Genomic DNA, 57,671 nt, shown 5'->3' on the forward strand with positions numbered 1-57,671 from the left:
CCAATTGTTTATTGAACGTTTTGAAAGTACTTATGTAAAAGTGGTCTTAATCGTCGTCGCACTGATGCTGTTCCTTCCCCATTACCTGCTTGGATGGACATGGATGGACACAGTGTATCGGGCGATGATTTTATTAGTCGTTGCTTCCCCCTGTGCTTTAGTTGCATCGATTATGCCGGCAACACTGTCAGCTATTTCAAATAGTGCGCGACATGGAGTTTTATTTAAGGGCGGGGTGCATATCGAGAACCTGTCACACATTGAAGCCATTGCTTTTGACAAAACGGGGACACTTACTCATGGTTTACCTGAGGTAACTGATGTACACATTGCTGATCACTATTATGAAGATGATGTCCTTTCTGTTATTGCCTCCATTGAGCAGGAATCGAACCACCCATTAGCAAAAGCAATCGTCAGTTATGCTAAGCAGCATCAAGCAACCTTCCTCCCTGTAGATAATATGAAAGATGTAAGCGGGCACGGGATAACCGCCATCGTCCGTGGGGAAACTTGGAAGATAGGGAAACCTGAATTCATTGGAACTGACCTAGTAGAATCTTTCCAGGATGGAGCAGCTTATCATTTAGCCGCAGAGGGAAAAACGGTAGTCTTTGCGGCTAATGACGAAGGAATTATTGCCATGCTTGCCTTAAAAGATACAGTTAGAGAAGAAACAAAACAGGCTATCGAGGTGTTAAAACATCGCGGGATCTATACAGTCATGTTAACTGGTGACAACCCGACAACGGCTAAGGCGATCGCTGATGAGGCAGGAATCGATCATTTCGTAGCAAAATGCCTGCCAGACCAAAAAGTAGCAGAACTCAGAGCCTTGAAGAAGCATTTTAAACATATTGCCATGGTAGGAGATGGAATTAATGATGCACCCGCTTTAGCCACAGCAAATGTTGGGATTGCCATGGGAGAAGGCACGGATGTAGCATTGGAAACAGCTGATGTTGTGTTAATGAAAAATGACCTTCCCAGAATCTCAAATGCCATAAAGCTCTCACAAAAAATGAATGGGATCGTGAAGCAGAATGTCATTTTTTCAATAGCTGTAATCATGCTTTTAATTATCAGCAATTTTTTACAGGTACTTGATCTGCCTCTAGGAGTGATTGGACATGAAGGAAGTACAATCTTAGTGATCTTAAATGGATTACGCTTGCTCAAAAGTTAGACCTATTTAGTATGACAAAAAACGCAAAAAGACAGCCCTAGCTTATTAGGCTGCCTCTTTGCGTTTTTAAATAGTAGGCTTTCGCCTTTTCAATAGGACAGCATTAATTTCTCCGCCTAATATAATGACCAGTCCTGAAAGATAGAACCAAATCATCAGCACGATCACACCGCCCAAGCTTCCATAAGTGGCGGAATAGTTACCCATACTATTTACATAGTACGAGAACAGCAAAGATACTAACTGCCAGCCCACAGTTGCAAAAATGGCACCAATCGTGATTTCGCTGATTTTTAGAGTTTTGTTTGGAGCCATTAAATATAAGAAGGAAAGAACAATAAAGAAAATCACAGATGAAATGACCCACCTTAAAGCATCCCATAAAGCGATAAAGCTATCTGATAATCCAAGGAAAGAAAAAACATACGTACCAATAGCATTACCTAGAACCGGGAGCAGGAATGCGATCGCAATAACTAACACCATGGCAATGGTTAGTACGATGGCAGTAAATCTTGCTACAATGAAAGAACGACTTTCATCGACATTGTGAGCCCGGTTAAAAGCTCGCATTAGTCCATTAACCCCGTTGGAAGCTGCCCATAGGGTGCCGAGTATCCCAATGGATAATAACCCTCCACTTCCCTGATTAAGCAATTCATTGACATTTTTAGAGATCATTTCATACGTTTCTGGGGAGCATACGTCCCTATGAACTCGAGCACTCGCTCTTCTTCTATATTTATATAACCTAATAACGTGATAAGAAAAATCATAAATGGGAACAAAGAAAGTAAAAAGAAGTAGGCAAGTTGAGCTGCCATACCGGGAACATTATCTTCCCCAAACCGGGTGAACAGCTCCTTGCCAAACCATATTACCTTACTCAAATTACCTCTCCCCTTTTAATCACTAGGAAGCCTTCTTAGGATCATCCACTGCTTCAAGCTGCTTACTTACATCTTTTTCGATGTCACTAAGCTTATGAAGAGCTTCCTCCGCTTTATTTAAAATCGTTAAAACATCGTCAATACCCTTAGTTATACAATGTGCTAATGACTCATAATTCATACGCAACGAGTGAACAGCTTCGGATGGATGTGCGGCGAACTTTTTACAGGATGCCCCTGCTGTCCGTGTCTTAGTTGTGACATAACGGCGTGTCCCTTTATCAAAAAGCATGATAGCCCCACCTGCAATTGCGCCCAATAACATGCCTTTACATAATTTATGCTGTGTCATTATAATTCCTCCTTAAATTTATGGTTTTGTTTAATTTCATTCAGAAGACCTATGCAGCCTTCCATTACTAACTGATAAACTTGATCGAAATTCCCTGTGAAATAAGGATCGGGTACATCTGTTTCATCTGGATTTGAAGCATAATCCATCAACATCTTAACAGTAACCCCATTTTTCTTTCTTATTGCTTGTAAATCCTGCAAGTTTTTTTGATCCATCGCAATAATGTAATCAAAACGGTCCCAATCTGAAGACTCCACTTGTCTTGCCAGCATACCTTCGAATGAAATCTTATTCTGTTCGAGGATCGCGCGTGTCCCCTCATGAGGGTCGGTACCTACATGCCAATGGCCAATCCCTGCGGAATCGACAGAGATGTGGTCACTTAAGCCTTCCTTTTTAATAAGGTCTCGAAAAATTGCTTCAGCCATTGGAGAGCGGCAAATATTCCCGAGACAAACAAACAACACCTTAAGCATCTTATAAGCTCCCCCATCTTATTATTTCATCTATTAAAGATTATATCGGAAAAAAATAAATCCTTCACCTTTACCTTTAACCTACTATAGTTATTTTCCCATACTTTTACACAGTAACCAATTTTCTAAGCACACATTTTTAAAATTACTTGACATTTCGCGATAATTTTCGGAATATTTTATATATATATACCATGCTTCAAAAGAATAAGTCAGGGGGATTATGTGGAGGATCGAGGAATCATTTATAACTTTTTGAATTGGGCTAGCGGCGTTGTTTGGGGACCGGTATTATTAATTCTTCTTGTTGGTACAGGGGTTTACTTAACGTTACGCCTAGGTTTTCTTCAATTTAAAACACTTCCATATGCTTTAAAACTTGCTTTTAAACCGAGCAAGTCTAGAGAAAACGAGAAAGGGGATATTTCACATTATCAAGCCTTAACTACAGCCTTAGCCGCTACCATTGGAACAGGTAACATAGCTGGGGTAGCCACAGCCGTTGTTTTAGGCGGCCCTGGGGCTGTATTTTGGATGTGGATCACAGCGGTGTTCGGTATGGCGACGAAGTACGCAGAAGCCATCCTTGCTGTAAAATATCGTGTAACAGATAAAAATGGCCAAATGTCCGGCGGGCCTATGTATTATCTTGAACGCGGACTGAAAGCCAAATGGTTGGGCATCTGTTTTGCATTGTTTGGGGCAGTAGCCGCCTTTGGTATTGGGAACATGGTTCAGTCAAACTCTGTCTCTGATGTTATGGAGACAACCTTTAATGTTCCAACATGGGTGACTGGAATTATACTTACCTTCTTTGCTGGTCTTGTCCTTTTAGGAGGAATTAAAAGTATCGGTAGAGTTACGGCCTTCTTTGTACCGATTATGGCCGTCTTTTATATTATTGGTGGTTTAATTATTATTTTCCTAAACCTTGATCAAGTACCGCAGGCATTTGGAACAATCTTCACTGATGCCTTCACTGCCAATGCTGTCGGCGGCGGCTTACTTGGTACAGCTATCCGCTATGGTGTTGCCCGCGGAGTATTTTCAAACGAAGCTGGTTTAGGGTCTGCTCCCATTGCTGCTGCTGCAGCAAGAACGGATTACCCGGGACGTCAGGCACTCGTATCGATGACACAGGTTTTCATTGACACGATTATTGTCTGTAGTATAACCGGATTAACGATCGTCATGGCCGGTCAATATGGCAGCGGACTAGATGGCGCTGATTTAACTTCCGCTTCATTTGGAATGTTTCTTGGTGATATAGGTGCCTACATCGTTACTCTTGGTTTAATTTTCTTCGCCTTTTCAACCATTGTAGGTTGGTCTTATTACGGCGAGAAATGTTTCGGATATCTAACAGGCGGACGCGGGATCGGTGGTTATAAAATTGTATTCGTTCTATTCGTCTTGGTTGGGGCTATCGCTCAGCTTGATACTGTTTGGAAATTTGCAGATGTCATGAACGGCCTAATGGCATTCCCTAACTTAATCGGACTCCTGCTTCTCTCAGGAGTTGTTGCAGCTGAAACAAATAAGTTCCTAAAAGTAGCCAAACAAGAAAAAGCCGAAGAAAAACAAGCAAAATACTCCGAGCAATAAGAAAAGCAGAGGTGTCCCTGTAGACATGACAAGCATAAGCGGAACGGTGCAGTGGGGCGTACTTGCCCCACGGAAGCGAACGCTTATGTCGCGAAGGTCTGCCCCTTGGAGCTAGACAATAAGAGAAGAACAGGTGTCCTGTCATGTTCAAAGGAAGTTCGGCTAAGACCGGCACGTCCTGTGCCAACGCCGAACGCTCCCACATTCTATGGAGCCAAGCATAAGCGAAGCGGCACAGTGAATTAGATTATGGATCAAAAAAACCCGTCAACTGGATTAGAGCACTGAAAAAGTCTGTTTATAGCGAAAAAGAAGATGACTACCTACTATATATAGGTGATCATCTTCTTTTATTGTCATTATGTCGAGTGGATTTCCTTATTAAAATTAACAAATATCACTTTTTCAACGGCCTCAACTGGATGGTGGGTTTTCTTTTGAGGTATAAGTGGATTGTTTCGTTAACAAGTGAACTATTTCTTCTGGAGGAAGTGGCCGGCTAAAATAATAGCCTTGGTAAAATTGGCATTGGTTCTCTTTTAAAAAGGCAAGGACTTCTTCGCTTTCCACCCCTTCTGCCACCACCCCTAACTTGAATGCATCAGCAAGTTGAATCATGGCTTTAACAATCTCTGCATCACTAGGGTCTGTAAGGACATCTTTAGTAAACGTTTGATCTATTTTTAGATAGTGAATAGGAAACTGCCTTAGATAACTTAATGAAGAATAACCTGTTCCAAAGTCATCAATCGCAAGCGACACGCCCATTGACTTTAAATACTGCATGGTTCGAATACAATCTTCGGTATGCTGCATCACGCTATTTTCCGTTACTTCTACTTCTAAATACTCAGGGGCTAAACCTGTCATCGCAAGGATCCGTTGAACTTTACAGGCAAAATCATCTTTCTGAATTTCATTTGCGGATACGTTTACTGCTATTCGTTCAGGAGCATAGCCTAATTCAATCCATTCTTGGTTCTGTCGACAAGCTTCATAAAGAACCCATTCATCGATCTGTGTGATCAAGCCTGTTTCTTCCGCCAATGGGATGAATTCATTTGGGGAAATAATCCCCTTCGTTGGGTGCTCCCATCTAACCAATGCTTCCATACCGTTTATGTACCCTGAGTCCACATCTACCTTAGGCTGATAATGAAGGCTAAGCTGTTTTTTACTAATTGCCTCACGTAAATCTCCTTCGAGAGAAACCAGTTGATTGTAGGAGCGGTTCATACCTTTCGTATAAAAAAGAACACTGTCTCTGCCCCTCATTTTACAATAATGCATCGCAATATCTGCCTTGCCCATCAATTCCTGTGACGTACTGCCATCATTTGGGTAAGTAGACACACCGATACTCATCGTTATAAAGACTTTTTTCCCCATTAAATCGATTGGTCGGCTGACTTGTTCTAAGATCTTCTCTCCGACCTGGTTTGTTTTATTTGGACCAGGATCGTTCCTTATAGCTATGACGAATTCATCACCACCAAGACGATACAAGGTATCATCATCGTCTAAACACGAGCGGATTCTTTCCGTCATCGTTTTGATCACTTGATCTCCCGCAACATGCCCCATTGCATCATTGACATACTTAAACCGATCTAAGTCACAAAACATGATCGTCATCGGCTCTGTATGCTCAGACAGATCAATATATTGCTCAAGGTCTGTTTGCAATTTACGTCGATTAGGAAGATCTGTTAATGGGTCATGATAAGCCATATGGCGAATACGAGATTCCGCATTTTCGTACATCGTTACCTCAACCGCACTCCCTATGACCTCGACAATCTCTCCTCCCACATCTACCGGGGATAACGTTGTATAGAAAATTCGATTTTTGTATGTATGTTTATAGGAAACAGATTTCCCTTCAAAAGCCTGACTATACTGATTTCGATAAAAGGCTGCTTGTTTTTCGCCAAATAACTCAACAAGGCTTTTATTTCGTACATAATCAGTAGTCAGCTCAATTTCACGGGCAAGCTTGCCTTCAAACATTACGAAGAAAAAATCTTTGGAAGATGGATTATACCTTACCTTAAACACTAAGTTGATTAAGGCGTTTACCGTTCTCGTATAATCATCTTGTTCATAATCAAATGAAAGGGGTGGCTTCGACTCCGTTATATCCTGACCAAGTATGAGTACTACATTTTTATTACTAGAGTGAGGCATTGCCACACTCGTCGTCTTATGCCACCGTTCTTCACCAGAGGATGTTTTATAGCATAGTTCCTCTTGCCAAATCCCTTTCCCCTTAAATACAGGAGAATCCCCTCTCATTATTCCGCTTTTATCCCTGACAAGTAATGAAAGCAAGGAACAACCCATCAATTCGGAACAGTTCTTTTGAATAAAGCGGCAAAAAGCCTCGCTCGTTTCTCGTATTATACCTCCCTCATCTAATAAGACCGTGGGCACTACAAGGTCAACAGCTTCTTGTAAAATTTCGCTGCCCTGAACGATACTCCTGATCTCCTCGATAGCTTGTCGGGAGGCTGGTGTCAACTTCTGTTGCTCTTCTAGTACGTTTAGAAGCTGTGTTACCTTTGGTTGATCGAATAATGGGCTGGAATTCAGCATCGCTTTTAGCCTCCGCTAACATTCTTTATTCTAAGTATACATTATACAATACAGGAAAAAAAGACTGCTCCAATGGCAACTTGCCACTGAAAAAATTGCAATTTCAGTGGTCTCCTAGTTTGGCGGTTTAGAATAAATACGCATATATATTTTTAAATCGTGGATATATCACTTTATATCGTCCATAAAACGAGTTATATTCGCAAATATCTCATTAATATTTTTAGTCATCTTTTTGGTGATTGATTCTTGCCACTGAAAAACATTGGACTTTTTCAATGGCCTACTACAATGAGAGCAGTCTTTTCTTGAGTTTTGTTTTGATTAAACTTCTTCACTTTTCTCCTTTGAACGTTTACTTGTTAAAAGATAAAGTCCTCCACCCATGAGCAGTAAGCTGACTAATCCTACCTGAAAATACTGTTGATAGTAATACCAGATGTCTATATGAAATATTCTGCTTATTTGATCAGCAAAAACCGGCAGCAAGACAGAATCAGCTAAATAATACCCTCCTAAAACAAGCAATGCAGCTCCGATCCTCCGTTTTTGCTGGAGGAAATTTTTAATTACAGGTTGATCATTCACTTCACCTTGTTGCACACGATTCATTTGCTGAAGGGCATCAAAGAAGCTGAAAAACCAAAGGATGGGAATTAAGAACAGAAAGACCGATAGTCTGAGAACATCTAAAATATAAATAGAGAGTAAAAAGAATAACATGAGCTGAATCCCACGTTTTTGTAAACCGAGATATAAATGACCTGCCCCCGGAAAAATGGCCAGTAAAATGGTTAACATGTTGTTTCTATGCCCTGCTTTACGTAACTCGTTCCAGTCATCCATAAGCGGACGATCCTCTAATTCATATCCAGCCTGCCTTTTATTTAATAATTGAATGACATCAAACAAGTTATAAACCCAAATGATTAACAAAGCTGGGAGGAACAATAGGAATCCCGCTTGACTCGTAAGAAAAGTGACGAAGATAATCATCATCCCAGCACCTAAATAAATCGCTAAGAACGTAAGACCCCGTTGTTTTAATCCAAGTTGAAAATGTCCCACACCCGGTAAGAAAGATAGAAGAATAGTAAAGAAGCGCTCATTCTGAATCGAGTTGCCTGCTTGCACTGTAGCAGTTAGTGACGTCGCTTTCTTTTTGTCTGTACGCTTATTTTTTTGCAAAAGTGTAAGTGTAATATCAAGCATATTTGCTCCCCAAACTAAAAAAGAAAAGGCAAGCAAGTACAAGATCTCAGGAGCACTATAAGGTTGAAAAACAAACATGACAAAGCCAAAACCGAGAGCCGTGAAAAAAATAAGCGGATACAATATCCCTCGGACAGCCCTGCCCAAATACATATGTCCAAAGCCAGGTATAAAGGCTAAGAAAAAAGCTAAGATCGGCGATTTATTCATCCCCCATTCCCCTTTCTGTTTCTGTCATCCAACGTTCCGTCTCTTCCATCACTTTCTCGGTAATTGATGGTCTGTTGTGGAATTGCTCTCCGTCAAACACGGTAAAAACATGCTGGAATACGCCACTTCCCATTAAGACAATTGTCAATCCTGCAGCAATGGCGTAATGGATAAATGTTTTATTTTGTCTCCCTTGTGCAGGGGTTTTTTTATGAATCTCATGCATTGTCTCCTCAGTAAAAGAGGAGGACATCAAAGAATCAGTGTCAACTAAGTGAAGGCTTGCCATATATCTATGAAAACAATGCTCACATTCGTCCAAGTGATCCTCCACCCCGATTCGTTCCACATCATTAAGCTCGTTTGCTAAATACATTTGAAGAACTTCCTTCGCTACATGATTCATGTAAAATCCTCCCTTCGCCAATGTTTCTTCATCCATTTGCGTGCTCGGTACAACTTCATTTCCACTGTTTTCTCTGCCAAGTCAAAGTGTTTACCAATCTCCTGGTAACTTTGTTCATCTATGTAATAGGCTTTAACAACGCCACGGTAATTTTCAGGAAGGGCTTCGATGGCTACTTGAATCTTTTCTTCTGTCTCTTTTGCCACTACTTGCTGTTCAACACTTTCGTCATCTAAAGGTGCCCTGTCAAAATCAAGTGAAACAGGATCCTCTGGCCTTCGTTTATCTTTTCTTTGCTCATCAAGTGCCTTTCTAAAAGCAATTTTACTATGCCATGTTTTAAATCCAGGCCCGCGGTAAGAAGGAAGGGCATCCATCATCTTAAGAAATGTCTCTTGCGCAATATCTTCAGCTTTGTTGTGGTCCTGGATAACACTATAAGCAACTTTAAAGACATGTGCTTTATACCGTTCAATAATAACCCGAGCTGCTTGTTGATTTCCTGCTACTATTTTTTTAATCAATCGTTCATCAGTAATATCCGCCCCTCCCCTCTCCCTAACCCTTTTATTAATAGACGAAAAAAGATTGCCGAACTCCTACAATAAATTAGAAAAATCGTAAGTAGCTTGTCTCAACAAGATTGTGCCTTCCTTTCGCCATGGTGGTGAATCGCCTGGCTAACATATAGAGGCATTAAACTAACATTAAAAAACCTGAAGGAAGCCAGCCGCTCCCTTCAGGTTTTACCACTATAAAATCACACAGCCTGATCATCCTTTTTTTCGCTAAAATCCAAACCTCCGGTCAATCCTTCCCTGATATTGCCGGTATGCCCCCGATTGCTGCCATTTTCTCTTCTCCATTAAAAGGTTAAACCGGATACGTTTCTCGGAAAGTTGTTGCTTATACCGAGATTGTTGCTTAGGATCATGGCAACCAATGAGCAAATCCTCCAGTTGAACGATCTCTTTCTTGATCTGCATTTCCTCTGGTAGCATATTAGCATTTTTTAAGATTCGATAGCTGTTTCGCATATCATCCGGTGCATAAGCAAGTTCATCCATTGGTAATGGTTTCCCTTTCCCTGGAAGATGATCGAAATCCCCACGTGCAATCGACTGTTTAATCTTCTCTTCAATGATATGGCCAAAATCCATGGTAACTTCTCCCCCCTTCCCTTGTTACAAGCGCTTTTGGAGAGATTGACGCAAGTCCTCAGCGAGAGCATCTACCTGAACAATTCGGCTGATCTTTTCCTTATTGTCTTTATCGGTAAACTTCACTTCATTTACATCAGCTACCGGAACTCTGGCTGGATCCACTTGTTTTAAGCGCATGGCATCCCCTTGAGTAACTTTACCCTCTTTCAGTACACGCAAGTAAAACCCTGTGAAGCCGGTTTTCGTTAAGCGACCAGGGAAATCATCAATCCCATGAGTACGGGCAATGATGTAACACGGTTTCCGGGGCTTGGTAACTTGCACTTCCGCTTCCCCTAACGAAAACACATCACCAATATTCGTCCCCCACTCATCAATACCTTCTACAGTTATATTTTCACCAAAAGAAGGATAAGGAAACTTCAGCCCGTACACCTTTTCAAAATGACGGTAATGCTGTGCTGGATAAAGACAAACCGCCTGATCTGCTCCACCGTGATTCTTCTTATCTGCCTGCTCATCACCAGAAAAATTTAAAAACCTTAAATATACAGGTTCATCTATTGGTTTTTTTCGATAGGCACTCGTTAGTTCTCCTTTATCTGTAGCATAAGATTCTGGACGTCCAACATTCAAAGAAAGCAGTTTAAAGCTCATGCAATGTCCCCTCTCTCCACTTTTCTATCCATGCAGGCAAATAATCATAACTCCACACATCACTCGGATAATCAACAAATACGTCTTCCCCATTTTCATATAATGCTTGAATTAATTCATTGATGGCACCGAAATAAAATTCATATAAGAATTCATAGCTGAATGGTTCTTTTGGAAGATGATTTTCAGCACAGACCTTTGGATCCGAGTAATTTAGATAGGTACGGCATGGGATCGGCCTAACTTCATACGCCATACACGCTTGTGTCTCAGGGTCAAGCATCGGACACGGAAGGTTAAGTTTCTTATAAGCTAGCTTAGTATCATCCTCAGTATGATTCATAGACAGGGCTTGATTCAATTTCTCTTTATGTTGTTTATAATAACGATCCCAATGGTCGTAAATCTTTTGTTTCCTATCTTCTGAAAAGTGTTCGATCGAACGAAACATCATTTTAGCTTCCATTTTACTCAAAACGATGGGAAAATAGCAGCAGAAGGCACAACCTTTGAAACAGTTCGGGGTCATTCCCGCAAATTGCTCCATCCGACCGATTTCATGATCTACCTCGTCTAGCAAACGTTGAAAGCCGGTTAAAATTACATCTTCCGACTCTAGTTCACTGTCTAATAGTTGATCAATAATTTCATCAAAAAATTGCTGATCAAGGGCATAGGAATCGTTTATTCGCTTTGATTTATCTATAATCTCTTGATGTTTTAAATACCTCTCCATTTGGAAAAAACTCCTTCGTCTAACACTACCTTTATTATACACGTCCTCGGGGCTTAACGACTACCTTCTAAGTCCCCCATTAAATTCCTATTGTATGACCCCCAAAAAAATCTTAAAATAAAAGAAGAATTATAAGAGAATCTGTCATCTTATGGAGGTACGTCTACATGTTATCAAATGCTGAAATTGGAATCGATCTGGGAACAGCTAATATATTAATTTACTCAAAGGCAAAAGGGATTCTGCTAAATGAACCTTCTGTTGTTGCTTATGACACGGAAACTAAGAATGTTGTGGCCGTCGGGAAAGAAGCTAAAGAAATGGTCGGTAAGACACCAAGGAATATTATCCCGGTGCGTCCGCTCAGAGATGGTGTAATCGCTGACTATGATATGACCGCACAAATGCTTAAAGAATTATTAAAAAAAGTAACTAAGAAATCCGGGATTTCCATGCGCAAGCCAACTGTTGTCATCTGTACACCATCCGGCTCAACTTCTGTTGAGAGAAGGGCGATTCATAATGCCGTGAAAAGCTACGGTGCAAAAGCCGTTCATCTTATTGAAGAGCCCATCGCAGCTGCCATAGGCGCGGACCTCCCTGTCGATGAACCGATTGCGAACGTCATTGTTGACATCGGTGGAGGAACAACGGAAGTTGCGATCATTTCCTTCGGCGGTGTTGTATCATCCCGCTCCATTCGTACAGGCGGAGATGTGATGGATGAAGAAATTATCCAATATGTCCGTAAAGCCTACAACATTTTAATTGGTGAGCGAACAGCCGAACAAATTAAAATGGAAATCGGCTACGCTCAGGGTGACCACCCGGAAGAAAAGATGGACGTACGGGGAAGAGATATGGTGACAGGATTACCTAAAACCATCGAACTTTCATCGACTGAAATACAAGGTGCTCTCAAAGAAATATTAGAACAAATCCTTGAAACTATCCGTGCTACTTTAGAGGAATGCCCTCCGGAATTAAGTGGTGACATCGTTGATCATGGTGTAATTTTAACTGGCGGGGGTTCATTGCTAAAAGGTATGCAGGAATGGTTATCCGATGTTATCGTCGTCCCTGTTCACATGGCCCCATCACCATTGGAATCCGTAGCCATCGGAACAGGACGCTCCCTAAAAATGATCCAAAAACTCCAAAAAGCTACTAAGTAATACAGAAAAGCGGAAAAGCCCGTCAAGCACCGGGCACATTGAAAAATAATTCAACAAATATATTCTTCAAAACCTTAGAAAAGTTGTCCCTCGTTGGACAGCTTTTTTTAGTCTTAAAAAAAGGAATTAATCAAATTGTGTCGAATTCATTAACATAAGGATGAACATATTTTTTTATAAAAGAATATTCTAATGAGATAATAAACAGTACAACAATAGAAAAAGGGGAGCAATTATGCAGCGAACAACATTAATGAAATGGGTGACAGGGGTCGGTGAAGGGTTACTTGCTATCCCACTTGCAGGGGGAGCATTTGTATTAAGTACAGGTTGGACAGTACTTTTAGTCATGTTCATCCTTCATACCATTACACTCATCCTCTCAATTAAAGATTCACAGTTCAGCTCTGGAAGCATTGTCGGAATGGTCGCGAGTTTTCTCGGAGCTATTCCTATACTTGGTTGGATGCTTCATACTGCCTCAGCCCTCGTCCTCCTGATTGATGCTGGTCAGGAAACAGGGAAAGCCAAGCAAAAAGACAAAATTTAATATCGTTTTTAGAAATTGCCCAATAGGGGTGATCACTATCTACGTATTCATGTATATCTTCCGTGTAAGAGAAGATAAAACTGAATTGTTCAAGCAGCTAAGTGGGAAAGCGAAAGAGATCATCTGTTCTTATTCGGGGAAGGCAACACTTTATCAGGAGAAACATTAACAGGAAAACAAGGTTCGATGGGGCTTTTGGACTTGTTTGAATTAAAGGATGAGGAGATCGTTTTCCTTGGAAAACTCGCATACCCTTCAAAGGGGATGCATGCTAAGTCCGTAGAAGAAATGTAAAGGGATGACCTGATCACCCCTCTATGAGCAGCTTACAGAATTAGTGGATATGACTCACCTGGTTACATCGACTTTTATTAAAGTAGAACATTAAAGTGTAAAAAATTACACAGATAGAATGAATCGTGAAGTCTGTTCACCCTTAAAAAGGGGTAAATAAATTCATATAAAGAGGTGTTTCTTATGAAAATAGTTATATTTGGCGCAGGTGCATTAGGGGCATATTTCGGTGCTCGCTGGGAGGAAGCTGGTCATGATGTTGTTAATCTAGTCCGCTCAGGACGTGCTGAGCAGTTAAGAGAGCACGGATTAACATTACATAGCGAAATGGGAGATTACACTGTAAATGAGCTAACCATTGCTGAAAGCCCCGAGGAAATTGAGGATCCTGACCTGGTTTTCCTTGCCGTAAAAGGGTACCACCTTCATGGCACACTAGATTGGTTGAAACAGCTTGTTCAAAAAGGGACAAAAGTTTACCCTGTATTAAATGGGGTAGAGCATATCTCCATTTTACAGAAGGAGCTCGGTGAAGAAGCCGTGATTGGTGGTCTTTCCTACATTATTGCTACCCTTGATGAAAAGGGACATGTTGTGCATTCAAGTCCATTTCATGATCTAGTATTTGGACCTCTCCACCCTTCACAGCAGCAAATATGTGAGGAAATGGCTTTAGCTTGCAATCAAGCTAATCTTAACGGAACATTAAGTCCGAATATTTTAGAGGATATTTGGAAGAAATACATGTTTATTTCAGCATTTTCAGGTATAACAACAGCTACTAATTTACCTATCGGTGAAGTACGTAGTTTCCCACAAACCTTTTTGGTCACGAGAAGAATTCTTGAAGAGATGAAGGAGCTAGCTAACACTCACCAAGTCCAATTAACAAATGAGCATGTCGAAGCAGCTTTCAAGCAATTAAAGGGTCTTGACAACGAAATGACTTCTTCTATGCATCAAGACCGCAGAAAAGGCTTGCCACTCGAGGTTGAACACCTTCACGGCGGAGCATTACGGCTTGGAAAAGAGCATAATCTTCACATGCCTTATACCGAAACCATCCGCGCGATGATTAAACCATACGAAGCCTATCAACAATAAAAAAAGAGATCGTTCTGTGTTGGCACATCCTGTGCCAACACAGAACGACCTCACGTCGTATGGGACCAAGAATAAGCGATTTGAACAAAAAACCCTCTAGTTTAAAACTAGAGGGTTTCCTATTCTTCTGCTAACGCTTCAGGTTTAGGACGCTTTCCTCTTTGCAACTCACGAATACTTAATCCGAAGTCCATTTGCAAGTGTGGATAGTCTTTAAATGATTGCCAGTCACCACCCCAAGTAAATCCCAAGTTTTTAGCGATCTCAGCCACTTCCATCCAATCCGCCTGACCGTTGCTGTTATCATCACGCGTCAAATCCCAAACGACATTACCATCATCGAGTTGTAATGCAAAGTCAATTGCTAAGCCATAATTGTGATAAGACTCCCCTCCTGAAGCATAGGTTACAATATCACCTTCTGTAGAACGACCTTGTTCATACAGACGCTCTTGCTCCTCTTTCGTCCTTACTCCATCCGTAATTACTACATCAATCCCACGTTCGGATGCCTGTTCAACTAAATGTTCCTTTCCTTGCTCAACAGCTGGATGTAATTCGGATGTCTGACTTTTATCTTCCACGTAATATATATGAGAATTCCGTTCTTGAAGTTCTATTAGCGTATAAATTAAAGAAATCATAACTCCACCAAAGAACAATGTCCAAACAGTTCGAATAAATAGACCTCTCAATGGCAAACGACTCCTTTTATTACTTCTTATTTCGATCATACCATAATGTCTAGATTGATAGAAAATAATCAAACGTTAGCTAAAAAAGGACTCTCATCTTTTTACAATCATGGCCATTAGGTCAACTATTAATAATGCTTACAAGGGGGATTTCGCATGAAGTTCGTTTATATAATAGTTAGCAACACGGGCTCTGTTGCTAATCGTGCAATTAAAACCTTTACGTATGCCCCATACAATCATGCTTCTTTATCATTAGACAAAGGCATGAAGCGAATGTACAGCTTTGGCAGAAAGAAACCCACCAATCCATTCTGGGGAGGTTTTGTACAAGAGAATCTCATTAACGGAACATTCAGCTGGTACCCCTACTCTACTTGTGCAGTGTATAGACTAACACTGCCTAAGAGGAACTATCAAAAGCTTGAACGGATCATCAAAGCCTTTGCGAAAAATCATAAGACTTATTTGTACAATTATATCGGCTTACTAGGTGTGCCCGTCAACAAGCCTCTTACCATCCCCGCAAGTTACTTTTGCTCACAATTCGTTGCCGAAGTGCTTCATCGTTCAGGGGTACCGCTTTTCTCAAAAGCCAGCGCACTGGTAACACCTGAAGACTTCCGCCATCACATTCAACTCATTAAAATATACGAAGGTCCATTGTACGACTATCCCTATTTGCATTCAAAGTCTATCTATCATCCGAAGAAATACAAGTCATTTCCTTTCAGAAAGTACATAAAGCAGCAAGTGAAAGACAACCTATTCGAAATAGGTACCGATCATTCTAATGATGAATACAAATTCAGGGACGGATTCATTAAACCTAAAAAGATCTTACTATCAAAGCAGTTGTGTAAAGTTAAACGATTTCTCTTGTGTAATAAGCACCGATATTAAGGGAAGTCTCCCTCATGATATAACAAGAGACAGAAATGCCTTAGAGGAGAGCTGACACGTGAAGCTATTAAAACGTAAACCCTCCACCAAGATAGAAAGAATCCTGACGATCAACTGTTTTTAAACGGTCGATCTTTTTTTCGGTTTAACAATTAAAGAAAAAAGGTATATAAAAGTCATGGAGGTGGAAAAATGCCTGCGCGTAATAAAAGAACTGACCAAGACAACGAAAATTTCGACGAGAAAGTAAAAAAGGAACATCTTATAGATGACGACATCCCTGAAGAAGAACTCAAACAAGATGAACGTGATGCCAAACGAGGAGAGAAATCAAAAAATAATTCTTCCTCTGAAGAAAAGTATGACGAAGATTTAGAAAATAAATGAGGTGATCTTTTTTGACTGAATTTAAAGCGTACTATATTGATCAAACCAAAAATGGCAAAATGAATGCTGAGATAAAAACCATATCCACAGAGGATCTACCTGCAAGTGATGTTCTCATTCAAGTTCATTACTCAAGTGTGAACTATAAAGATGGAATGATTTCAACACCCGGCAACCCGATGGTGAAGGATTATCCCATTATCCCAGGGATTGATTTAGCCGGAATCATTGTCCACTCAAAGGATGACCGTTTCCAAGAGGGCGATGCTGTTATCGCTACTAGCTATGAAATAGGTGTATCCCACCACGGCGGTTTTAGTGAATATGCTTCAGTACCTGGCGATTGGGTTGTTCCTCTGCCAGATGGATTGACACTTGAGGAATCGATGATTTATGGAACAGCAGGCTTTACCGCAGCATTATCTGTGCATAAGTTAGAAAAAAACGGATTGACTCCAGAGGACGGTCCTGTTTTAGTTACAGGTGCTACCGGGGGAGTCGGTAGCATGGCAGTAGCTATGCTCGCTAAGCGCGGTTATGAAGTGGAAGCAAGTACAGGAAGTGAAGAACATAAAGACTATCTATTAGATTTAGGGGCTGCACGCGTGATTTCACGCGTGGATGTGTATGATGGAAAACTTAAAGCACTTGGCAAACAACGCTGGGCTGCTGCCATCGACCCTGTTGGCGGGAAACAGCTTGCCTCCCTTCTCTCACAGTTAAAATACGAAGGTGCTGCAGCAGTAAGCGGGCTTACTGCTGGAACAGATGTACCAACACAGGTTTATCCATTTATCCTTCGGGGTATAAATCTCTTAGGGATTGATTCTGTCTACTGTCCGATGGAAACAAGGAAGGAAATTTGGTCTCGTCTGGCTGACGATTTAAAAACAACCGATGCATTTGAAAAAATAAAAGTTGAAATTTTGTTAGATCAAGTGCCTGGAACATTAACAAGTATCTTAGAAGGTAAAACTCGTGGACGTACGATTGTTAAACTAGGGTAAATTAAATATTGTAGTTTTTAAAAGCAGAAATCCATATTGACAAATCACATAAACCGTATTATAATTTTATATTAGTGCCTTCGCTAAAGGTAACTCGGAACAATGAAAGAGTGATGTGTATGAAACTGGCATTCTGCTACGTTTTATCACGACTTAATCACACTGGATCAGCTTCGGAGCTGTAAGGATGCAATAGAGGTAGGGATTGCGTCGTTTAAGTTGATAAAAACTACCATGTAGAATGGACCGCGGCAATATGGGTTCATAACAACTTGCAATGGAAACGCAAGCAATCAACGAAAATTATTTTTTTCATTAGTCCGATAATGGTAGAAAGCTTAAAACATAGCTTTCTTATCGTAATAAAGCGGGTCAGACGACGGTCTGTCCCGCTTTTCCAATTTTTAAGTGTTTATTTAATTGTTTATATGGTAATATATCCTTATGAATTAAAGGAGGAAAATAATGTCTAATTATAAATACCTAAATAAACTTGTACCAGAAGATGTACATTACTTATTAGATCTGAGTGAATTTAAGGAACTTATAGAGGAAATGTTAGGAGCAGCTTCAAAGTTGGTCACAGTAGAAGTAGATTGTGATCAAATTGAGGATAGTTACGATATTCTCAACTTCCGACCAATGGTTATCTTGAAGGAAATCGCCAACCTATCAGAAGAAAACCGACATACCATCTTAAATACGGGCTTCTCCCTTGGACAGCCATTTGACAGCGGTGATTTTGCGATGAAGAAAATTTTTGGTGAAAACTATACAATCATTGCTGCCACAGAAGATCAGGATGGCGATTTCTTTACTGTTGAAATCCCATACGAGGATTTTGCTAAATCACAGATGTAATAATAGAAAACGCCCTGTATCCTTCTGCAAAAAAGATACGGGGCATTTTTCTATTTTTCATATATATGCTTTACTCTTCCTACTTGCCCATCAGCAAGCCGTACTTTAATGCCGTGTGGATGACTAGGCGATTTCGTTAGTAAATCCTTCACAACACCTCTAGTTAAATGTCCACTACGTTGATCTTTCTTCAAAACAATATCAACCTCTAGACCAGGTTTAACATCTTTACGTTGTTGTCCGTTCATCTTTTTAACCTCCAAACTATTCTTCAACCTATCATATCATGTATCCTTTGAATAGCAGAAGCAATAGTTGGGTTCATATTCTCCACGTGGTCACTCATTATAAGAGGTTTGTTCTTGAATGCTCCCGTCCTTTTTATGAATGATTATTTTTGTACCTTTATTTTTTGCCACTTCTTTGGCCCGTTCTACAGCAAACTGTTTCTTATTGAACACATCAGAAGGCTGCTTCGCGTCCTCTGCTTGGACAGCCCAGCCGTTTTCATGAGACACAACGTGCTCCCCTTTATCTAATAGCTCCGGGCGGCTAGGATAATCATTTCCTTCCCCTCTGTTCCGTAAATCTTGATCACTTTTATTCTTCATTTCCTTTATTTCATCTTGAGTTGCATTCTCATACCATTCCTTCGCTTGCTCTGTGGCAATTGGAATCGCACGACCTTCATCATATCCCTCGTCAATCATTGCATTTGCTATATCGATCGCTTTCTTTCTAACAACCTGATCTAAACTTTTTAATGAGCTCGGGTAGTCTGTAGTATCCCAAGGCATTTCTCCCACTCCTTTACACATCTTTTTATACTATTTACCGCAGCCAGAGGAAAAATAAACATTCTTCTCCCCTGAGCTGTCTTCTAGAGAGGGATATTATAAAGTTAGAAGGCATCACTTTTCTATTATTTTTTCTTTACCAATTCTCCTCTGTCGGCAGCTTGCGGTGGTTGCTCCATCCAACCATTCTCAATCATTATATTAGCCCCATCTTCCGCGTACATGGCAATCTCAGGTGTCAGCCGTGTGTACATCAACCCTAAATCACGCCTCGGGCTCGTCGACATAGAAGCCCCGTATTGTGCAATACCTGAAGCGACCAGTCCACTAATATGAAACATCATAAGTTTATCTGAAAAAGGGGCAACGGTAGAGTCTGTCACTTCTGAGGTTAAATTTTTAGCTGATGAAAGGTTTTCTTCGTGTAATACTGAACTAAAAATCTTAAAATGTTTCGCAGAGATTTGTTTACCCTTCTTCATGTATTTAGCAATTTCCTTAGATTCCACAGCTTGACTAAATCCAACAATAACAGCTTCTCCAAGTGCATTTCTTTCAGCATTATAAACGAGATTTGTAATCTCAATACCAAGTAAGGGACGACGTTCTCCAAGCCATCCTGTCAGAAAACTTTGTTTTTTCACGAAATCTACACGTTGCGGTGACGGGAGAGAGGGATGGCGTAATAATACTCCTTTATCTAAAGCAACCTTTCTTGCTCTGTTTGTAAGTTCCTTCATTTCCTCCAAGCATTGAGAGTAAAACTCCGCTATGTCATCTCGTGCTGAAACACCATACAGCATGCTTTCCCCCGTCACACTAAATCTTCCCATATTCAACATGTACAGTAAAATCAAAGTATCGGAAAACAAAGGTGGTGCTTCTGTGTTGACGTCGTCATCTGTAAACCCTACCGGAACCGGATAATTTTCTTCCTGAAAGATTCGTGTAATCGTTTGTATTCGTTTTTCGATAAATTCCAAAGTATATTCTAAAACCGAGTGAATGTCTGGATCCTTAACCGTGGATAGAAAATGTGTTAAGCCGCATTTAATCATTGTACTAGCAAGAAACGTTGTCCAAAGATTTGAAATTTCAGCTGAAGTTAATTTTGGGTGATGACCGTTTTCCAAGGTTAGACCTCCCTTACTCCCTTTTCCAAAAGTTATACAATTTCTTAGCTTCATTTGAATGAGATTAAAAATAGTCTATGGAATTTTTATTAATCTATACAGTTTTCTAAATCACCAAAAGAATCGTTTCCCCATAATATTCCATGGTTTAATAGTAATATGAGATGGGAAACTTAATCTAAGTAAAGTTACAAGTACATTGACAGAAAATTACCACAAAGGTGAGGAGAAATTAATTAATGAACTACACGAAAGAGAATATCAAACAGATTGTTAATGATGAAAAGGTAGAATTTATTCGACTAGAGTTTACTGATATGCTAGGCGATACGAAAAATGTGGAACTTCCGATTGAGGAAATCGATAGTGTACTAAATGATGAAGCCATGTTCGACAGTTCTTCCATTTCAGGTTTTTCAGAAATACAGGAGAGTGACATGTTTCTAGTTCCTGATTTGGATACATTTAAAGTACTACCTAATAATGTAGATGAGGATTGTATCGCGCGCTTTATTTGTGATATTTACACACCAGATGGTGAGCCGTTTGATGGAGATCCTAGATATATATTGAAGAGGGCAATGAAAGAAGCCAAGGATTTGGGCTATACAGTAAATGTCGGACCAGAGCCAGAATTCTTTTTGTTCAAATTGAATGAAGAGGGCTACCCTGTTCGTAAAATGAATGACCGTGCGGGATACTTCGATGCTTCTCCAAAAGATAAAGGCGATAAAGTGCGCCGGGATATTGTCCGCACTCTTAAAAAGTTCGGCTTTGAAATGGAGGCTTCTCACCATGAAGTCGCTGAGGGGCAGCATGAGATTAACTTTCGCTTCGATGATATGTTAAAAACGGCAGACAACATTCAAACGTTTAAAAACGTTGTAAAGGATGTAGCTACAAATCATGATTATCACGCAACCTTTATGCCGAAACCTATTACAGGCGGGAATGGGTCAGGTATGCACTGCCACCTTTCCTTGTTTGCTGATGGCGACAGTGCCTTCTATGATCAGCATTCTGAAGATGAAATTTCTGATACAATGAAACACTTTATGGCAGGCATCCTTCACCATGCGAATGGAATCGCCGCCATTACGAATCCGAATGTAAATTCCTATAAACGACTTGTTCCTGGTTATGAAGCTCCGGTAAGTGTGGCCTGGTCGCACTCTAATCGCAGCTGCATGATCCGTGTTCCCATGACACGTGGGATGGGGACTAGATTTGAGGTTCGTCACCCTGATCCAACAGCGAATCCATATTTAACTCTAGCCGTGCTTATTCAAGCAGGACTTGAAGGTATTCGTAAAAATATGGATCCAGGAGAGGCAGAAACACGTAACCTTTACGAGGTCAGCGATGATAGCGTCCCTACCCTTCCAACTAATTTAAAAGAAGCCCTTAAAGCATTAAAGAAGGATGAAGTACTGATGGAAGCATTAGGCGAGCATACTTCAAAGATTTATCTTGAAGAAAAGGAACAGGAATGGAACACCTACTCTCTCCAAGTTAGTCAGTGGGAAGTTGATGAGTATATGAATAAGTAACAGCCAAAAGAAGGGCCCTCCAGCATGTGAGGGCCCCTCTTTGTTTGTAGAATTCATTGACAGCAAAAAGCCATCATTATAGACTAAATTTTAAAATTAAGGTTTTAAAATCAACTTCCCCTGCGTTTTTCTTGCTTGCAGCGATTCATGTACTTGTGCAGCATCATCTAAATTGTACACACCGCCAATCGTCACCTTTAACGTTCCATTGTTGACTAAGTGAAGCAATTCTTCCAAGCTCTTCTCAAACAAGATTGGTTTCTTCATGATCTGAGGTAAGAAGAAGCCGATTACTGATAAGTTACGATTCATAAGTCCTGAGGGATACATTTCGGCTGGGCTGCCGCTTGCGACCCCATACACGACAACACGGCCAAACGACCGCATACAATGAATCGTTTCGTGAAAAATATCCCCGCCTGCCATTTCAAGGGCTACATCTACTCCCTTACCTTCAGTCACTTTCATTATTTCATCAGACCAGTCCGCTTTCGTATAATTAACGCCATAATCTGCCCCTAATTCTTTAGCAGCAGTCAGCTTTTCTTCTGTACTCGCCGTGGCAATAACCTTTCCAGCACCAAAATGTTTCGCCAGCTGAACGGCTAGCGATCCTACACCTCCAGCACCAGCGTGCACCAATACGGTTTCACCTTTTTCAAGACGGCCCATCGTCGTTAACAGGTGGTAGGCAGTCAACCCCTGCAATGGGAGAGCTGCAGCCGTTTCATCGTCAAAATCATCGGGTAATGGAATAAGTGCATTGGCCTTGGCTACAACATATTCCGCGTATCCACCTGATCCAATCAGCGTAACAATTCGTTCGCCAACTTGAAAATGGTCGACACCTTCGCCCACTTCTTCGACTATCCCAGCCACTTCAGCTCCTGGAATGAAAGGAAGGGGAGTTGGTATCACATAGGCACCCTGGCGCCTAGCTGTGTCTGCATAGTTCACACCAATGGCGGTTACCTTGATCAGAACTTCACCGGATCCTGGCTTCGGTTGTTCCACCTCAGCCCTTTGTAACACCTCAGGTCCTCCATATTCTGTAAATTGAACAACCTTCATTGAAATCACCTTACCTTCCTACAAAGACAGGCTTACGCTTATCCTTGAAAGCCTGGATCCCTTCTTTATGATCGTCTGTTTGTGCCATCATCGTTTGCGTCAATCGCTCTTGTTCGAGGATCGTCGCTAAGTCCGATTGATCGGCTTGATCAACAAGCTTTTTCATCATCCCAAGCGCCTGTACCGGTCCTTTAGCTAACTCCAAAGCGTAATTCATCGCTCCCTCTTCCAAATCAGTCAGTGGCATGACACGATTAACCAATCCCCATTCCACTGCCGTTTCTACTGGGATAGGCTCAGCTCTAAATAAAAGTTCCTTCGCACGGTAAGGACCAAGAATTTTTGCTAAAAAGTAATGTCCACCTCCATCTGAAACAAGTCCTACCTGAGCAAAGCTTAATACGAACTTACTCTCTTCAGCTGCGATGATTTGATCACAAGCCAGCGCCAAATTAAATCCTGCTCCCGCTGCATAGCCATGTACGACCGCAACAACAGGCTTTGCCAGGTCCTTTATCATAAGGATAAGTTTGTTCAACTCCCCAACATGCTCATAAAGGTCATTCGCTGTCGCCTTGCCCATGTTTTTGACATCGCCGCCTGCTGAGAAAGAACGTCCGGCACCAGACAATACAACAACCTTGACCTCCGCATTATGTTCCGCTTCACTAAGTGCTTCCTGCAGCCCAGTAATCATTTGATCAGAAAACGCATTCAAACTATCAGGTCTATTTAACACACACGAAAGCACCGGCCCATTCAACGATACACTTAAATGATCATTACTCAAATTTTGCAAAACGATCAGCTCCTTATTAAGATATATAATGCTTTTTCTCAATCATAACATCAGCAATGGCACGATTTCGCTCAATCGTGTCTTCCCATCGATAGCTGCTTAGCAAACCCGCTACATTCATCAGTGCCTTTCTTCGCTCTTCCCCCGTAAGGAGGTTAGAAAGGAGAGAGGTTGATGCCTGATGAACATCCCCTGTCGCCTCTTCGACAACCGTATACGCGAGCTGAGTTTTCAAATCTATTTCTTTATCAGATACCTGAATAGCTTTAATAGTGCGGAGCACGGCTGATTCGCTTGCATAGATCGCAATCGCAAGGTCGGCCAGCTTCATCAGCGTTTCTTGCTCTGATTGGATTGCGTTTCCATACACTCGATAAGCAGCGCCAGCACAAACGAGGTACAGATCTTTGAACAGAGCTACGGCTTCTTGCAATTTTCCTAGAGGCCCTTCAACATTCATGAATTCACCATTCTTCAGCGAATGTTCAGCTTTCTCCATTAACGTTCCTGCATCAAACTCGGCTTTTGCGGCTTTTTTGAAAAAGGTTCCAGGGATCAACAGTCGATTGATTTCGTTCGTACCTTCAAAGATACGGTTGATGCGCGCGTCGCGATACGCTTGCTCAATCGGATATTCTTTAATAAAGCCAGCGCCGCCGTGGAGTTGTAACGACTCGTCTGCGATTTCGTCTAGTGTTTCGGATCCAGTGATCTTAAAAATGGCAGACTCCAGGGCATGCTCGTTCATGGCCTTAGCAATCGCTTTGTGATCGGAGGAATCACTATGTTCTGCTAGTGCTGATTCGATATGGCCTGCTGTACGATAAAGTAAGGATTCGGTTGCATACAGTTTTGCGGCCATATGGGCGAATTTTTCTTTGCTTGCATTGAAGTCGGCAATTGTGCGGCCAAATTGTTTTCGTTCACTCGTGTGTTCTAGTGCTAATTGAAAACAAAATTTTGCTGCCCCTGTTGTAGCAAATCCAAGATTGAAGCGGCCAAGATTAAGCACGTTTAGGGCGATTAGATGTCCTTTTCCAACTTCACCAAGCAGATTGCCAGCAGGAACTTCGCAGTCTTCTAAAACAACGGAACATGTAGATGACCCTTTGATACCCATTTTGTCTTCTTCTGATCCAATCGACAGTCCTTTAAAGTTACGTTCCACAATAAAGGCACTAAAATGTTCCCCGTCCACTTTTGCATAAACAATGAATGTATCTGCAAAAGAGGCATTGGTAATGTAAATTTTCGTACCATTTAAAATATAATGAGTGCCTGCTTCGTTTAACTTGGCCGTCGTTTTGGCTGACAAGGCATCAGATCCCGCTTCTGGTTCAGTTAGGCAATAGGCTCCAATATATTCACCACTCGCAAGCTTTGGAAGGTATCTTTGTTTTTGTTCTTCGGTGCCAAAATACGTTATCGGCAATGTCGCAATACAGGTATGATTTGAATGTGCGACACTGTAGCCACTTGCGTTTCCTAGGGATTCACCGACAATTCCTTTACTGATTTTATCAAGACCAAGGCCGCCATAGGCTTCAGGAATGCTATGACTTAACAGCCCCAACTCGCCAGCCTTCCTCATTTTTTCAGCTACTAATGGAAAATTCCCTGCTTCCAGCTCCTTTCTATACGGGTGTATTTCCCGGGAAATAAATTGTCGAGCCGTGTCAGCAATCATCTTATGCTCTTCACTTCGATCTTCAGGTGTAAACACCGTTTCCAGTGCTATATCCGTAATTAAAAAGTCTCCACCTTTGACACTGTGTTCAACAGAATACATTCACTGTACCCCCTTAATTTGTCCGCTTTCCGGGTCATATTTTGCTATCGTAGATAACAAGCCTTCCTGTGCTATAAATTGAATTTCTTTTTCATCCATGCCTAAATCAACAAGGGTCTGCCCAATTCTAGTGGTGCGGAGTGTTTCAAACGGAGCTGCACATCCCTGATAGAATAGTAACGCGGTTCTCGCCGCATCTGATAGCTCAAAATCTCCTTCTTCTACTAGAAAAGAAACCAAACTACCTGCCCCATAGAAATCCTCCATTGTATAATGTCCACTCGTACCTGAACAAACGAGAACGATCGTATCGTCTTTATGCTCGTTTGCTAAGTGTTGTGCCATTGCCTGATTGTTTAATAGAGAAGAGGCGTATAATGCATCAGCCTGACTTGAACGATTGAGGGCGACCGTGCCATTTGTAGTCGATAAAACGAGATGTTTTCCTGCTACAATAGGCTGTAAAAAGCTGCGCAAGGGATGCTCGAAGCCGTCGATCGTCCTTCCCTTGTCTTCACCTGCCAACACATAAGGCTCATGTAACGATTTCGCTTTTTCACGAGCCTGCGCTTGATCATATACAGCAATGACCGAAGCAGCTCCATCAGCAAGGGCAGCTGTGATCGTAGATGTCGCAAACAGGACATCAAAGACAACGGCTACTTTGCCTTTCATCAGGTCTGGTTGAATGTCTTCCTTTTTAAAAATAACTTGAATATCGCTCATACTTACAACCCAGCCGTTTCTTCTGCATGTTTTATTAAATTATTGACAAACACGTTCATACTGGCAAACCGCGGGTCATTTGTTTGTCCATTTTTGTAGCGGTAATAAATTTGTTGAATGATTCCGGCTAGTTTGAAGTAGGCAAAGGTCACATACACATTGATATTTGTAAGATCACGGCCGCTTCTAGCCGCATATGCTTCAATAAATTCATCACGCGTATAAAATCCCTCATAAACGGTGAGCGGTTTTTTACCAAGTCCTGTTTTTAGAAGTTCAGGGTCATCCTTTTCAATCCAATAGCTCATCGCTGCTCCGAGGTCGGCAAGCGGGTCACCCACTGTAGTCATTTCCCAATCAAATAACCCAACCATATTTGCCTGTTCATCAAACATCGCATTGTTTAATTTGTAGTCATAATGAATAATTGATGCTTGATCAGAGACGGGAATATGGTCCACCAACCATTTTTTCAATCGTTCGCCACTGACAACATCATCTGTTCGTGCTTTCTCATAACGCTTAATCCATCCGTGAATTTGCCGCTCCATAAACCCTTCAGGCTTCACCATATTTTTAAGGTCGGTGGTTGTATAATCGATAGCATGCAATTCAACCAATCGATCAACCATGGTGTCAGAAAGGGTTCTACCTAATTCAGCCGTCTGTTCTATCCCATCCGGAAATTTGGTGTCAAAAGTCAGTCCATGGCGCCGTTCCATAACAAAAAAGGGCCGTCCAAGCAGGTCGCCTTTTTCAAATACATATGGCTTTGGAGCTAGCGGAAATACTGGATGAATCGCTTTGAGAACCTGATATTCACGTTCCATATCATGGGCTTTTGGTGCAACGGGCCCCATTGGCGGACGCCGTAATACGGCTTCCCAGTCTCCGATGGTGAGCTCATAGGTTAAATTTGAATGCCCTGCCCCAAATTGTCTTACTTCGAGTTCTTCGTCTGGTAAATTAGCAACCTCATTACGTAAAAAAGGTTCGATTTTGCCTACATCTAACTCTTCCCCTTTACGAACTTCACGCGTATCTTTCGTTTGTACGATAAGGACACCTCCTAATTAGCTGCCAACTGATAAGTTTCCAGCTGCTTTCTCATATCACCTGTCAAGGGAGCACTCTTTTGCTGAGCAAAATCAAACTGGACGATCACACTGGATCCTTTAGCTACGAGCTCTCCTGAATCCTTTTCATACATTTCCTGCTCCAAATGAAAGCTTGAATTGCCAACCTTAGTTACACCACTCTTAATGACAAGGGTTTGGTTAAAATAAACCTGTTTTAAAAAGTCACACTTAATCGAGGCAAGAATAAAATTCCAATCCTCTTTTACTAATCCTAAGTCACTAAAAAAACGAATTCTCGCATCCTCCATATAGACAAAAAAGTTGTTATTATTCACATGTCCTAGTAAATCGGTTTCACAAAATCGTACCCATATTTCAATCTGATGCATCTTCATCGCCCCTTATCTGCTCTTCACTTTGTTGTTGTACGTATAAAAGCCTTTGCCCGTCTTCCTGCCAAACTCCCCTGCCTCCACTTTTTTCACAAGTGTTTCTGACGGTTTATCCTCAGGGTCACCTGTTTCTGCATAGCGCTGTTGCATCACATAATAGCCAACATCAATGCCTGATAGATCCATCAATTCAAATGGCCCAATCGGATGACTTAAAGCCTTACGGGTAATTTTGTCAATATCTTTGAAGTCAGCATATCCTCCCTCATATAAAGCCATCGCTTCCTTCTGGATTGCAAATAGGATTCGATTCGCAATAAAACCGGAAATTTCTTTTTGTAAAAGAACGGCTGTACGATTCATTTGTTCACATACGTCCATAGCCAGCACAGCTGCTTCTTCAGAGGTATGGTCCCCTTTAACGACTTCCACACAATCCATTACAAGCGGCGGGAAGAAGAAGTGCATGTTGCAGACTTTCTCAGGCCGAGACGTAGCATCAGCGATTAAGGAGCTGACTATTGTTGATGAATTTGTGGCAAGCACCGCATGTTTCGGCGCAATTTCATCGACGCGCGCGAACACTTCACGCTTCACCTTTAACTTTTCAACAACAGCTTCAATGACAAGATCCGCTTCACTTGCTGCTTCTTTCAAATCGGTCGTAAACATGATGCGCTCAAAGGCCTCATCCCGCGACCTAGCGGTGATTTTCTCTTTTTGGACCCATCTCTGCATAATTTCAGTCAATTTCTTTTTCGCCTGATCAAGTGAATCTTGACTCATGTCTTGTACACTCGTTTGAAATCCAGCTAACGCACTAAGCATCGCAATTTGATGCCCCATTGAACCTGCCCCAATAACCGTTACGTGTTTAACCGTCATTTTATTCCTCCTCTGTTCCTTATAAAAAACATTTTTCAATAAAAACTTTTCTCAATTTAACAGGAAGCATGCATCCCACCGTCTACGACTAATACGTCGCCTGTTACATAGTTTGAAGCTCTAGAAGCTAGGAACAAAGCAGCTCCTTTTAAGTCTTCCTCTGTCCCAAAACGGCCGGAAGGCGTCCGATCAAGAATCAAATCCCCACCCTGTTCAAGCAAGCCTTTAGACATTTTCGTTGGAAAGAATCCAGGGGCTAGCGCATTCACCTGAATATTTTTCGGTCCCCACTTTACTGCCAAATCTTTCGTGAATGTAATGACAGCGCCTTTGCTAGCATTGTATCCGACCGTATCCATGAACTCAGGATCAGTACCACCAAGACCGGCTACAGACGCGATGTTAATGATCTTTCCAGACTCTTGCTTCACCATTACCTCCCCCACTTTTTGCGACATTAGGAAGGTTCCTGTTACATTGACATTCATAACCTTTTGAAAAGCCTCAAGAGGCATCTCAAGTGTTGGAGCCCCCCATGATGCTCCACTATTGTTGACGAGAATATCAATGGAACCAAACTCCTCAACTGTACGATCAACAATATGTTGTATATCCTCAGGGTTGGTCACATCGCAGGCAAGGGCCAGTGTCCTTACACCAAGATCTTTTTTAAGACGGTCTGCCACCTCAACGCAAGCTTGCTTTTTTCGCGAACACAACACGACGTTAGCACCAGCCTCGGCCAGCCCTTCCGCGATTTGTTCACCAAGGCCGCGTCCGCCTCCAGTCACAATCGCCGTTTTGCCAGTAAGATCAAACAACTCTTTCACGTGCATTGTTCTCACTCCTTATATTTAGTTAACTCAAGCTTAGCCACTTGTCTTCTGTGAACCTCATCTGGACCATCCGCTAACCTTAGTGTCCTTGAATTTGCCCATTGGGCGGCTAGAGTGAAGTCATCACTACCACCTGCTGCACCATGTGCTTGAATCGCACGATCGATTACTCTCAGCGCCATATTAGGTGCTACAGCCTTAATCCATCGCGATTTCCGTTTTCGCTTTTTTATCACCGACCGTATCCATCATGTACGCTGCCTTAAGTGTAAGCAGCCGTGCTTGTTCTAGTTCAATACGGGAGTCAGCAATCCATTCCTGAACGACGCCTTGATCAGCTAACGGCTTGTGGAATGCGGCTCTAGTTTGAACGCGCTTACACAAATCGTCAAGAGCCCTCTCTGCTGCACCTATTAGACGCATACAGTCGTGAATTCTCCCTGGTCCTAGTAGCCTTCCTTGAGCAATCACAAACCCCTTCCTCTCATCCCAAATAATATTGGAAACAGGTACACGAACATTTTCAAAATCGACCTCCCCATGTCCATGTGGAGCGTCGTCATAGCCAAAAACCGGAAATAATCGTTTGACGGAAACACCCGGTGTATCCAATGGGACAAGAATCATAGACTGCTGCTCATGTCTTGCTGCCTCAGGATCTATTTTTCCAATGAAGATAGCAATCTCACATCGAGGATCTCCCACCCCTGAGGACCATTTACGTCCATTAATGACGTACTCATCTCCATCACGTTCAATCCTTATCTGGATATTCGTTGCGTCGGAGGAAGCAACATCATGTTCCATCATCGAAAAACATAAGCGAATCTCCCCATTCAAAAGCGGCTTCAGACATCTTTCCTTTTGCTGCTCTGTCCCATAACGTGTCAGTACTTTCATATTTCCTGTATCAAAACTTGCAATTAAATATTTCAGGAGCAATCAGTGAGCGCCCCATAATTTCACAAAGGGCAGCATACTCTAAGTTCGTTAATCCGGCTCCATATGTATCATCAGGATGAAACAAATTCTACAGCCCCTGGTCCTTTGCTTTTTTCAATTCCTCGACTATGGAAGGGGCCTCAGACCACCCTGATTCCTGAGCGTTCAGCTGCTCTTCAAAACTTGTTCATAGGATAAACATATTCATCCATAAAGTCCTTCAGTTTCTTTTGATAGCTTTTCACTTTATCCGTATAATCAAAGTTCATACCTTTTCTCCTCTCAAACATACCATCTAGTATGTATTTTCCATTTTATATCGACAATTCTGAAAATTCAAGCCAAACGGTGAATGTTCATTCATTTTCCTTGAATTATTAAACCCCCAGTTCAAGGAACTGAGGGTTTGATAATAGCAACAATTGATGGTTTTGTATTAATCATTAACATTCTTTTTAGCCAAGGCTGAACGGTCAGGAGCCATAGGCGGCTGTTCCATCCAGCCGTGCTTGATCAAAAGATTTGCGCCATCCTCGGCATACTTGCCAATATCCGTTATCAATCTTCCATATTGGAGAGCTAAATCCCTTCTTTGGACGACGGACAAACCAGCTCCATAAAATCCCATTGCCGCAGACACTAATATTACAACATGATACAACATAAGCTTATCTGAAAAAGGTGGTACAATGGAATTAGAAACTTCCGATTCCCATCTCTTTGGTACAGGCAGATTTTCTTCCGATAGAATATTGTTTAATATCTTCACCTGTTTTTTACAAAGAGTTGCCCCTCTTTGAAAATATTTGCGGAGTTCTTTAGATTGAGCGACTTGACTGAATGCAATTTCTAATACAACTTTGACTATCGTCTTTTGATTATTAAAATAGAGCCCGGTTATTTCTGTTGCATTCAAAGGCCTACGTTTACCAAACCATCCCGTTAAGTAACTTTGACTTTTCACAAAATCAATCCCGTCTGGAGCGGGAATGTTTGGAGGCTTACTGAAAATTCCTTTATCTAACATCACACTTAATATTCGGTCATATAGTTCCATTGTTTCAGAATTACACTGAGTAAAATAGCTTCTCTGATCTGCCCGCACTGAATTTCCGAGAGAACCTGCATAGCCAGTTAAGCCATGGAGGGTCATGACATACATATAAACCAATAATAAAGAATCCGAGAATAACGGAGGGGCGTTTACATTTACATCTTCTTTGGTAAAACCCTTAGGTACGGGATACCCATCTTCTTTTAGAAAAGCAGTTATTTTATCAATATGGGATTGAGATAAACCTAATGCAAATTCAAGAATATTACGAACATCTTTATCCTTTACATATTCTAATGAGTGGTTTACAAAACAAATAGACATACTGTCACTCATAAATTGAGTCCAAAGACTTGCTAGTTCAGAGGAGGAGAGCCGTCCGTTATTCTTTTGATCCATAATTATTAACACCACCAGGAAGTAATTTTTCACCGTTAAGATTACTTTAACATTCAGGTTTATAGCTTAACCAAACTGAACGGACATATGTATATAGTGGTATATAGGATTGGTTACACTCCCCCTGCTCTTCCGATTAAAACAGTCTCTCCTTCTCATGAGTGAAATAACTCCAATCTGGTAGAATAACGTAACTTCTGCACAAAAAAAGTCCCCCCTGCCAGGGTGAACTTCATTGATTTTTGCCTGATATTAATTGGTGTTAAGATAGGTTCTTTTTCCCCACCACACACCAGGAAGAACTAGAACAGCGAGTGAAATCACTCCTATCCAGCCCCAACGACTCCATAAAAGGCCTGTAATCGTGCCACCTCCTGAGACTCCAACGTAATAGCTAACGAGGTAAAGGCTTGAAGCCCCTCCCTTGTGATGAGTTGCCTGCTGATTAACCAGCCATGCCATCATCGAATGAATCACGAAGAAGCCTAGACACATGAGTATGAGTCCAGTATATACTAGTGACACAGCCGGTAATATCGTTACGGCTATACCTGTCAGCATCACCGCTGCACTAATCATAATAATCTTACTTAAATCAAAGGTAAGAGACAACTTACTGGCAAGAGGTGAACCGACCAGCCCCATCCCGTAAGCAAAATAAGCTACCGTAATAGTCCCAATTGACAAGTAATAAGGCTCACCCATTAAATAAAACGGCAAATAGGTCCAAACCCCTGTAAACGCCAACTGAATCACAACACCCATATAAAAAGCTGGAATGAGATTCCTATTTTTTAAGTGAACAAACATCATCGATAGATCTTCTTTAACTGGCAGTTGGCTAGGTTCGAAACGTTTAGATTTTGGTAATAAAAATAAAAATGTTAAGAAAAAGACTGTTTCTATTGCAAACAAGAACCATATGGCTGTTTGCCAGGAAGTCTGCTCTGTCAGGTAACCTACAAATACCCTGCCAAACATGCCGCCAACAGCATTACTGGCAATATAAAATGAGATCCCTATCCGAACACTTCGCTGTTCAAACTCTTCGCCGATATAAGCAATCGCAGCTGCAGGAAGTCCGGCAGCAAAAAAGCCCTGGATAAAACGTAAAATTAAAATCATTGTAAAAGACTCTAAAAAAGGGATAATCAGCAACGGGATAATGGAAAGAAGAATCGTTCCTTTCATTAAGGCTACTCTTCCCCATCTATCAGACATGAGCCCAAAAAATAATAAACCTAAAATCAAAGAAAAAATCGTTAAAGATAACAGCAAGCTAGATACAGTTGCGTTCACATCAAACTCTTCAACAAATTGAGGTAGAATCGGCTGCACCATGTATATATTGGAGAAAGTCATGAAGGAGGCGATCGTTAGCGCCACTATGGCCATCCAAAAGGTTTTATCCTTTGGTGTATACCCGGTTTCACCTTTGATATCATGTTCTGCTTTTGCCACAAGAACCACTTCCTATTTCACAATAAACTCTGTTTATCCGATTATGTAAGCATAAAAAATAACTCTCATTCGTATCTTGTCTACACTTGAGAGATACTGTTTCAACTGTATGATTAACTGCTTAATGCCCTGTTTAGTGTAAAGCCACTAATAGTAACTCTTCGAATAGTATAACTTATTTTACCTGAAACAAAAATAAGTATGCTTTGACTAAGATTTAACTAGTTTGTAAAGGCGAACTATGCTTCCGCAAGCAATGATCAAACCGATTAACATGTAAAATACCCCATTGCTTGTTTCAAAATCATTCATTGTATATACAACAATAACACCCATTGCAACGGCGAGAATAAAAAGATTGAAAATAAAGTAAAATTTCTTAAATCCCTTTAATTCGCTCATTATATCCCATCCTACCCTAAGAAAAAGTTACCTTTATATCATAAGAATACAAGAAGAAAGGCGCTACTCAAAGGAATGAATCGCATCAGCTTTGTTGGAAGCAAAATAGCTATATAATTTCCCAATGAAAGCATCAATATCAGTCGTTGGCTGCCTTCGATCAAAATTTTCACAAATGCAGACCGTTGTTTAGTTATTGAGTTGTGATGATCCACTGCATTTCGGAAGCCTGTTAAGATTACTACCTATTATAGGATGAACAGGTGAAGGAACTCTCAAAACTGCACTCCTTCTGTGCATAATCATTCTAAATCTGGGCATAATACAGCAGGACTAAAGTTTAAGGAGCTGAATACCTATGGAGCATAACAAAGTCACTGACCTACAGGCGTTAGGACAAGAAGCCTACGCCGACCTAGAGGATATATCAAAAGCCATGAGTCAGCTACAGGCAGGGTATAGCAAGGACATACTAGAGCAAAAAAAACAACTCAAGCTAGATGTATTGAAAGCTGTAGGTACTGAGTTAGATAGATATAAGACCTAGAAATAAGGGGCTTAAACAGCCTCCCTAACTTTGGTTATCACTAAAAGTCCTAACATGGAATCATTATTTGTTTGGGTTATTAGCGCGAGATACCTGTTTTCCTTCATCTCACACACACTTAGATACCACCCTACAGCCTACTAGCATTTACGCGCTATCAGCTAATTTTCAGGTTAACCCTATCCTCAAGGAGGGGAAACTGAATAACTATCATCTATACCCTGTTGCTTCATCGTATTTCCCAACATCATTTAGTCTCCTTCTCACGCTTCATATCGGTCTCACATACAAGGAACATCAGCATTTCCTCTAAAACCGGATATAAATGGACTGTTCAAGCTAAAAAAGGGGGGGATAAAATGACCTTTTTACTTATAACTGTAGCTATATTCCATTTAACAGCTATTTTTGTCCGTAAAAGAGTGACATGGATAGACATCTATGGCACAGTTCTTTTCACCATCTCTTTCCAACTTATTGTAGACACTTACCTTGATCTTAAATATAATCTATATGGCTATTTTGACAAAGGGGCAGACTTTGAGACGCTTATCTTCATTTTTGGTATATATCCAGTAGTAAACATACTTGTTGTAAACTTTTTCCCAAACACTAAGGGATTAGTTACAAAAATCATATACATATTAGCTTGGTCAATCTTCTCAGTGGCTTACGAATTTTTACTTTTGTGGAATGGGATTTTCTATCATAGTGATCAATGGCATATTTGGTACTCTGGACTAATCTACCCTTTCCTCATCATTATTTTATTACTCAATTTGAAACTGATTAACTTTATAAAAAAATAGTTCACTGAAAAATTTTTCCATAGTAGTCCAGTGATATTAGATAATAAAAAAGCTGTTTCAAAAGGAAGGTTACTCCGTTTTGAAACAGCCCATTTTATAGCCAGTAACTTCATTATTAGGAAAGTTCCCAAGCGCTTGAATCTTATTTACTACTGCTTAATGTTGGTACACCATCTCGTACAGCAATGAATTCGGGACGTTTCTTCCCTCCTGAATATGGCTCAACAAGTTGGTTTTCCACGCTATTATAAACCATGAATAAGTTATTACGGCTATACGGTGTAATATTGCCGTTTGACCCGTGCATGGTATTACTTTCAAATAAAGTGATAGAGCCTGCTGCTCCCGTTGGTACGGAAATGCCGCCGCCTTGATCAGCAAGCCATCTCAAGCTATCATGATCGGGAATTCCAAGCTTTTGTTTTTTCAAGGATTCCTTATAGTTGTTGTCCGGTGTTTCCCCTACGCAGCTGACATAGTAGTTATGGGACCCAGGTATTAGCATTAAAGGCCCGTTGAATGTATAGTTATCGGACAAGGCAATTGATAAACTGACCCCTCTCATCCGCGGCATTCCGTCCTCTACATGCCATGTTTCAAAATCAGAATGCCAATCAAACTCTTTTCCTGTGAAACCTGGTTTATAATTGATTCGGGATTGATGAATATAAACATCACTTCCAAGAAGATGGTTTACGATATCAAGCAGACGTTGATCGTTTGCTACTTTATTAAAGTAGTCGTCATCCTGATGAACGTGAAAAATCGATCTAATTTCATCACTTTGAGGCTCACGAATCACTTTGTCTGAACTCACACCCCCACTGGAATCCTGAAGTTCGAAAATACCTTTCTGCATTTCAGATACTTCCTGTTTAGAGAAGAAATTCTCAATTTGTAAAAAGCCATTTTCCTCATAGAAATCAAGCTGTTCCTCTGAAATAGGGGCTAGACTATCTTTGGATCGATCTGTGTGAATCACAGGATCCTTTCGTTTCATAATCTCCGGCCTGTTATTTTTTCTTGAAGGATAAAGGTCTTTCATTAAAAAAACACTCCTTGTCAAAAAATGATATCTTCGAAGCCGATTTCCTGGTTGTGCTATTATTACTGGCTTTCATATGGGAACTTTCCTACGTACAGAACCCATACCCACCTGAAATAATGCTAAACACTACCTTATAGAAAAAGTTTTTAAAAAGGAGTAAAGCTTTGAATAACACAAAATAATGGAGTAAATAACTGATACTATCCATAGAAAGCTTTTGTAGAATCCTCATTGTTTCTCACCGTGTTTAATGAGGTTTATTTGATGTGGTAGCCGACATTACCCCTTTAGCTACTGCACAACAGACTTTAGGTTCCACGGGATTCTATAATTGTCAATGTAACACTAAAAATGAAGCTGGGGTCTATTTTATTTATTATTTAATGCCATGGCTTCCTGTAACAAAGCGATGTACAAGTCTGGCCGAATATCCACTTCTTTCTTTACTCTTATATGACGCATCCTTTTCCCTTCTCCTTCAAGCAAGCCTTCCTTTATCTGTAAGTTCTGCACCTCGGTAGAAACCTAGGTTAACATGGCTTTTAGCGGGTTGGATATAGCAGATCAACCCATCTTGTGAATAACTAGGCATCAACCACTTGAATTCCTCAACTATCTCTTACGAGGACTCAAATATAAGCATTCTCAGATTCCTAGCTGCTTCTTCATATGAGTGGGAAGCTTTTCAATGAATTGATCAGCCTTTTTATTCTTTGGAAAATGTTGAATCTTTTAAATCAAATGCCGTTGTAACATGACAAATAGATACAACGATCTTTTCATTTAAACAAAAAGAAACCCTGCCCCCGGGTAAGGAAGCAAGGTTAACAACGTTAGACTGTCCGCCCTACATATTCATCTAAATCGATCTTAGACTTTTCAGCGAGCAATTTACCTAAGCTTTCATCAGCCTGATAAAAGTTAGCGATCGCTCGACCTACGATGTTACGGTCTTTAATCTGGTCAAAATCACCAAGAAGGTTTCGGACTAATGCATCCTTCTTGTCCTGGTCGTAGCTTCTATAAATACGTCCAGCTTGACCGTAGTAGTTGGGTTTATCAATGATGGAACGCTCGATTTCACCGCTTAACGGCTGGGCAGGCTCTTCATACCCTTCGACAGGTGCTGGTTCACCCTCGGCACTGTTAGGTTCATAGTTTGTATGGCTGATTCCGGTATTCCGTGCCATGAAACCTTCCTGTTGATTATTACTCACATCAACTTTCGGTCGATTAATAGGCAGTTGCTGGTAGTTTGGTCCAACACGGTGACGCTGCGTATCAGAATATGAGAATAAACGACCTTGGAGCAGTTGGTCTTCAGAAGGCATCATACCAGGTACGAGTACACCTGGGTTAAAGCCAACTTGCTCTGTCTCTTCAAAGAAGTTATCGACATTTTTATTTAATGTCATTGTGCCAACAAACTCCCACGGTACATCCTCTTCCAACCAGTCCTTCGTCGCATCAAGAGGATTAAAGTCAAAGTCATCCAATTCGTCAGGACGAAGAACCTGAACATACAGATCCCATTCTGGATAATCTCCTTCTTCAATGGCATTATACAAATCCACGGTTGCATGGTTAAAGTCTTTACCTTGTACCTCCTGAGCTGCATCGGGAGTTAAGTTTTTAATCCCTTGCTTCGTTACCCAGCGAAGTTTAATATAGAACGTTTCTCCTTGCTCGTTATACCACTTGAAGGAATGGACACTTGAACCACGCATATTGCGGTACGTCGCCGGAATTCCTTCATCTGTAAATAAATGAAGCATCATGTTCGTTGATTCGGGTGACAAGGACATAAAGTCCCAATATCGTGCAGGATCTTGAACGTTTGTCACCGGATTCGGTTTTAAGGAATGAATCACATCAGGGAATTTAATGGCATCACGAATAAAGAATATTGGAAGCGTGTTCCCAACGAAATCATAGTTCCCTTCATCTGTGTAGAATTTAACAGAAAAACCACGAGGATCACGCGCTGTTTCTGGAGAATGTTTTCCGTGAATGACAGTTGAAAAACGGGTGAAAACGGGTGTTTCTTTTCCCTCTTCCTGTAGAAATTCGGCTTTTGTATATTTCTTCATACTATTCTTCGTTACAAAGACGCCGTGCGCTCCTGCACCACGAGCATGAACGACACGTTCAGGAATTCGCTCACGATCAAAATGGGCGATCTTCTCTATCATTTGGTAGTCTTCCATAAGAATAGGACCATTTCTACCTGCTGTTTTAGAATTTTGGTTGTCAGAAATAGGTACACCTTGGTTGGTTGTCATCCGTTTACGATTGTTTTTATCAGACATAATACCCTCTCTTTCCAAATAAGTAATAGATGCAAATTCATAGTAAGCAATGGAATCCGTGCTTACTTTTCCTTTACCCTAATGCTTTACCCCTAAGAATAATCCTCAAACTTGTTTTTAATAATTATCATCTAAAAATCTATAAAAAGATTGTAGAAATTTAGGCCATGCATTGTTATGGCCGATATTTTTCTTGTGTAAGAGAAATTGCACGTTTATTTTTAGCCTAAATTATTGTTATCTCAATCTTTTTACGCTTTGTTATAGATTTTAACAAAATAAGTCTATATAACTATTTTTTCGTCACAAATCCGTAACAATCAACAGTTTTTCAAATCTTTTGATGCATAATTTTGGAGAGTAATTGTTTAAGAGAAACGTGGGTGGGTATATCCAAAATGTAAACGGATAACATTTAAAATTATTTCGGGGAGGTGTCTTTGAAAAAGTCCCACGTCAATCAGCATCACCCTAACAGATTCACCTACATATCAGACATCAAAAGGGAAACTTATCTTAGGAGGAATTATTGATGAATTTTAAAAAAGCGTTACTCGCCATCCCGTTAAGTGCCTCATTATTAGTACCTAGTGGACTCGCATTTGCTGATTATAGTCAGCCAGCCATGCCGACAGTTGAAACCCCAGCTGTTGAACTGAGAGCAGATCTTGATCGAATGTTCTCTGAGCATGCCTACCTTGCAATTACGACAATGAGAAAAGCAGCAAATGGTGAGGAGGATTTTAAAGCAGTTTCCGAAGCCCTAAAAGGAAATACTGAAGACCTCACCAACGCTATTGCTTCTGTTTATGGCGAAGAAGCTGGGCAAAAATTTAATGATTTATGGAGCAGCCACATTGGTTATTTCGTTGATTATGTAAAAGCTACTGCTGCCGGAGATGAAGAAGCTAAGCAAGCAGCATTAGATGAACTTGATCAATATAGACAGGATTTCTCCACATTTATTTCTGGTGCAACAGAAGGAGCTATTCCTGCTGAGGCACTTGCAAGCGGCCTGCAAACCCATGTAAATCAATTAATTACCGCATTTGATGCTTATGTTGCTGAAGATTACGATAAAGCATTTATGACGCAAAGTGATGCAATGGAACATTTGTTCATGACAAGTAAAGGATTGTCAAAGGCAATTGTAAATCAGTTCCCTGAGAAGTTTGAAAACACGAAAGCTGTAACAAATGCTGCGAACTTACGCAGTGACTTGAACTTCCTGCTTTCTGAACATTTCGCCCTTGCACAGCAAGCGATGCAGAACGGAATTGATGGGGATCCAGAATTTAAAGCTAACGTAAGTGTTCTTACACAAAATACGGAAGAGCTATCCCAAGCCATTGCTTCCGTTTATGGTGAAGAATCTGGGCAACAATTCAAGGCTTTCTGGAGTGAACACATTGGTTATTTTGTTGACTATGTAAACGCTACTGCAAATAATGATGAAGCAGCGAAGGAGGAAGCTCTGAACAATTTAGATGATTACCGTAAGAATTTCTCTGAATTCATGGCTACAGCTACAGAAGGCGGCGTACCAGCTGATGGTCTAGCTGCAGCTCTGCAAACACACGTAAATCAACTAATTGGTGCATTTGATAGCTATGTCGCTGAAGATTATACTGAAACATGGAACACAGCACGTGAAGGATATGCACATATGTATGGTGCTGCTAAACTATTCAGCTCTGCTATAGTTACACAGTTCCCAGAGAAATTTGCGGGAATGCCTGAAATGCCTGAAACAGGTATGGGCGGTATGAGTGATAACGGAAGCATGAACTGGGTCCTATGGGGACTGCCGCTTCTACTTCTCACCTCTCTATTCGTTGTCCGCAAACGAACAGCTAGTCAACAATAAACATTAAAAGCATTTTTGTTAAGGAGTTGTCTGAAAGCTGGACAGCTCCCTTAACATACATACGGAGGTTGATAGGCAATGGATTATTTTCTAAAAAAAGGCTTTATCCTATACTTTATTCTATTAATCTGCACCATAAGCGGGAGCACAGCCATAGCTGCACCTAACCTTGCATCTGATGACTTCATCCCCTATCGTACACATAGTGATAAACCCATGCCTAGTTTAAAAGCATCCACAGTTGAAGTCCCTGAATATAGTCCTGAAACAACATCCTTTCAAACATTTTCAGGAGTGAAACCTGTTTCCATCGCCATCCCCGCTATCAATATAGAGGCGCCCGTTGAAAATGTGGGACATCTTGAGAATGGGGAAATGGGTGTACCTAGTAACATTCATACAATCGGGTGGTACAAACACGGCGCTAAACCTGGCGAAAGCGGCAATGCCGTCATGGCCGGACATGTCGATGGCAAAGCTGGACCTGGTGCCTTTTATTTTTTAAAAAAATTAGAGAAGGATGACAGGATATTTGTAACAGGGAAAGATGGAAGGAAATTAGAGTTCCGCGTGACCTCTAAACAATCCTACGATCCGGCTCACGCGCCATTGGAAGTTATTTTTGGCTATACGAGCAACAATCAACTGAACTTGATAACGTGTACGGGCGCTTTTAACTATGAGACGGGGAGTTATGTAGACCGCCTCGTTGTCTACACAGAACTAGTAAACCCAGACTAAGAACTTTTATTTAAAGAAAGTTCTTAGTCTGGATTTTCACTATAAAAATATACAGATTCCTTTCGAAACTATGCATAACCGTAGTTTTATTTCTTCTGTAGTACAAAGCCAATATCAGCTAAAGCCCCTTCTAGATTTGCTTTTCTTTTAACACCTTCAAATGTAATATTAAATTCCACAGCCTTTTTTGATAATTCGGGTCCTATCCCGGTTAAAATCGTTTCAATCCCTACCACATTAAGTAAATACACAAGCTTTTGTAAAAATGAATGAACGGTTTGATCTATATCTAAAACACCAGATAAATCGATAACCAGATGATCAAGATCGTATTTCTGACTCTTTGCTAAAACTGATTGAAGCATGTTCTCCGTACGTCCCTCTGTTATATGGCCTAGTATCGGTAAAACACCTACGCCTTCTGTGATAGGTACAAGGGGTGAGGATAATTCTTCTATTTGATCGTTGGCAAACTCAAGCTCTAATACATATGTAATCAGTGATGCCATGACTTGGAACAACTCTAAATGCTCCTCAGAGTATTCAAAAGGCTGCTTGTCCAGACCGCAGATTGTCCCGTAATTATTTCCATTATTCAAGTAGATCGGAATACCGATGAAGCTTCCTCCGCCTAAATCTTTCGTTACGTTTAACTCCCTCGTTAATTCATGGTCAGCAATATTTGATATGGTTAAAGGTTCCATGCCATGTGTCACACTAAGTTTGCAGAAGGTGTCCTCAAAGGGTAAAGAGCTCCCCTCCGTTACCAATTCATCGGCCTGATTATAGACTTTGAGAATATGATTTGTTGCGCCATCATTCTTCGCAATAAAAAGTGTATTAATGCCAATAAATTGACTCATTAAATGTAAAATATGTGTAGCTGCATCATCGAAGTTTTCGAACGAGTGAATCTTTATATCCTGGGCTTCTAATACTCGCCTATCCATGCCACGCCCACTCCCTTTTTCATTATAACCTTTTATAAGTATAACATGAAAAATATTACAGTATGGTCAAACACATAGTGTATAACAAGTCATTTTGTAAGACATCTCTTTTCCAACCGTGATAGACTGTTCATGTTCACTGAAGGAATCATGCATTCCACAATTGACCAAGGAGATGAAGAACATGAGTAAACCCTCAATAATTTTTGACAACTATACATTACCATCAGGTGTCGAATTAAAAAATCGCGTGCTTATGGCACCAATGACAAACTTTCTTTCCAATGAAGATGGATCCGTTTCAAGGAAAGAACTAGATTATTATATGCGTCGTTCTGGCGGTGTTGGTGCAGTAATTACAGCTTGCGCAAACGTGAATGCCCACGGGAAAGGCTTCGAAGGTGAGATCGGTGTGGATCGTGATGAACTCACCGCCGGATTAAGTATGTTAGCTGACGGGATTCATGAAAAAGGAGCCAAGGCCATTTTGCAAATTTATCACGGTGGACGGATGTGCCCTCCTCACCTTGTGCCTAATGAAGACATTGTCAGTGCGAGTGCAGTTCCGGCCGAACGAGAAAATGCAAAAACCCCGCGCGAAATGACGGAGGAAGAAATTCAGCAGACCATTCTCGATTTCGGTGAAGCGACACGTCGTGCAATTGAAGCAGGTTTTGATGGAGTAGAAATTCATGGGGCAAACACCTATTTGCTGCAGCAGTTCTTTTCACCACACTCCAATCGCCGCGGAGATCAATGGGGCGGCAATGTTCGTGAACGCATGAATTTCCCGCTGGCTGTGATTGAAACGGTCAAATCGACCGTAGCCAATCGTGCTACAGAACCATTTATCATCGGCTACCGTCTCTCCCCGGAGGAAAGAGAAGAGCCAGGCATTACAATCGACGATACCTTACAGTTTGTTGATGTACTTGCCGGACAAGGGTTGGACTATTTGCATATCTCCCTGTCTCAATTTAACCAAAGCTCGATGAGAGATAAAAGTGCTGCCACCCCTGTGATCGAACTGATACAGGAACGTGTCGGGAATAGTATCCCAGTTATGGGTGTGGGATCCCTTATTACTCCAGAGGATATTGAGAAATCGTTAGCGACTGTTCCACTTGTCTCCCTTGGCCGCGAGCTACTAGTAGAGCCGGACTGGGTAGAAAAAGTTGAAAACAATAAAGACATCCGTAAAGCGATGAAGTTAACGCAAAAAGAGGATCTTCTTATTCCTGAACCGATGTGGACAAATATCCTAAGTGTTCCAAATTGGATCCCTGTTGATAAAGAAGAATAAAAGAGATAAGCCCGAAAGTTCGTAAGCTTTCGGGCTCCCCTTTCCTAAAGCAAATCAACGTCAGAATTCTCATCATGTTCCAGCGAACCTTCCAATAAAATTGCCATCACTCGCGGGATCACCCCTCAAACTCTCCGTCACAATTTTATCCTCTAGCAACCCCCTTTTTACAACACAGATTGCATCATCAAACCATTGAAGGATTTTCCTGACAAATCTTATAGGAGTGATTTTTTGAAAAAACGAACCAAAACGTTGACACACAGCCAACTTGAGACATTACTTAATCGCTTGCTCCCGGCTCATTTTAAACGAAGCGACGTCGAAGCACAGTTTTTAAAACAGTCGGCCGGCCACTTCGGGGAATCCACTGCCGACCACTACCTCAAATACCTTCCTCACGACCGTTACCACGTTATTCAAGACCTTCGTCTCTTTGATGGAATCCAGTATTTTCAAATCGATGCATTGATCATCTGTACCGAATTCCTCCTCATTCTTGAGGTGAAGAACTATAAAGGAAAACTCATTTTCGACTTTGAACATAACCAGCTTTTTCGCGAACACAATGGTCCAAAAGATATTTTCGCCGATCCCTTCTTACAAGTCGAGCACCAGGAGATTCAGCTTGAACGCTGGCTCGATCAGTTTAACTTCCCCGCCCTGCCCATCCAATCCTTCGTCGTCGTAGCAAACCCCAACACAATTATTAAAACCCACGGCCGTGATCCTCTACGATTAAAGCACCGAATCGTCCGTGCTAAAAAACTGTATACCATGATCGAAACCACAAGAGCCCAATTCAGTCAGAGCATGTTGGCACCGGAACAATTAAACGAATTGGTTTATCTCCTCCAAAAAGAAAATACCCCTTATCGAGGAGGATCAATTCTTGAACGCTTCGATCTCACGGTTGATGACCTGATCATGGGCGTGCAATGTTCGAAATGCCGCACTTATCCCATGTCTCGAAAGCGTGATCACTGGTGCTGTTTGACGTGCGGATTTAAATCTGGGGATGCTCACTTGAAAACGCTACGGGATTACCAGCTATTAATTGCTGATGAGATTACCAATTCTGAATTTAGAAGGTTTGCTTGTTTATCTTCCAGAAAAGTTGCCTGGAAGTTGCTTTCAGAAACTTGTGCCCAGCAATCCGGTCAGACGAAAGACCGAAAATATGTTCTCGATTTCGTTTAGGGAACAAACAATCGGAGTTAGAGAACAATCCTCTCGAGAAAGTGAACAATCACGTTGAGTTAAAGAACAATCCTTCATCGTTAAAGAACAATCCCTTGACGTTAGAGAACAATCACCATCGCCCAACTCAAACAAAACATAAAAACGGAAGGGAACTTATCGTTTCCCTTCCGTTTAGTCCAAACCTTTATCGAATTTGGCCGTCGCCCTTCATTAGGAATTTAATTGTCGTTAGTGCTGGCAATCCCATTGGGCCACGGGCATGCAATTTCTGAGTTGAAATTCCGATTTCGGCTCCAAAGCCTAAGGCGCTGCCATCAGTGAAACGTGTTGATGCATTGTGGTAAAGTGCTGCGGCATCAACGAGATTCAAGAAGGTTTGCGCGGCTTTTTTATCTTCAGTTACGATCGCTTCCGAATGCTTCGTGCCATACGTTTCAATGTGGGCGATCGCTTCGGTAATGTCCTCAACTGATTTTACAGCGATATCTGTGCTTAGATATTCATTCGCCCAGTCTTCTTCGCCAGCGAGCACGGCTCCTGGAATAACCGTCATGACATGTTCATCGCCATGAACATGAATGTTATTTTTTTGCAGGGCTTCAACTAAGGCTTCGCTGTTTTGCTCAAGCCAGTCCTTATGAACGATGAGCGTTTCAGCCGCATTACATACAGCAGGACGGTCCGTCTTCGCATTAATCAAAATGTTGATCGCTTTTTCCACATCAGCATTTTGATCAACATAAATGTGGCAGTTACCGACACCTGTTTCAAGCACAGGGACAGTTGCGTTTTCCACAACAGCCTGGATCAGCTTTCCACCACCACGTGGAATCAGGACATCCACATGTTCTTTCATTGTGAAAAGTTGATTCGTCGCAGCGCGGTCTGTGCTGGCAATGAATTGAACCGCTTCGCTAGGAATCTTCGTTTCAGCAAGACCTTTGTGCATGACTTCAACGATCGCCTGGTTAGAGTTGATGGCTGAAGAACCACCTTTAAGAATAATTGCATTCCCGGACTTAAGGGCAAGTCCTGTCGCATCAACGGTTACGTTCGGTCGCGCTTCGTAAATCATACCGATCACACCAAGGGGCACGGTTACTTTTTCAACTTGGAGACCATTGTCTAATGTCCAATCAGAAAGAATGTTGCCCGTTGGATCATCAAGCTTAGCTACTTCACGCAAACCTTTAGCAAAATCCTCCACGCGTTCTTTTGATAAAGAAAGTCGATCCATAAACGCTTCAGAAAATCCTTTTTCACGGCCGTTCTCAAGATCTTTTTCATTAGCTGTTAAAATCGTTTCGTATTCTTTTTCTAGAAAATCTGCTAAGTGGATGAGTGCTTCATTCTTTTCCTCTGTGGAAAGAACCATTAGTTTCTTTGATGCTTTTTTCGCTTCAATCGCTTGTGCCTCAACGTTCACATTGCTTTTTGTTAGTGTCATCCAAGACCTCCTCGATATTTTTGAAACCGTAAAAGCTTCCTACTGAAACTTTACCTAAACGCCTACCGGTAATGAAACTTCTAAGTGACAAACTAGATCTTTACTTTCAATGGCTGCTAGTTCATAGGATTCAAGTTCTGGTTCAGTTAAGCCGATCATTTTTTTCAGTTGTTCTGACGAATAATTGACGACACCAAGACCTACTTCTTCACCTTCCAAGTCATGAATACGGACAACGGCGCCTTTTTTGAAACGGCCGCTTACGTGATGGACATTCATTGGCAAGAGACTTTCTTTCATACCAACGATCGTTTCTCTAGCGCGGTGATCGATTGTAACATCGCCTTCAGGTCCAGAGTTAAACGCAATCCATTGCTTTTTCTGGTTTAAATTCTCTTGTTCTGAAGTTGGCTCAAAGTAAGTGCCAACCGCCTTGCCATAAACGGCATTATAAACGATTCCGTCTGTGCTAGCTTTCCCTAAGAAAGAGGAAATCCCTGAGGCCATCGCAATCTTAAAAGCATCAATTTTAGACTTCATACCGCCTGTTCCTACTTCACTTCCCGGATCGCCAGCAGCGGCTTCAATTTCCGGTGTAATTTCGTGAACTCGATCAAGTAGTTGAGCATTTTCGTCTTTTCGTGGGTCTGCATCATAAAGGCCATCTATATCTGATAGGATAATCAGATCATCCGCATCTACAAGGCCCGCTACTTTCGCGGATAACGTATCATTATCCCCAAATTTTAGTCGATCGATCGTGATTGTATCATTTTCGTTAACAATCGGGATAATGCCGCGTTCCAAGAGTACATTGATTGTATTACGTGCGTTATTATATCTGTTTTCATCTGAGAAGTCACTGCGTGTAATGAGGATTTGCGAACCCATATACCCGTGGGATAAAAAGAGGTCGGAGTATGATTCCATTAACAATCCTTGGCCTATCGAAGCTGCGGCCTGCTTTTCTGGTAAGGACTCAGGACGTGATAAGCATCCAAGTTTACGATATCCTGCTGCAACGGCTCCTGAAGATACGAGAAGCACTTCATGACCATCATCTTTAAGGCGCACAACTTCATCGACAAGCTTCTCTAGCTTGCGTCGGCTGATTTCCCCGTGAAGACTTGTTAATGAACTACTTCCAATTTTAATGACTATGCGTTTCTTATTTGTTTCGTTAACCAACTTATCACTCCTATTTCTCCGTGTTGTTCTACCTATATGGGTCGATGACTCGTTCATTTATTTTTGTCCCACTAGCATTCCTTCTAGTTCTTTACTCATTTCCTTTGAGCGGCTGGCAGCACCTTTAATCGCTTCTGAGATGGCTTTTCCCCCACCGGCACGATTTAATGCATCAAGACCTGCTGCTGTTGTTCCGTTAGGTGAAGTGACATTTTCACGCAATTCGGATGGAGTAATATCTTGTTCTAACATCATTTTCGCTGCTCCAAGCAGTGTTTGCGCACCAATTTCTCTTAATGTTTCACGATCCAAGCCCTCAGCACTTCCTGTTTCCTCAATGTGTTCCATTAAATAATAGAAGTAAGCCGGTCCGCTTCCCGCAATTCCTGTGAAAACATCCATTTTATCTTCTTCAATCACAAACACTTCACCGATCGATTTCAATAATTCTTTAGCCACGAGAACATTATCCATCGCAGTAAAATGCCCTGGGCAAACAGCGGTTGCTGATTCCCTAAGCATACTTGACGTATTTGGCATCACACGAATGACTTGTTGTTGATCATTCAAACGTTCTTCCATATAAGAAGTAGAAATGCCTGCAAGTACAGATACAAGCACTTGATTTGGGGTGATTTTATGTCTTAAATCTTCAAGAACCGCATCAATATCTTTTGGCTTCATAGCTAAAATAAATTGATCCACTTCTGAAAAATTTAATTCATCTTTTAAAACTGTCCGTACACCATATTTATTTTCAATCTCATTTAGACGATCTTGATTACTTCTATTCGTAACAATTATTTGTTCTGCAGGAATGTTCCCGGATTCAACCATTCCAGAAATCATCGCTTCCGCCATGGATCCTGCACCTAGAAAAGCAATCGTTTGTTTGATCATATGAGTTAATCTCTCCCGTTCACGTTTTTTGTTCGCTCTTTAATATGACGTTTTTTATACTAACACTTGCGAAATGTATATCAAGGGTTTAAAGGCAAGTCATGCTTATATACTCCAATTAGTTAGCGTAAGCGGTTTCATGGAGAGTTATTTGTCATTCATCCTCTCTCATCGCAAATAATTACGTCTCACGCGCGTATATGGAGATTGTTTTTTTGAAAAATTGCAGATAAACCCCACAAACCGCTATAAGTGATAGAACATTAGTAAAATGAAATTGACCAAAAAAAGACCCGATGCTATGTGCAGCATTCGGGTAATCGTGTTTACTCTTGTATAAATCGATTATATTTGGCTAACTGCTGGTTTAGTTCCTCCATTGGCACAAAACGTGCTTTGCGAAACAGTTCCTTTCCTTCAGAAAAGACGATCACGGCAGGCACTGTAAATACCGTGTATCTCCCTGCAATCATTTTAACTTCATTAACGTCCACATGGATCGATGTAAAACGAGGATACTCTTCAAGTAGTTTTTCAATCTGTGGAAGCAGGCTATGGCAGACTGAACAGCCTCGGCTGGAAATATAAACTAATGAAAGCAGCTCCTCATTAATGACATTCTGAACCTCATCGATCGTTTGAATTTGTCTCATAGTTGTCACCTCATTGATTAACTACCATTGTAGCAGGTCTTAATCGATATTTCACTGAAATGTGCCTTCGACCGTTACAATAGGGGTGAGCAAGTTTATGAACATCGACAACATCTTACTTGCCGACTTACTAGTATAAGCAAGAATTTTTTTAAAAAGGAAAGACTGAGTGCATACGACCTATTCCTACCCCGATTCAATGGACGATTATTAGTCTGTTTACTCTTATCTCCAATAAATTTGCCTTGTCCGAGCAGGTACAAATGAAAAATTGACCTATCCATCTAGCATATATTTATATAGGTAGAAAGTCGTCTGAATAAGGGTTTACTGAAGCTGTTGCGGTGGATTTTGGTTCCGTCCCTTATCTTCTACTTCTTTAAAAATATCATTGCTATTTGATTTAGGAGACTCCTGAACACCGACATTTGATCCTAAAGCATTCTTGAGGCTTAGAATTTCTTTCTTCATATCTTCTATGTCCTGCTTAGTTGCAGGTTTGTTATCTTCCTTCAGTTCATAACCGACTTGTCCATTCGGTTCAAGTGTCGCCGATTTCAAATCACTAATTGCCGTAACATTTTGCTGCCTTAGTTTCATTTCAAGCTGATCCACAGTAAACCGAAGTTTTTTTAGATTTTTTTCATCGAGCTGTCCATTCCTAATGATAGGCACAGACTCACCAGTAATAAACTTTTCCAGCCAATTCATCTTTACCTGTCCATATTCGATAACGACTAGTGTAAGCACAAGCACTGCCCCGACGCCAAACGTTGTCCAAACGTTTCTTCCTGCCACAGGCTGAATCAATAATGAACCAATCCCAATCATAATCACCGTTTGGGCTAACGTCATTTGAGAAATTGACTTTCTCCCTGCGATTCTTAAAATTAAGGTGCCTACAACAATAATTAAAACGGCTTTCCATATCCAATCCCAATCCATAATCATCCTCCTCGCTCCCTTAGTGTGCCATAGTATAAAGCAACTATTCGAAAAAAGCATTGCAATCCATGTAGCACTCCGCTATAATCTGAACAATACCTAAATTCAGCGATAAAGAGAGTAACTCTTAGGAAGTCGCCTAGCGAGTCAGGAATGGTGTGAGCCTGACCGATTCCTCATGAGTGAACCGGACTTTGGAGAAGCCGCTCCGAAACATAGTAGGAGCCCGCCGGGGATGACCCCCGTTATCAACTTCAAGTGGCTGCTTGCAGCTATAAGAGTGGTACCGCGAGCCTAAACCTCGTCTCTTCAATGAGACGAGGTTTTTTTATATTTAAGAGGAGGAATTAACTATGGAAAAAAACGTCCTTGCCTTACAGCTATCCCACCTACTAGGAGAAGAGTACAGCCGCGACTGGGTGTACTCGCTCATTGAAATTCCTAAGCAAGAAAAACTCGGCGATTTGGCGTTCCCATGTTTTCAACTCGCCAAATCGTTTCGTCAGTCCCCTGCCAAAATTGCTGATCAACTTGCACCGCGATTGAAACATGATTTGTTTGCGAGCGTTCAACCAACCGGAGGGTATATCAACATCTTCCTCAATCAGCGCTTCGTCACTGAACATACGCTTAAACAACTGTTAACATCAGGCACAGACTATGGCTCTCATGAGTTTGGAGCAAACAAAAACGTTGTGCTCGATATGTCTGCACCTAATATTGCTAAACCCTTTTCTATGGGACACTTGCGCTCGACTGTCATCGGTAATGCGCTTGCTAACTTAGCGGAAAAATGTGGCTATGAAACAGTAAAAATCAACTATATAGGTGATTATGGTACACAGTTTGGCAAGCTGCTTGCTGCCTACAAAAAGTGGGGGGACGAGGAACAAGTCCGTGCTAATCCACTCCCTGAGCTAACGAAGATGTATGTTAAGTACCATGGGGCATCACAACATGATCCTACCCTCATCGAAAATGGCCGTGATTGGTTCAAGAAACTTGAACAGAATGACCCTGAAGCCATTAACCTTTGGAAGTGGTTTAAAGATGCCTCATTGACAGAATTCAATAAGATCTATGACCTGCTTGGTATTTCGTTCGATCTCACGCGCGGGGAAGCCTATTACAATGACAAAATGGATGCAACCGTTGATTTATTAAAAGAGAGACAATTATTAACGGAATCGGACGGTGCTATGGTGGTACCTTTAGATGAAGAGGGTCTCCCTCCTTGTTTAATTAAGAAAAGCAATGGGACAACGATTTATGCCACACGTGATTTGACCGCTGCCATTGATCGCTATCGCAGCTATCAATTTGACGAGGCACTCTATGTGGTTGGCCACGAGCAGACGCTCCACTTCCAGCAGATCAAGCATGTATTAACGAAACTAAACCTGCCGTGGGCCCAAGATATTAAACATATTTCGTTTGGGATGATGCTTCAGAATGGTACAAAAATGTCGACAAGGAGAGGCAAAACGATTTTATTAGAAAAGGTGCTAAAAGAGGCGATTGAGCGAGCAAGAGCGAATATTGAGGAGAAGAATCCTGGCTTGGCTGATAAGGATCTGGTGGCGGAGCAGGTCGGGGCTGGTGCAGTTATCTTTCATGATTTGAAACATGACCGTCGTAATGATGTGGAGTTTTCACTTGAGGATATGTTGACGTTTGAAGGTGATACGGCACCATATCTGCAGTATGCATATGTGCGAGCCCAGTCGATTCTTGATAAGGGCGGGTTTGAGCTTGATAAAGCTGATGCTTCCCTTGATGACTCACTGGCATGGCCTTTAGTAAAACAGTTGCGTCATTTTCCTAATGTTGTTGAAAAGGCTTATAGGGAATACGATCCATCGAAGATCGCGAGGTATTTGCTTGATGCAGCAAAAATGTTCAATAAGTATTATGCGGGTACACGAATTTTGCAGGATAATCAGCTGGATGCGCGTTTAACGTTGGTGCACGGCTTTTCACTCGTAATCAAAGAGGGGCTGCGTTTACTCGGTATTCAGGCACCCGAAAAAATGTAGCAGGAGGTAGACTGATGGAGTGGTTGAAAAATAATAAGAAGAATCTTTTACTCGTTGGGATTGATGGCTGTGGCGGTGCGGGCAAAAGCACGTTGGCCGACCATATTTTATCGATCGCAACAGAGGGTATTGTCATTCATATGGATGACTTCTACCTTCCTTCCCACGAACGCAAGGAGATGCCGGACATTGGCGGACATTTTGATTGGAAGCGTGTGCTGCACCAAGTGATCAAACCTTTGTCGGAAAGATCTCCCGCCGAATATCAACGTTACGACTGGGATCATGATGAGCTTGCGGAATGGCACCATGTTTCTGCTTCGGGTGTTGTTGTCGTTGAAGGATGTTATGCTACACGTGATGATCTACGCCCTTATTATGATTATACAATCTGGGTCGATTGCCCTCGAGAAGTCCGACTTAAGCGGGGACTTGAACGGGATGGACAAGAGGCGCTCCCTTTCTGGCTTGACTGGATGGAACAGGAAGATCGTTATATTGAAATACAGCACCCACGGGACCAAGTCGACTTCATTATTAAGGGAACGAGAAATAATTAAGCAAAAATATATATTTTGGTCGCCGCTTTCCGTTATAATGGTATTTTGTTAGGAACCTAAATAAAGGAGCATATCTATGGAAGGAACGACGACTACAAAATATGAATTTCTCGCTGATGACCCAAACTTCAGCGTTAAACCTGTAATGATCTCGCTGATTATCGGTGCTTTTTTCGCCATTTTAAATGAGACATTACTAAACATTGCTTTAACAACCTTAATGGCAGAGTTCAGCCTGTCTGCCACGACCGTACAGTGGATGGTGACTGGATTCATGCTTGTGATGGGTATTCTCATTCCAGTTTCAGCCCTATTGCTGCAAACCTTTACTACGAGGCAAATGTTTATGGGGACGATGACAGTATTTACAATCGGAACAGTCATTTGTGCGCTGGCACCTACCTTTTCTATCTTACTTACAGGACGTCTTATTCAAGCAGTTGGCACAGGTCTGTTAATACCAATTATCTTTAACACCTTTTTACTCATCTTTCCGCCTGAACGCCGTGGAGCGATCATGGGGATGATCGGCCTTGTAATCATGTTCGCACCTGCAATTGGACCGACATTATCGGGAATTATAGTGGAACATTTAGGCTGGAGATTTCTATTTATTACAGTCATTCCATTTGCATTGTTTTCCATGGCCTTTGCCTACAAATTTTTGAAAAATGTCGGTGAAGTCACGAAGCCTAAGGTGGATATTCTATCTATCTTACTCTCAACGGTTGGATTCGGTGGAGTTGTACTTGGGTTTAGCTTTGCCGGTGAAGGGGAGTCAGGGTTTCTTGATCCGCAAGTATTAACCTTCATTATCGTTGGTCTTATTTCTTTGACCTTTTTTACAATCAGGCAGTTAAAATTGGAAGAGCCACTTCTCGATGTCCGTGTCTTTAGGTATCCAATGTTCACATTGGCTCTTCTGTTATTTATTATTGTGATGATGGCGATGTTCTCGTCCGAGATTATTTTACCGATGTTTATGCAAGGTCCTCTTGCGTTGACAGCTGCCACGGCAGGACTGGTTCTATTGCCAGGCAGCCTATTAAACGGACTAATGTCCCCTGTGATGGGAAAACTTTTTGATAAATTTGGTCCTAGAAAATTAATGATTCCGGCTGCCGCTGTCTTAACAGCCACGATGTTTTCACTCAGCCTTGTCGAGGCAACGACGCCGATTTACGTCATTGTTATTAGCTACATGCTGTTAATGCTATCCGTATCAGCGATTATGATGCCGGCTCAGACGAATGGGCTGAATCAGCTTCCAAAACAGCTCTATCCGCATGGAACTGCAATTATGAATACATTGCAGCCAGTATCTGGTGCGATCGGGGTATCCGTGTTTATCAGTATCATGACAACTAGAAAAGAAAGTTTTCTGGCCAACGCCACAAATCCTACTTCCGAGAACGCGATCATGCAATCTACCGTTGCAGGAGTTGAACTAGTCTACTTCATAGCTTTCACCGTTGCTTTAATCGGCTTTATCATTACTCTTTTTGTAAAAAGAGCAAAACCGGATGATGTCTCAAGTGAATCGTCCCCCTCATAATAAAATGATGAGACCATGCTTGTTTGTAGAAAAGCATGGTTTTCTTGTCGCCAGGAAATTATAAATAATTTGCCGGTGGATAAGCTTACATGAAGTTAGCCACATCCAGCTCCAGCGCCCAGACACTCGAGACATAAGTCAATCGCCTCCGTGGAGAAAAAACCACTCCACTGCGCCGCTCGTCTTATGCTTGTCGTGTCTACCGGGGCGCTTGCGCTTTTGTTCTTTTCAAATGTTTTCATTAAAGTGATAAAATCTTAATAGGCGATCTTATTTAAGAGTCAAAAAGGAGAGGGGCAACTATGTATTCGACCTACTATATCATCGTGATTGTCGTTTGCCTGGCTGCTTTAATTGGTACCATCTTAGTGGCAAGAAATATGATAAGGGAAGAATCTGAAGAGACATCAGTCGAGGAAGAACTTTCAAGTTTAAAAAGCGAAGAAAAGAGCTCAAGCATTCGATTGTTAACCATCATTTATTCAATCACATTCACTATTACCATTATCCTTATTTGGATATTTATTTTTTAATTAAAATGACGAACTTCCCTTTTGGAGTTCGTCATTTTTAGTTTTTTCACATGTAGAAAAAGGAAATGAATAGAATGTAGTGAGTGTTCAAAAAGTTGCCAAATTAGAAGGTCGACAAGAATGCCACGACACGCGAGCAATGTCGACACTAGCACGTCCTCTGCGTCGCAAGAAGGTCGAAGTGGCGTAGTTTTAGCATTAAGGAAATCTTCCCCGAATCGGCATCGCACGAAGGAAAAATGTCTTTCTTTCCAAGGAACGGACTTGCACAGGACGTGCTGACTTCTACGTTGTGCACAGGACGTGCACGGTTTTAGTAGAAGTTCCACTGCTGCCTCATGATACGTGAGTAGCGAGGCCACTTCAGAGAATATCCTTCTTGGCTGCCTTGCCCCGAGGAATTCACTTCTTTGAATAGGCTTGTAGACGCAGGGGCACACGCTCTTCAAAAGCAAGCCAACGAAGAGATTCGCCGCTTATCATTTTGGTGACTTTTTGAACATCCTCATATAGAAATGGTCTTTCTCAAAACCTGTTTTTCTACTCCACTTGAAAAGAGCTGGTGATGTTGAAACCCATCCTGTTTCAGAATTCAATCGAAAATCAGATGACTTACAGTGAAGTCTTCTCCCATATCTATTCATTTTTGCAGAGTGACCCGAGAGGCAACTACAAGCTCATGCTAGGTACAGATTCTCAAGTACATGAGAGCAGCACTCTATTTATTACCGGAATTGTCATTCAAAGAATAGGCAAAGGAGCCTGGGCGTGCTTTCGAAAAGAGACAATTCCAAGGTGTATGACGGTCCTCCACGAGCGAATATCCTATGAAACGACATTAACGGAAGAAGTGGCCTCACTTTTCACAAACGAGCATCTCGACAAACTGATCAATATCATCCTCCCAAACATTTATAAAGGAGCAAGCTTTATGGTTGAGGGTCATATCGATATCGGTTCTGGCGAGCGAAATAAAACACGAACCTATGTCAATGAGATGATGGCGCGGATTGAATCATTAGGCTTTGATCCAAAAATAAAACCTGACTCCATTGCAGCTAGCAGTTATGCAAACAAATATACAAAGTAGAAAAGTGCAAACACCTTCGATTAAACTATCCTTCTCTTGCAACACGCTGCTTGTTCGTTTGTGAGTCTTTCCTTTTAGGCTTTCTGGTGGCTAAATAAACTCCCGCAAAGATAATCAAAAGTCCGAAAGCTAAATTTTTAGTAATCGGTTCATTTAGCAGTACATACCCCCATACCATTGCCGTAATGGGAACTAAATAGGTGACAGATGTCGCGAACTGGGCGCTGCTGTTTTTCACAATATAGTAAAAAAGCAGATGGGCAATCCCTGAACCAAAACAACCAAGACCAATAATGGACCACAGAACGAGTGGATCCGCAAATAAGTCATCATTTATCCGGGAGGTGGTACCTGTTACAAGCGTGCCAATGAAACCGACTACTGCTGCAATCGTCAGTGAATAGGTAGTAATCAGCAGGACGCCTGTTGATTGCAGATGTTTTTTTGTGTACTGGGAGGCAAATCCATAAGAGATGGTGGCACAAACCATTGTACCGATTCCGACGAAACTTTCTTTAATTAGCTGATCCACATTAAACTCCATAAGGACAAGAATACCTGTAAACCCTAAACCTATTCCGAGCCATTGCCGCTTTTTTAAGACGATTGCGAAAAAGAGGAAACCTACAAGACCAGTACAAATCGGGGTTAATGCATTTAAAACGGCTGCTGTACTACTATTAATCTCGGTTTCACTTAAAGCAATCAGGCCCCATGGGAGACCAGCATTAAAAACCCCAACGAAAATAAGTGATTTCCAGGGAATCGGTCTTACGATGCTCCCCTTCTAATCCAAAGGAACGGAAGCAAAATCAGAACGGCTGCTGAACATCTTAAAAACACCGTTCCCCACGCGCCAACAGGATCAAGCAGCCATTTTATAAAAACAAAGGACATCCCCCAAATTAAACTTAGGCCGATTAAAGCACTATATACTCTCACTCTAATCCCTCCCTTCCTGTAACAAAAAAGCACAAGCCCTTATGTAAAGTGTGGCTCACACTTCTATTAACTGTACACAATTCTGCCTTTCATGAAAACTGAATCTTCTAGAGTTTACCTCTACTGCTAAATGCATTAAATTGAATGGCTTAGCAAATGTTCATCAAACATACAATTTATTTAATTTATAGCATGGTTATCACAACCACTAATAAGGTAAAATAAAGGTAATCTAATAGAGGGAGTGGTGATCATGTATCCTTTCTTAATGGCAGTCATTATTCTCGTCAGTATCATAGCATTAGTTGGAACACTTTATGTTGGAAAGAACGTTAACCAAACCATTTCGAAATATGAGGCAGAAGGATATTCTGCAGAGGATGAAGTGGCAAGCCTGCAAAATCACGGCAAAAAAACAAGTTTTCGCTTATTAACCACCATCTACAGTATTACCTTTGTTATTACAGCCATTCTATGTGCTATTTTCATCTTTTAGTGCTATTTGAATTTTGGAACTCTTTAACTTGACTGTTCCTTTAACCCAGCAGGGCTGGTTGTGAACCACGCGAGCCAAGCAGCCAGTCCGCCTGCAACTAACTTACCGATGACGACAGCCACAATCACCTCTTTATTTACACTGGCTACAAACCCTAAATGGCCTCCAAGGACAAATGCCCCGCTTACCGCAAACGCAGCATTCATCACTTTTCCTCTTGTATCCATATCTTTCATTGTCGCTAGCATAGGAATATGGTGGGCCAGTGATGCGATGAATCCGGTCATCGCTATCGAGTTAATCCCAAGTTTGTCGCTCCATTTGTCCCATAATCGCTGTCCCGATCGATTAATAAAGCTAACCATTGGATAGGCACCTGCAAGCATGATCGTGATACGACCCACGATGCCTACCCCCTCCTCTAAAGGAGCCACCCCTTGAACAATTGTAAAGCCTGTTAATGTCTCGATAATAATTAGGACTAATCCGCTGATGATCAGCAGCTCGACTGACTTGCCAAACCTTGCAAATAAATGGATAGTTAGATTGGTAAACTTCCATAATCCTAATCCTATTATCACCGCTAGAACTACTGTAGGTATGAGATTGCGGATCATCCACGCCAGCTCATAGCCGGCTACAGCCCCTCCGGCAAGACAACCAATGGGAATTGTAATCAGCCCGATTAATATCCCTTTTGCAAAATAAGGATAGTCTTCTTTCGCAATCATTGTTAAGGCAATTGGAATGGTAAAAACGAGCGTAGG

General features: G+C 41.4%; 58 protein-coding genes, 3 pseudogenes and 1 other annotated feature (2 of these 62 running past the window's edge). Of the genes and pseudogenes, 22 read left to right on the forward strand and 39 right to left on the reverse strand.

Annotated elements, in window-relative coordinates:
* Positions 1–1,186: the 3' portion of a heavy metal translocating P-type ATPase gene (locus tag MUO15_RS08185; RefSeq protein WP_245035060.1), read on the forward strand. Its footprint begins 737 nt before the window's first position; 1,186 of the gene's 1,923 nt are visible here — the last part of the coding sequence; its start codon lies off the left edge, out of view; its stop codon occupies positions 1,184–1,186.
* 66 nt (positions 1,187–1,252) lie between these two features.
* On the opposite strand, the pseudogene MUO15_RS08190 reads toward MUO15_RS08185, so the two are convergent.
* The 3 genes and pseudogenes from MUO15_RS08190 to MUO15_RS08200 form a co-directional block, all read right to left on the reverse strand.
* Positions 1,253–2,010: pseudogene (locus tag MUO15_RS08190) on the reverse strand (YihY/virulence factor BrkB family protein).
* An 88-nt stretch (positions 2,011–2,098) separates the two neighbouring features.
* Positions 2,099–2,428, reverse strand: coding sequence for a YtxH domain-containing protein (locus MUO15_RS08195; RefSeq protein ID WP_245035062.1), 330 nt, complete (start codon positions 2,426–2,428; stop codon positions 2,099–2,101).
* The gene (locus MUO15_RS08200; protein WP_245035064.1) at positions 2,428–2,907 is read right to left on the reverse strand and encodes a low molecular weight protein-tyrosine-phosphatase; all 480 of its coding nucleotides are present in this window, start codon (positions 2,905–2,907) and stop codon (positions 2,428–2,430) included. The genes MUO15_RS08195 and MUO15_RS08200 overlap by 1 nt, the downstream gene beginning before the upstream one ends.
* Before the next feature lie 243 nt (positions 2,908–3,150).
* Here MUO15_RS08200 and MUO15_RS08205 point away from each other — a divergent pair, with 243 nt between their 5' ends.
* Positions 3,151–4,512, forward strand: a complete 1,362-nt coding sequence (locus MUO15_RS08205; RefSeq protein ID WP_449727940.1) for an alanine/glycine:cation symporter family protein — start codon at positions 3,151–3,153, stop codon at positions 4,510–4,512.
* A gap of 414 nt (positions 4,513–4,926) precedes the next feature.
* Here MUO15_RS08205 and MUO15_RS08210 read toward each other — a convergent pair whose 3' ends face one another.
* The 7 genes from MUO15_RS08210 to MUO15_RS08240 all read right to left on the reverse strand — a co-directional run bounded on the left by MUO15_RS08210 (position 4,927) and on the right by MUO15_RS08240 (position 11,491).
* Positions 4,927–7,107: a sensor domain-containing protein gene (locus tag MUO15_RS08210; RefSeq protein WP_245035068.1), complete on the reverse strand. Its 2,181-nt coding sequence runs from the start codon at positions 7,105–7,107 to the stop codon at positions 4,927–4,929.
* A gap of 324 nt (positions 7,108–7,431) precedes the next feature.
* Positions 7,432–8,529 carry a hypothetical protein gene (locus MUO15_RS08215; RefSeq protein ID WP_245035070.1) on the reverse strand — a complete coding sequence of 366 codons (1,098 nt, stop codon included), beginning with the start codon at positions 8,527–8,529 and terminating at the stop codon, positions 7,432–7,434.
* Complete coding sequence (locus tag MUO15_RS08220) at positions 8,522–8,935, reverse strand: anti-sigma factor family protein (RefSeq protein ID WP_245035072.1); 414 nt, start codon at positions 8,933–8,935, stop codon at positions 8,522–8,524. Before MUO15_RS08220 ends, MUO15_RS08215 begins: the two co-directional genes overlap by 8 nt.
* Positions 8,932–9,459, reverse strand: coding sequence for an RNA polymerase sigma factor (locus MUO15_RS08225; RefSeq protein ID WP_245035073.1), 528 nt, complete (start codon positions 9,457–9,459; stop codon positions 8,932–8,934). Before MUO15_RS08225 ends, MUO15_RS08220 begins: the two co-directional genes overlap by 4 nt.
* A 264-nt stretch (positions 9,460–9,723) precedes the next feature.
* On the reverse strand, positions 9,724–10,095 hold the full coding sequence (locus MUO15_RS08230; RefSeq protein WP_245035074.1) for a DnaJ family domain-containing protein: 372 nt from the start codon (positions 10,093–10,095) through the stop codon (positions 9,724–9,726).
* A 24-nt stretch (positions 10,096–10,119) separates the two neighbouring features.
* A complete protein-coding gene (locus MUO15_RS08235; protein WP_245035075.1) occupies positions 10,120–10,755 on the reverse strand; it encodes an MOSC domain-containing protein in 636 nt (211 codons plus the stop codon).
* The gene (locus MUO15_RS08240) at positions 10,745–11,491 is read right to left on the reverse strand and encodes a YkgJ family cysteine cluster protein (RefSeq protein ID WP_245035076.1); all 747 of its coding nucleotides are present in this window, start codon (positions 11,489–11,491) and stop codon (positions 10,745–10,747) included. Before MUO15_RS08240 ends, MUO15_RS08235 begins: the two co-directional genes overlap by 11 nt.
* 167 nt (positions 11,492–11,658) lie before the next feature.
* On the opposite strand from MUO15_RS08240, the gene mreBH reads away from it, so the two are divergent.
* From mreBH to MUO15_RS08255, 3 genes are all read left to right on the forward strand, one after another.
* A complete protein-coding gene (gene mreBH / locus MUO15_RS08245; protein WP_245035077.1) occupies positions 11,659–12,666 on the forward strand; it encodes a rod-share determining protein MreBH in 1,008 nt (335 codons plus the stop codon).
* A gap of 235 nt (positions 12,667–12,901) precedes the next feature.
* The gene (locus tag MUO15_RS08250) at positions 12,902–13,216 is read left to right on the forward strand and encodes a hypothetical protein (protein WP_245035078.1); all 315 of its coding nucleotides are present in this window, start codon (positions 12,902–12,904) and stop codon (positions 13,214–13,216) included.
* Between the two features lie 477 nt (positions 13,217–13,693).
* A complete protein-coding gene (locus tag MUO15_RS08255) occupies positions 13,694–14,614 on the forward strand; it encodes a ketopantoate reductase family protein (protein WP_245035079.1) in 921 nt (306 codons plus the stop codon).
* Between the two features lie 119 nt (positions 14,615–14,733).
* Here the strand turns inward: MUO15_RS08255 and MUO15_RS08260 are convergent, their stop codons facing one another.
* Entirely contained in the window at positions 14,734–15,258 is a 525-nt protein-coding gene (locus tag MUO15_RS08260; RefSeq protein ID WP_245035914.1) for a M15 family metallopeptidase, read from the reverse strand.
* A gap of 207 nt (positions 15,259–15,465) precedes the next feature.
* Between MUO15_RS08260 and MUO15_RS08265 the strand changes: the two genes are divergently transcribed.
* The 4 genes from MUO15_RS08265 to MUO15_RS08280 all read left to right on the forward strand — a co-directional run bounded on the left by MUO15_RS08265 (position 15,466) and on the right by MUO15_RS08280 (position 18,467).
* Positions 15,466–16,212, forward strand: a complete 747-nt coding sequence (locus MUO15_RS08265; protein WP_245035080.1) for a C40 family peptidase — start codon at positions 15,466–15,468, stop codon at positions 16,210–16,212.
* Positions 16,213–16,404: 192 nt separating this feature from the next.
* Positions 16,405–16,599, forward strand: a complete 195-nt coding sequence (locus tag MUO15_RS08270) for a hypothetical protein (protein WP_245035081.1) — start codon at positions 16,405–16,407, stop codon at positions 16,597–16,599.
* A gap of 11 nt (positions 16,600–16,610) precedes the next feature.
* Positions 16,611–17,606, forward strand: a complete 996-nt coding sequence (locus tag MUO15_RS08275) for an acrylyl-CoA reductase family protein (RefSeq protein ID WP_245035082.1) — start codon at positions 16,611–16,613, stop codon at positions 17,604–17,606.
* A 465-nt stretch (positions 17,607–18,071) separates the two neighbouring features.
* Entirely contained in the window at positions 18,072–18,467 is a 396-nt protein-coding gene (locus tag MUO15_RS08280; protein WP_245035083.1) for a hypothetical protein, read from the forward strand.
* Positions 18,468–18,517: 50 nt separating this feature from the next.
* Here MUO15_RS08280 and MUO15_RS08285 read toward each other — a convergent pair whose 3' ends face one another.
* From MUO15_RS08285 to MUO15_RS08295, 3 genes are all read right to left on the reverse strand, one after another.
* Positions 18,518–18,715: a YwbE family protein gene (locus MUO15_RS08285; protein ID WP_245035084.1), complete on the reverse strand. Its 198-nt coding sequence runs from the start codon at positions 18,713–18,715 to the stop codon at positions 18,518–18,520.
* 90 nt (positions 18,716–18,805) lie between these two features.
* Positions 18,806–19,264, reverse strand: coding sequence for a DUF2188 domain-containing protein (locus MUO15_RS08290; protein WP_245035085.1), 459 nt, complete (start codon positions 19,262–19,264; stop codon positions 18,806–18,808).
* Between the two features lie 125 nt (positions 19,265–19,389).
* Complete coding sequence (locus tag MUO15_RS08295; RefSeq protein ID WP_245035086.1) at positions 19,390–20,397, reverse strand: DUF3231 family protein; 1,008 nt, start codon at positions 20,395–20,397, stop codon at positions 19,390–19,392.
* A 239-nt stretch (positions 20,398–20,636) separates the two neighbouring features.
* On the opposite strand from MUO15_RS08295, the gene glnA reads away from it, so the two are divergent.
* A complete protein-coding gene (glnA, locus tag MUO15_RS08300) occupies positions 20,637–21,947 on the forward strand; it encodes a type I glutamate--ammonia ligase (RefSeq protein ID WP_245035087.1) in 1,311 nt (436 codons plus the stop codon).
* A gap of 96 nt (positions 21,948–22,043) precedes the next feature.
* Here the strand turns inward: glnA and MUO15_RS08305 are convergent, their stop codons facing one another.
* From MUO15_RS08305 to MUO15_RS08360, 12 genes and pseudogenes are all read right to left on the reverse strand, one after another.
* A complete protein-coding gene (locus MUO15_RS08305; protein ID WP_245035088.1) occupies positions 22,044–23,018 on the reverse strand; it encodes a quinone oxidoreductase family protein in 975 nt (324 codons plus the stop codon).
* 10 nt (positions 23,019–23,028) lie between these two features.
* Positions 23,029–23,808: an enoyl-CoA hydratase/isomerase family protein gene (locus MUO15_RS08310; RefSeq protein ID WP_245035916.1), complete on the reverse strand. Its 780-nt coding sequence runs from the start codon at positions 23,806–23,808 to the stop codon at positions 23,029–23,031.
* A 25-nt stretch (positions 23,809–23,833) separates the two neighbouring features.
* On the reverse strand, positions 23,834–25,606 hold the full coding sequence (locus MUO15_RS08315) for an acyl-CoA dehydrogenase family protein (RefSeq protein ID WP_245035089.1): 1,773 nt from the start codon (positions 25,604–25,606) through the stop codon (positions 23,834–23,836).
* Complete coding sequence (locus tag MUO15_RS08320) at positions 25,607–26,332, reverse strand: 2-phosphosulfolactate phosphatase (RefSeq protein WP_245035090.1); 726 nt, start codon at positions 26,330–26,332, stop codon at positions 25,607–25,609.
* 2 nt (positions 26,333–26,334) lie between these two features.
* Positions 26,335–27,390 (reverse strand): phosphotransferase family protein, encoded by a 1,056-nt coding sequence (locus tag MUO15_RS08325; protein WP_245035918.1) that lies wholly within the window; start codon positions 27,388–27,390, stop codon positions 26,335–26,337.
* Positions 27,391–27,401: 11 nt separating this feature from the next.
* Positions 27,402–27,800, reverse strand: coding sequence for an acyl-CoA thioesterase (locus MUO15_RS08330; RefSeq protein ID WP_245035092.1), 399 nt, complete (start codon positions 27,798–27,800; stop codon positions 27,402–27,404).
* 12 nt (positions 27,801–27,812) lie between these two features.
* The gene (locus MUO15_RS08335; RefSeq protein WP_245035094.1) at positions 27,813–28,688 is read right to left on the reverse strand and encodes a 3-hydroxyacyl-CoA dehydrogenase family protein; all 876 of its coding nucleotides are present in this window, start codon (positions 28,686–28,688) and stop codon (positions 27,813–27,815) included.
* Positions 28,689–28,744: 56 nt separating this feature from the next.
* The gene (locus MUO15_RS08340; RefSeq protein ID WP_245035096.1) at positions 28,745–29,524 is read right to left on the reverse strand and encodes an SDR family oxidoreductase; all 780 of its coding nucleotides are present in this window, start codon (positions 29,522–29,524) and stop codon (positions 28,745–28,747) included.
* Positions 29,525–29,529: 5 nt separating this feature from the next.
* Positions 29,530–30,735: pseudogene (locus tag MUO15_RS08345) on the reverse strand (acyl-CoA dehydrogenase family protein).
* 167 nt (positions 30,736–30,902) lie between these two features.
* The gene (locus tag MUO15_RS08350) at positions 30,903–31,919 is read right to left on the reverse strand and encodes a DUF3231 family protein (protein WP_245035097.1); all 1,017 of its coding nucleotides are present in this window, start codon (positions 31,917–31,919) and stop codon (positions 30,903–30,905) included.
* Positions 31,920–32,171: 252 nt separating this feature from the next.
* A complete protein-coding gene (locus MUO15_RS08355; protein WP_245035099.1) occupies positions 32,172–33,380 on the reverse strand; it encodes an MFS transporter in 1,209 nt (402 codons plus the stop codon).
* 210 nt (positions 33,381–33,590) lie between these two features.
* Positions 33,591–33,782: a hypothetical protein gene (locus tag MUO15_RS08360; RefSeq protein WP_245035100.1), complete on the reverse strand. Its 192-nt coding sequence runs from the start codon at positions 33,780–33,782 to the stop codon at positions 33,591–33,593.
* 358 nt (positions 33,783–34,140) lie between these two features.
* Between MUO15_RS08360 and MUO15_RS08365 the strand changes: the two genes are divergently transcribed.
* Both MUO15_RS08365 and MUO15_RS08370 read left to right on the forward strand, forming a co-directional pair.
* Positions 34,141–34,329, forward strand: a complete 189-nt coding sequence (locus MUO15_RS08365; protein WP_244752098.1) for a hypothetical protein — start codon at positions 34,141–34,143, stop codon at positions 34,327–34,329.
* 359 nt (positions 34,330–34,688) lie between these two features.
* Complete coding sequence (locus MUO15_RS08370) at positions 34,689–35,138, forward strand: CBO0543 family protein (protein ID WP_245035101.1); 450 nt, start codon at positions 34,689–34,691, stop codon at positions 35,136–35,138.
* Between the two features lie 142 nt (positions 35,139–35,280).
* Here MUO15_RS08370 and thpD read toward each other — a convergent pair whose 3' ends face one another.
* From thpD to MUO15_RS08385, 3 genes are all read right to left on the reverse strand, one after another.
* Entirely contained in the window at positions 35,281–36,183 is a 903-nt protein-coding gene (gene thpD, locus MUO15_RS08375; RefSeq protein ID WP_245035102.1) for an ectoine hydroxylase, read from the reverse strand.
* Between the two features lie 481 nt (positions 36,184–36,664).
* Positions 36,665–36,802: a DUF1801 domain-containing protein gene (locus tag MUO15_RS08380; protein WP_396266347.1), complete on the reverse strand. Its 138-nt coding sequence runs from the start codon at positions 36,800–36,802 to the stop codon at positions 36,665–36,667.
* 217 nt (positions 36,803–37,019) lie between these two features.
* The gene (locus tag MUO15_RS08385) at positions 37,020–38,495 is read right to left on the reverse strand and encodes a catalase (RefSeq protein ID WP_245035103.1); all 1,476 of its coding nucleotides are present in this window, start codon (positions 38,493–38,495) and stop codon (positions 37,020–37,022) included.
* A 532-nt stretch (positions 38,496–39,027) separates the two neighbouring features.
* On the opposite strand from MUO15_RS08385, the gene MUO15_RS08390 reads away from it, so the two are divergent.
* Positions 39,028–40,362: a copper amine oxidase gene (locus tag MUO15_RS08390; protein WP_245035104.1), complete on the forward strand. Its 1,335-nt coding sequence runs from the start codon at positions 39,028–39,030 to the stop codon at positions 40,360–40,362.
* A gap of 78 nt (positions 40,363–40,440) precedes the next feature.
* Complete coding sequence (locus MUO15_RS08395; RefSeq protein ID WP_245035105.1) at positions 40,441–41,103, forward strand: class F sortase; 663 nt, start codon at positions 40,441–40,443, stop codon at positions 41,101–41,103.
* 86 nt (positions 41,104–41,189) lie between these two features.
* Here MUO15_RS08395 and MUO15_RS08400 read toward each other — a convergent pair whose 3' ends face one another.
* A complete protein-coding gene (locus tag MUO15_RS08400) occupies positions 41,190–42,053 on the reverse strand; it encodes a GAF domain-containing protein (RefSeq protein WP_245035106.1) in 864 nt (287 codons plus the stop codon).
* Positions 42,054–42,237: 184 nt separating this feature from the next.
* Between MUO15_RS08400 and MUO15_RS08405 the strand changes: the two genes are divergently transcribed.
* Together MUO15_RS08405 and MUO15_RS08410 are read left to right on the forward strand one after the other, a co-directional pair.
* Positions 42,238–43,356, forward strand: a complete 1,119-nt coding sequence (locus MUO15_RS08405) for an NADH-dependent flavin oxidoreductase (RefSeq protein WP_245035107.1) — start codon at positions 42,238–42,240, stop codon at positions 43,354–43,356.
* 234 nt (positions 43,357–43,590) lie between these two features.
* Positions 43,591–44,556, forward strand: coding sequence for a nuclease-related domain-containing protein (locus MUO15_RS08410; protein WP_245035108.1), 966 nt, complete (start codon positions 43,591–43,593; stop codon positions 44,554–44,556).
* A 187-nt stretch (positions 44,557–44,743) separates the two neighbouring features.
* Here the strand turns inward: MUO15_RS08410 and MUO15_RS08415 are convergent, their stop codons facing one another.
* From MUO15_RS08415 to MUO15_RS08435, 5 genes are all read right to left on the reverse strand, one after another.
* A complete protein-coding gene (locus MUO15_RS08415; RefSeq protein ID WP_245035109.1) occupies positions 44,744–46,006 on the reverse strand; it encodes a glutamate-5-semialdehyde dehydrogenase in 1,263 nt (420 codons plus the stop codon).
* A 54-nt stretch (positions 46,007–46,060) separates the two neighbouring features.
* A complete protein-coding gene (gene proB / locus MUO15_RS08420; protein ID WP_245035110.1) occupies positions 46,061–47,194 on the reverse strand; it encodes a glutamate 5-kinase in 1,134 nt (377 codons plus the stop codon).
* Positions 47,195–47,251: 57 nt separating this feature from the next.
* Entirely contained in the window at positions 47,252–48,094 is an 843-nt protein-coding gene (gene proC, locus MUO15_RS08425; RefSeq protein ID WP_245035111.1) for a pyrroline-5-carboxylate reductase, read from the reverse strand.
* A 326-nt stretch (positions 48,095–48,420) separates the two neighbouring features.
* Positions 48,421–48,747 carry a thioredoxin family protein gene (locus MUO15_RS08430; protein WP_245035112.1) on the reverse strand — a complete coding sequence of 109 codons (327 nt, stop codon included), beginning with the start codon at positions 48,745–48,747 and terminating at the stop codon, positions 48,421–48,423.
* A 327-nt stretch (positions 48,748–49,074) separates the two neighbouring features.
* Positions 49,075–49,692 carry a DUF421 domain-containing protein gene (locus MUO15_RS08435; protein ID WP_245035113.1) on the reverse strand — a complete coding sequence of 206 codons (618 nt, stop codon included), beginning with the start codon at positions 49,690–49,692 and terminating at the stop codon, positions 49,075–49,077.
* A 99-nt stretch (positions 49,693–49,791) separates the two neighbouring features.
* Positions 49,792–50,004, forward strand: a binding site (T-box leader).
* Between the two features lie 41 nt (positions 50,005–50,045).
* Between MUO15_RS08435 and argS the strand changes: the two genes are divergently transcribed.
* From argS to MUO15_RS08460, 5 genes are all read left to right on the forward strand, one after another.
* Positions 50,046–51,728, forward strand: coding sequence for an arginine--tRNA ligase (argS, locus tag MUO15_RS08440; protein ID WP_245035114.1), 1,683 nt, complete (start codon positions 50,046–50,048; stop codon positions 51,726–51,728).
* Positions 51,729–51,742: 14 nt separating this feature from the next.
* Complete coding sequence (locus MUO15_RS08445) at positions 51,743–52,288, forward strand: uridine kinase family protein (protein ID WP_245035115.1); 546 nt, start codon at positions 51,743–51,745, stop codon at positions 52,286–52,288.
* Between the two features lie 76 nt (positions 52,289–52,364).
* Complete coding sequence (locus MUO15_RS08450) at positions 52,365–53,843, forward strand: MDR family MFS transporter (RefSeq protein ID WP_245035116.1); 1,479 nt, start codon at positions 52,365–52,367, stop codon at positions 53,841–53,843.
* Positions 53,844–54,145: 302 nt separating this feature from the next.
* On the forward strand, positions 54,146–54,376 hold the full coding sequence (locus MUO15_RS08455; protein ID WP_245035117.1) for a hypothetical protein: 231 nt from the start codon (positions 54,146–54,148) through the stop codon (positions 54,374–54,376).
* 565 nt (positions 54,377–54,941) lie between these two features.
* The gene (locus MUO15_RS08460; RefSeq protein ID WP_245035118.1) at positions 54,942–55,466 is read left to right on the forward strand and encodes a ribonuclease H-like YkuK family protein; all 525 of its coding nucleotides are present in this window, start codon (positions 54,942–54,944) and stop codon (positions 55,464–55,466) included.
* 25 nt (positions 55,467–55,491) lie between these two features.
* On the opposite strand, the gene MUO15_RS21905 is transcribed toward MUO15_RS08460, so the two are convergent.
* The 3 genes and pseudogenes from MUO15_RS21905 to MUO15_RS21915 all read right to left on the reverse strand — a co-directional run bounded on the left by MUO15_RS21905 (position 55,492) and on the right by MUO15_RS21915 (position 56,408).
* The gene (locus tag MUO15_RS21905) at positions 55,492–55,998 is read right to left on the reverse strand and encodes a DMT family transporter (RefSeq protein ID WP_318036210.1); all 507 of its coding nucleotides are present in this window, start codon (positions 55,996–55,998) and stop codon (positions 55,492–55,494) included.
* A gap of 72 nt (positions 55,999–56,070) precedes the next feature.
* Positions 56,071–56,244, reverse strand: a pseudogene (locus MUO15_RS21910) (EamA family transporter); the annotation flags it as partial.
* The gene (locus MUO15_RS21915; protein ID WP_318036211.1) at positions 56,238–56,408 is read right to left on the reverse strand and encodes an EamA family transporter; all 171 of its coding nucleotides are present in this window, start codon (positions 56,406–56,408) and stop codon (positions 56,238–56,240) included. The gene MUO15_RS21915 and the pseudogene MUO15_RS21910, both read right to left, overlap by 7 nt.
* Before the next feature lie 253 nt (positions 56,409–56,661).
* Here MUO15_RS21915 and MUO15_RS08470 point away from each other — a divergent pair, with 253 nt between their 5' ends.
* Positions 56,662–56,904: a hypothetical protein gene (locus MUO15_RS08470; protein ID WP_245035119.1), complete on the forward strand. Its 243-nt coding sequence runs from the start codon at positions 56,662–56,664 to the stop codon at positions 56,902–56,904.
* Positions 56,905–56,927: 23 nt separating this feature from the next.
* Here MUO15_RS08470 and eutH read toward each other — a convergent pair whose 3' ends face one another.
* On the reverse strand, positions 56,928–57,671 hold the 3' portion of the coding sequence (eutH, locus tag MUO15_RS08475; protein ID WP_245035120.1) for an ethanolamine utilization protein EutH. The gene runs 354 nt beyond the window's last position; the window shows 744 of its 1,098 coding nt (coding positions 355–1,098); its start codon lies beyond the right edge, outside the window; its stop codon occupies positions 56,928–56,930.

This window comes from Halobacillus amylolyticus (assembly GCF_022921115.1).
GTDB classification, from domain to species: domain Bacteria; phylum Bacillota; class Bacilli; order Bacillales; family Halobacillaceae; genus Halobacillus_A; species Halobacillus_A amylolyticus.

Coding starts and splice junctions, on each gene's coding strand:
- MUO15_RS08195 (WP_245035062.1), bottom strand. CDS start 2,428: ATGACACAGCATAAATTATGTAAAGGCATGTTATTGGGCGCAATTGCA.
- MUO15_RS08200 (WP_245035064.1), bottom strand. CDS start 2,907: ATGCTTAAGGTGTTGTTTGTTTGTCTCGGGAATATTTGCCGCTCTCCA.
- MUO15_RS08210 (WP_245035068.1), bottom strand. CDS start 7,107: ATGCTGAATTCCAGCCCATTATTCGATCAACCAAAGGTAACACAGCTT.
- MUO15_RS08215 (WP_245035070.1), bottom strand. CDS start 8,529: ATGAATAAATCGCCGATCTTAGCTTTTTTCTTAGCCTTTATACCTGGC.
- MUO15_RS08220 (WP_245035072.1), bottom strand. CDS start 8,935: ATGAATCATGTAGCGAAGGAAGTTCTTCAAATGTATTTAGCAAACGAG.
- MUO15_RS08230 (WP_245035074.1), bottom strand. CDS start 10,095: ATGGATTTTGGCCATATCATTGAAGAGAAGATTAAACAGTCGATTGCA.
- MUO15_RS08235 (WP_245035075.1), bottom strand. CDS start 10,755: ATGAGCTTTAAACTGCTTTCTTTGAATGTTGGACGTCCAGAATCTTAT.
- MUO15_RS08240 (WP_245035076.1), bottom strand. CDS start 11,491: ATGGAGAGGTATTTAAAACATCAAGAGATTATAGATAAATCAAAGCGA.
- mreBH (WP_245035077.1), top strand. CDS start 11,659: ATGTTATCAAATGCTGAAATTGGAATCGATCTGGGAACAGCTAATATA.
- MUO15_RS08250 (WP_245035078.1), top strand. CDS start 12,902: ATGCAGCGAACAACATTAATGAAATGGGTGACAGGGGTCGGTGAAGGG.
- MUO15_RS08255 (WP_245035079.1), top strand. CDS start 13,694: ATGAAAATAGTTATATTTGGCGCAGGTGCATTAGGGGCATATTTCGGT.
- MUO15_RS08260 (WP_245035914.1), bottom strand. CDS start 15,258: ATGATTTCTTTAATTTATACGCTAATAGAACTTCAAGAACGGAATTCT.
- MUO15_RS08265 (WP_245035080.1), top strand. CDS start 15,466: ATGAAGTTCGTTTATATAATAGTTAGCAACACGGGCTCTGTTGCTAAT.
- MUO15_RS08270 (WP_245035081.1), top strand. CDS start 16,405: ATGCCTGCGCGTAATAAAAGAACTGACCAAGACAACGAAAATTTCGAC.
- MUO15_RS08280 (WP_245035083.1), top strand. CDS start 18,072: ATGTCTAATTATAAATACCTAAATAAACTTGTACCAGAAGATGTACAT.
- MUO15_RS08285 (WP_245035084.1), bottom strand. CDS start 18,715: ATGAACGGACAACAACGTAAAGATGTTAAACCTGGTCTAGAGGTTGAT.
- MUO15_RS08290 (WP_245035085.1), bottom strand. CDS start 19,264: ATGCCTTGGGATACTACAGACTACCCGAGCTCATTAAAAAGTTTAGAT.
- glnA (WP_245035087.1), top strand. CDS start 20,637: ATGAACTACACGAAAGAGAATATCAAACAGATTGTTAATGATGAAAAG.
- MUO15_RS08305 (WP_245035088.1), bottom strand. CDS start 23,018: ATGAAGGTTGTTCAATTTACAGAATATGGAGGACCTGAGGTGTTACAA.
- MUO15_RS08315 (WP_245035089.1), bottom strand. CDS start 25,606: ATGTATTCTGTTGAACACAGTGTCAAAGGTGGAGACTTTTTAATTACG.
- MUO15_RS08320 (WP_245035090.1), bottom strand. CDS start 26,332: ATGAGCGATATTCAAGTTATTTTTAAAAAGGAAGACATTCAACCAGAC.
- MUO15_RS08330 (WP_245035092.1), bottom strand. CDS start 27,800: ATGCATCAGATTGAAATATGGGTACGATTTTGTGAAACCGATTTACTA.
- MUO15_RS08335 (WP_245035094.1), bottom strand. CDS start 28,688: ATGACGGTTAAACACGTAACGGTTATTGGGGCAGGTTCAATGGGGCAT.
- MUO15_RS08340 (WP_245035096.1), bottom strand. CDS start 29,524: ATGCACGTGAAAGAGTTGTTTGATCTTACTGGCAAAACGGCGATTGTG.
- MUO15_RS08350 (WP_245035097.1), bottom strand. CDS start 31,919: ATGGATCAAAAGAATAACGGACGGCTCTCCTCCTCTGAACTAGCAAGT.
- MUO15_RS08360 (WP_245035100.1), bottom strand. CDS start 33,782: ATGAGCGAATTAAAGGGATTTAAGAAATTTTACTTTATTTTCAATCTT.
- MUO15_RS08365 (WP_244752098.1), top strand. CDS start 34,141: ATGGAGCATAACAAAGTCACTGACCTACAGGCGTTAGGACAAGAAGCC.
- MUO15_RS08370 (WP_245035101.1), top strand. CDS start 34,689: ATGACCTTTTTACTTATAACTGTAGCTATATTCCATTTAACAGCTATT.
- thpD (WP_245035102.1), bottom strand. CDS start 36,183: ATGAAAGACCTTTATCCTTCAAGAAAAAATAACAGGCCGGAGATTATG.
- MUO15_RS08385 (WP_245035103.1), bottom strand. CDS start 38,495: ATGTCTGATAAAAACAATCGTAAACGGATGACAACCAACCAAGGTGTA.
- MUO15_RS08390 (WP_245035104.1), top strand. CDS start 39,028: ATGAATTTTAAAAAAGCGTTACTCGCCATCCCGTTAAGTGCCTCATTA.
- MUO15_RS08395 (WP_245035105.1), top strand. CDS start 40,441: ATGGATTATTTTCTAAAAAAAGGCTTTATCCTATACTTTATTCTATTA.
- MUO15_RS08400 (WP_245035106.1), bottom strand. CDS start 42,053: ATGGATAGGCGAGTATTAGAAGCCCAGGATATAAAGATTCACTCGTTC.
- MUO15_RS08405 (WP_245035107.1), top strand. CDS start 42,238: ATGAGTAAACCCTCAATAATTTTTGACAACTATACATTACCATCAGGT.
- MUO15_RS08415 (WP_245035109.1), bottom strand. CDS start 46,006: ATGACACTAACAAAAAGCAATGTGAACGTTGAGGCACAAGCGATTGAA.
- proC (WP_245035111.1), bottom strand. CDS start 48,094: ATGATCAAACAAACGATTGCTTTTCTAGGTGCAGGATCCATGGCGGAA.
- MUO15_RS08430 (WP_245035112.1), bottom strand. CDS start 48,747: ATGAGACAAATTCAAACGATCGATGAGGTTCAGAATGTCATTAATGAG.
- MUO15_RS08435 (WP_245035113.1), bottom strand. CDS start 49,692: ATGGATTGGGATTGGATATGGAAAGCCGTTTTAATTATTGTTGTAGGC.
- argS (WP_245035114.1), top strand. CDS start 50,046: ATGGAAAAAAACGTCCTTGCCTTACAGCTATCCCACCTACTAGGAGAA.
- MUO15_RS08445 (WP_245035115.1), top strand. CDS start 51,743: ATGGAGTGGTTGAAAAATAATAAGAAGAATCTTTTACTCGTTGGGATT.
- MUO15_RS08450 (WP_245035116.1), top strand. CDS start 52,365: ATGGAAGGAACGACGACTACAAAATATGAATTTCTCGCTGATGACCCA.
- MUO15_RS08455 (WP_245035117.1), top strand. CDS start 54,146: ATGTATTCGACCTACTATATCATCGTGATTGTCGTTTGCCTGGCTGCT.
- MUO15_RS08460 (WP_245035118.1), top strand. CDS start 54,942: ATGTTGAAACCCATCCTGTTTCAGAATTCAATCGAAAATCAGATGACT.
- MUO15_RS08470 (WP_245035119.1), top strand. CDS start 56,662: ATGTATCCTTTCTTAATGGCAGTCATTATTCTCGTCAGTATCATAGCA.